Below are 57671 nucleotides of genomic sequence, written 5' to 3'. Positions count from 1 at the left end.
TCGCTCGCCGAGGTCACGACGAAGCTGATCGCGGGGAAGGTCGTCATCGACGAGTCGCTCCCGCTGGTCGTGACCGGCCGGGCGCCGTGGCGCACCGACATCGAGGCCCGCGGAGTGACGGTGTCGCTGCGCGCTATCCCGATCCGCGACCGCGGCGAGCGGGTCGGCGCCGTCGTCCTGTGCCGCGACGTGACGGAGCTGCGCCACCAGGAGCGGGAGCTCATCACCAAGGACGCGACGATCCGCGAGATCCACCACCGTGTGAAGAACAACCTGCAGACCGTGGCCTCGCTGCTGCGAATCCAGGCCAGGCGCACCCACTCCGACCTCGCCCGGGAGGCGCTCACGCAGGCGATGCGCCGCGTCGCCGCCATCGCGGTCGTGCACGACACGCTCTCTGAGGGGCTGAACCAGAACGTCGACTTCGACGCGGTCTTCGACCGGGTGCTGCTGCTGATCGCCGAGGTCGCCTCGACCCACAACACCACGGTGCACCCGAAGCTGACGGGGAGCTTCGGCAACCTGCCCAGCGAGTACGCGACTCCGCTCGCCCTCGCCCTGACCGAGCTGGTCACCAACGCCGTCGAGCACGGCCTGGCCGGACGGGAGGGCGACGTGGAGATCGTCGCCTCGCGCAGCGATGACGAGCTCACGGTGAAGGTGCGCGACACGGGCGTCGGGCTGCCGGAGGGCAAGGTCGGATCGGGCCTGGGCACGCAGATCGTGCGCACGCTCATCCAGGGCGAGCTCGGCGGCACCATCGACTGGCACACGCTGGTCGGGCGCGGCACCGAGGTCACCATCGAGGTGCCGCTGCGGTGGCTGGAGCGCGCCCGCTCCTGAGCCCGGAGACGACGCGACCCCCGCTGCCGAGAGGCGACGGGGGTCGGGGTCGTTCGTGCCGCCGAGCGGCTCGTGCGCCTAGGACGCGCGGCGTGCGCGAGCGGCGCGGCGCTTCAGGGCGCGACGCTCGTCCTCGCTGAGGCCGCCCCACACGCCCGAGTCCTGGCCGGTCTCGAGGGCGTACTGGAGGCAGACCTCGGTGACGGTGCAGCGTGCGCACACCGACTTCGCCTTCTCGATCTGGTCCACGGCCGGGCCGGTGTTGCCGACCGGGAAGAAAAGCTCGGGGTCTGCGGTGAGGCAAGCGGCCTTGTCGCGCCAGTCCATGCGGGTGCTCCTTGTGTGAAGGCGTGCGTGGAGGAACCACGCAGTGTTCGGGTGGGATGATCGATCCACGCCGACGATCCCGACCAGTACTCGACCTCCGCGCCCTCACCGGCGCACGCCACGAGGCCCCGTGCTGGAGCGCGGGGTGGATCGGGGTGGTGGACGGGAGAACGCTCGGTTCTTGCCGGTGCACTCGACGCGATGCGCGAGCACTGCGTCGGCCACCCGGCTCCAGTGCTGGTCATCCGGCTCGCCCCCGTGCCTGACGGCGCGGCGGGATCGGATGTTCACATCGGCGGAAACCCACGACCCTGTGAGCGGTGAAACGAACTGGACTAGCCTGTCACGGGGATGAGCCCGAATCAAGAGTCCTGGATGGGATGTGCCTGTGACCGCTGACGCGAACGGGTCCCGCGGACCCCGCCCGACCGCCTCCCGGCCGCTCGGCCTGGTGGTGCTGATCGCGGTCCTGGCCCTCGAGACGCTCGCCGTCGCCGGGGTCGCGGCGTGGCTCGTGCTCGAGCTGCTGACGACCCGGGCCGACACGGTCGGCGGAGGGATCGCCATCGTCGTCCTCGCGCTGATCGCCGTGTGCTGGGCCGCCGCGACGACGCTCGGCGCCGTGCGACGGCGCGGCTGGATGCGCGCGTCGGCGCTGACGATCCAGCTGGTGATGATGGCCGTGGCGCTCGGCGCCTTCCAGGGCCAGTACGCCGTGCCCGACATCGGCTGGGCGCTGCTGGCGCCGGCCGTGGTGGCCGTCGTCGCGCTGTTCCTCCCGAGCGTGGTCGCCGCCACTCGTCGCGATCCGGCCGTGTAGCCGGACGGCTGGCGCGCCGCCGCTCGCGGGTGCGACGCTGGAGGGACCCCCTCCTCGACACGGAAGCGACGCGCATGGACTCCACCCGACTCGGCTCCAGCGGCCTGCAGATCTCCTCGATCGTCCTCGGCTGCATGAGCTTCGGCGCTCCCGACCGCGGTGCCCACGGCTGGAGCATGGGCGAGGAGGAGTCGCGGACCTTCCTCCGACGGGCGCTGGACCTGGGGATCACCACGTTCGACACGGCGGACGTCTACTCCGACGGCACGAGCGAGGAGTTCGTCGGCCGGGCGCTCGCGGACTTCGCGGTCCGCGAGGAGGTCGTGATCGCCACGAAGGTCCACGGGCGGATGCGCTCCGGCCCCAACGGCGGCGGCCTCTCGCGGCGGCACATCCTCAGCGCGATCGACGACAGCCTCCGGCGTCTCGGCACGGACTACGTCGACCTCTACCAGATCCACCGCTGGGACCCCGAGACGCCGATCGAGGAGACGATGGAGACGCTCCACGACGTCGTCCGCTCGGGCAGGGCGCGCTACATCGGCGCCTCGAGCATGTGGGCGTGGCAGTTCGCGAAGGCGCAGTACACCGCGGATCTGGGCGGCTGGACGCGGTTCGTCTCGATGCAGGACCAGTACAACCTGATCCAGCGCGAGGACGAGCGCGAGCTGCACCCCTTCTGCGTCGACCAGGGAGTCGGCGTGATCCCGTGGTCGCCGCTCGCCCGGGGCCGGCTCACCCGCGACTGGGACGAGACCACGGCGCGCACCGAGACCGACGTCTTCGGCGGCACCCTCTACCGCCAGCAGGAGGAGGCCGACCGGCGGACCGTCGCGACCGTCGCACGCATCGCCGAGCAGCGCGGCGTGCCCCGTGCGCAGGTGGCGCTCGCCTGGGTCCGGCAGCAGGAGGCGGTCACCGCTCCGATCGTCGGAGCCACGAAGCTCCACCACCTCGACGACGCGGTCGCGTCGCTGGACGTGGAGCTGACCGCCGACGAGCTGGAGGCGCTGGGCGCCGACTACGCACCGCGCGCCAACGAGGGGTTTTGATCAGGCCGATGCGCCACCGCTGATCCGCCCGAGCGGTCTCCGCTATGTTTTCTCTCGAAGATGACGGAAGCTCGGATCGGGAGGCGGCATGGCGAGGAGTGCCGGGGATCCGTTGGGGGCGCGCTACCGCCTGCTCGAGCGGATCGGCTCGGGTGCCGCGGGCGAGGTGTGGCGCGTCGCCGACGCGCAGGGGCCGGACCGCGCGGCGAAGCTCCTCCGCGGTGAGCACGTGCACGACGCGGGCCTGGTCGAGCGGTTCGTCCGTGAGAGGTCGGTGCTCACCCGTCTGCGACACCCGCACGTCGTGGAGGTGCTCGACCTCGTCGTGGAGGGGGAGACGCTCGGAATCGTGATGGAGCTCGTCGGCGGCGGATCGCTGCGGGAGCTGCTGCAGGACGAGGGCACCCTCCCGGCGGTCGATGCACTGCCCGTGACGGCCTCGATCCTCGACGCTCTCGCCGCCGCGCACGCGATCGGCACGGTCCACCGGGACGTGAAGCCCGACAACGTCCTGCTCGCGGAGGGTGCGGACGATGCGGGCTCCGCCGTCCGCGTCTCCGACTTCGGCATCGCTCACGTGGTCGCCGAGGGGCCGCGCGCGACGACGGGCGTCACCGGGACGCCGGAGTACCTCTCGCCCGAGATGCTCGCCACCGGACGAGCCGGTCCGCCGAGCGACGTCTACTCGACGGGGATCCTGCTCTACGAGCTGCTGTGCGGCCGGACCCCGTTCGCCGGTCCCGGCGCCGACGTCGCGGTCGCCTACCGGCACGTCGCGATGCTCCCGCCGCCGCTGGATCTGCCGCCGCGGCTCGCGTCGCTCCTGGACCGGATGCTCGCGAAGGATCCGGCGTCGCGGCCGACGGCTGCGGAGGCGGCGGGGATCCTGCGACGCCTCTCCCCGGCACTGGCCGGGCTGCCGGCGCTGCCGCTCGCGGCGGGCGTGGCGGAGTTCGAGGAGACCGAGCGCCCGGGCACGGTCCTCCGCGGGATGGCGGTGGAGATGTCGTCGGAGCCGGTGGAGGAGGGGCCCGCGCCCGAGCTCGGCCCTTCGTCGCAGGCGACCGTGCTCCGCCCGGTGCCGCGCCGCGAGCTGCGCCTGGCGGAACGGCCGTTCGAGGCTCCTGCTCGGCGGGGGCGCGGCGGACGTCTGCGGATGATCCTCGCCGCCGTCGGCGCCGGCGTCCTGCTCATCGGGGCGGTGCTCCTCGCCGTCCAGCCGCGCGGCGGAGCACCGGCCTCGGCACCGGATGCCGAAATGTCGGCTGGGCAGCAGGACCGGCCGCTGCCGACGGGCCTCGGAGTGACGCGATCGGCCACCTGGGACGCGGAGCGACGGGCCGTGGTCGTCGAGATCTCCTACTCCGCCCAGAGCGCGCCCCTCTCGGGGTCCTTCCTCGAGGTGCTGCCGGGCCCGGACGCGGCGGCGGCATGCCCCGCGGCCAGCTGGTCCGGAGTGACGGCGGTGCGCAACCGGCCGAGCGTCACCGGAGTCGGGGTCGGCTGCGGTTGGAGCCTGACGGACCTGCACGTCCCGGCGCAGGGGATCGTCGACGTCACGGCGACCGTGCCGATCGCGGTGGCCGAGCAGAGCGCCCTGGACGGGTGGCTCGCGGCGGCCGCATCAGCGACGGCACGGGCGGTGGCCGACCCGGCGGTCACCGGGACGGCGTATCCCGTGCAGCGGCTGCGGGATGTGCGGATCGAGACTCCCGCGCGGACGGTCGGCCGGACCCCGCTGCCGGTGACGCTGGTGCCGGTCTGGCCGAGCGGGGCGGACCCCGTGAATCCCCTGCTCGCGACGCCGTCGTCCGCGCCGGCGAGCAGCATGCTCGAGGCGATCGCGGGCGGAGTGGAGGGCGTTCGCTTCAGCGACGGCTGCAGCGGCGCGGTCGCCGTGTCGTCCGACGGGCTGACGGTGACCGCCCTCACGGTGACTCCGTCCTGCGAGCTGCGCGCCCGAGTGGGCGCGTTCTCGGACCTCTCGAGCAGTCCCTTCGCGATCACCACTCGCGAGTGAGTCGACCTCCCGCGCCAGTGTCGAGCCGTCGACGCCACGCGAGCCGTCTGTGCTGTCTTGCCTTCTACCATGACGAGACATCCTCATGAGACGACGGTGGAGTGGGGAGCGGGCGGGACGGTCCCGTCCGCAGGGGTAGAAAGGTGTGATCCATGTCACGTGTTCTCTCGACCGACGAGGCGAAGTCCGCGATCCAGCAGATCCAGTCGATCGTCAACGGCGGCCTCGCCGATCAGATCAGCCGGCTCGACGCACAGGGGCGGACACTGTCCGATCCGAACGTCTGGGACGGTCCGCTGGCCTCGCAGTTCCGCTCGTCGACCTGGCCGGAGACGAAGTCGGCCCTCGAGAAGGCCAAGCAGGAGCTCGAGGAGCTGCGCAGCCAGCTGGCGACGATCTCGCAGAACATCTTCGCCGCCGGCGGAGGGAGCTGACCGGCCGTCCCGCCCCTGCGTGCTCCGGCGAGCGGGGGCGGGACGTGCTCGTCGTCTCCGCGCTCCTTCCTCCGCGCACCTCCCTCCGCGCACCTCCATCGGTGCGTCTCGGAGTGATCGGAGCGCTCTCGAGGAGGACGCGCCGATCGACTCGGTGGCGGAGGCGCGATCACCCGCCCGAGGGCGCTGATCAGCCGCCGTCCGCCGGCGTCCGCGAGACCGACTGCACGAAGTGGATCTCGCCGTCGAGGCTGACGAAGCCCCGGCCCACCGTGGGCGGGACGGGGAAGCGCCGCGGGATCTGCGCGCCGAGGAGAGTGCCGTCGTTGTCGACGTCGGGCTGGAGCAGCAGCACGGAGCGGGAGGCCGCCGCCTTCTTCGTCCAGTTCCCGAAATGGCTGCGGAGCTCGCTCGACCGGCCGGCCAGCACGACGCAGAGTCCCGGGCGACCCGACGAGACCAGCCTCATCAGCGCCTGGTCGGTGTCGTCCCAGCGCTCGGCGTCGTCGAGGAGGAGCAGCACGGGGCCCTCCTCCGTCGACAGCGACGCGAGGAGGGTGCGGAGCTCCTCCGCGCCCACGGCGAGTCGGTCGAGGTCCGCGCCCCTCAGCGGGGAGCGTCGATCGCACACTCCCCAGACGGCGACCGAGCCGGCGGCCCGCGCCGCCTCGGCCAGGGCGAGCAGCACGGTCGACTTGCCCGATCGGGCGGGTCCGGCGATGACGACGTGCTCGCCCTCGAAGACCTGGAACGCCAGCGGGGCGAGGTCCGACTCGCCGAGGCCGATCGGGAGCAGCCACGGCTCGCGATCGAAGCGGGCCTCGATCCCGAGCGCACTCACGGCGACCCTGTCGGGAAGCGTGCCGACCGTGCTCGTCCTGCCGCGCGCATCCGGCCAGGCGGCCGCGAGCTCGGCGATCGCGTCGTCGAGACCGGCCCTCGGAGTCGCGACCTGCGTCTGCAGGAGCGACGAGGTGAGAACGCAGCGCCCCGGCACCGCTGCCGGCGCCTGCACCGGCTTCACCCCGGCGGCGGCGTAGTCCTGCGGGTCGGCGAGGCGGAACAGCCACTTCTGCGTCGTGACCTCCTCCATCACCGAGTGGATCGCCCTCGCCCGGGTGCTCGTCACCGCGAAGTGCAGGCCGAGCTCCGGTCCGTCGGCGTAGGCGCGGGTGAACGCCTCCATCAGAGCCAGGCCCTCCCAGTCCTGGAACTCGTCCTTCAGAGTCGCGAGACCGTCGACGAGCACCAGCGCACGACGGTGGCCCCCGGGCGATGCTCGGCGCCGGCGCACCTCGTCGCGCAGGTGACGGAGGAACCGGGTCTGCTTCTCGTGGGATCCGCCACCTGCGCCGACGTAGGAGACGGTGTGCGGGAGTCGCGCAAGCGGGGCGGAGTCGCGGGAACCGGCATCGAGGACGTAGAGGTCGAGCTCGTCCGGGGGGAAGTGGCGGGCGGCCGTCAGCGCGATCGACGCGAGCGCCGTGCTGGTGCCGCTGCCGGGGATGCCGATGAGGAGCAGGTTCCCCTCGCCCAGATCCCAGCCGGTCGGCGTCCGGCGCTGCCGGTCGGGGTCGTCCGAGAGTGCGACGTGCAGGACGTCGCCGACGACGCGACCGAGGTCGGACTCCTCCGCACCGAACCCGCTGAGGGCCACGGTGTCCTCGAGCGGCTCCGGCCAGATCGGGCGGGGAGGGCCGAAGCCCGAAGCGGCGTCCGCCTCGACCACCGCGTCGATCAGGAGGTCGAGATCGGTCGGGGCCGTCTCGTCGGCGGCGACCGGGGAGGGGCCCTCGACGGGGACGCCCGTGGGTCCGACCGGGCGGACCTCGATCGCCTCGACGGCCGACGCCTCCGCGCGACCGGTGACCAGCGCCGTCTGGACGGGCGAGATGTCGTTCTGGCCCCGCTTCACGTACGCTCGGCCGGTCTGCGAGCGGGAGATCCCGGCCGCGCTCGCGACTCCGATCACGTCGGCGGAGTCGTCCCGGCTCTGCACCCGGAGGGCGACGCGGAGGTTGGTGTTGGCGAGGATGTCGTCGTTCACCACTCCGGCCGGACGCTGGGTGGCGAGGATCATGTGCACGCCGAGCGTCCTGCCGACCGCGGCGACGCTCACGAGGGACGTCAGGACGTCGGGATGCTCCTTCGCGAGAACGGCGAACTCGTCGACGACGAGCAGGAGCCGCGGCATCGGCTCCGGCGGCGAGGTGGCCCGGTACGCGTCGAGGTCGTCGACACCCTCGCCGGCGGCGGCGAAGAGCCGCTGACGACGCCGCATCTCGGCCTGGAGCGAGCGCAGCGCGCGGTCGGCGAGCTGGGCGTCGAGGTTGCTGATGGTGCCGATCGTGTGCGGGAGCCGCTCGCAGGACGCGAACGCTGCACCCCCCTTGAAGTCGATGAGCACGAAGGTGAGGCGCGTCGGATCGTTCCAGGCCGCGAGGCCGGCCACGAAGGAGCGCAGGAACTCGCTCTTGCCCGAGCCCGTGGTGCCGCCGACCAGGCCGTGCGGGCCGTCGGCGACGAGATCGAGCACGAGCGGACCGTGCTCGGACGAGCCGACGGGCGCGCGCACGCCCCGGGCGCTCGACCACCACCCCCGGACGTCCGCGGCGGTCGGACGATCGGCGCCCAGGAGCGGCGGCAGCCGCACGAGCGCGGAGAGGGCCGCCCCCGCGGTGAAGAGCTCCGGGTCCTCGAAGCGCGCCAGGTCGCGCGCACAGCGCTCGGCCGTGGAGGAGGCGAGACCGGCGAGCACCACGTCCTCGACGGTGATCCGCTCGTCGGGCCGGGAGAGGAGCGCCGAGGCGTCCGCTCCGACCCGGACGACGACCGTGCAGGAGGCGGGGAGCTGCTCCTCCGACGCCGCGAGGACGAGGCCGGAGATCCGGGTCGCCGCCTCGCGCTCGCCGCGGCCGAGTCCGAGGAGTTCGCGCGCCGGAGCGGCGCGTCCCTCGGTCAGCACGTCGGAGTCGAGCACCAGGAGCACGCGCGGCGAGTCCTCGTCGCGGAGGGCGCGGAGGAGCTCGGAGCTGCGGTCGCGCCGGTCGGAGAGGCGGCGTCCGCCCCCGGGCAGACGCGTGTGGGGGAGCCAGGAGGCCCAGCTCCAGTCGGAGTCGCGTCGCCGGTCGCAGAACACCCCGATCGCCAGGTCGGCCGGACCGCAGTGGACCGCCGCCTGGCAGAGCAGGCTCCTCGCCAGAGCGAGGCCGCCCTCGCGGTCGCCGACGATCCCGACGACTCCCGAGTCCGCGAGATCGATGGACACCGGCGCGCTCGGGACGACGCTCACCGCGAGGATCGCGCGCACCTCCTCCTCGAGCCGCGGCACTCCGCGCTGATCGAGCGGGGGAGACCACGGGACGTCGCCGACGCCGATGTGCAGGCGGAGCACATCGGCGGAGGTCGCGCGCCGCTGCCACAGCGACGTGGCGGGCAGCGCCGCCCGGCGGATCGTCGTCGCCGGGTCGGGCGCGTCCTCCTCGAGGCGGGCCCGTTCGACACGCGCGGAACGGGCGATGGCGTCGCGGAGCGTCTGCAGCGCCTCGCCGTAGCGCTGCTCCTCGGACCGGGTCGCTCGGGCGTGCCGGTGCCGCTGCTCGAACCACATGCCCACCCCGGCCACGGGGCTGAGCGCGGCGAAGAGGGCGTAGCGCGCATCGCCCATGATGAGGACCATCGCGAAGGCGAGGACGAGCGGCGCGGCGACGGTGATCACGCTGAAGGTCGTGGCGGAGGCGATCTCGAGGCGGGCCGGCGGGACGACCGCCTCGCCGGCCGCCGGACGTCCCGCTCGCGGCGGCCGGTTGAAGGGCACGGTCGCCGTCGCGGTGACGTTGTCCGTGCTCCCCGGCTCGGGCGCGAGGAGCTCGGGAGGCGCGGGGCGCAGGCGGAGAGCCGCCCCACCGGCGATCACGACCACGGCGTCGGAGACCAGGACCCCGTCCCCCGTCGCGGAGACGCCGTCGACCAGAGTGCCGTTGGTGCTGTCGGCGTCGCGCACCCGCAGGCCGTCGCCCTCGCGGGTCACCGAGAAGTGCTCCCAGGAGGCGCTCGCCGTGTCGAGGACGACGTCGGCGTGCGGGGAGCGGCCCACGATCAGCGCACGGCCCCGCGGGATCTCGACCACGGCTCCCGCGCCGAGACCGCCCGACAGCACGGCCGTCCACCCGCGGGCCGCGGCAGGTCGGGGCAGGGGGGAGCGGGCGATCCGCGTTCCCTCGAGCAGCAGCAGATCGGCCAGCCGGGTCTCCACAGGGTGCAGGGCGGTGTCGACGGCGAGGGCCGTCCCGGGCGGGAGGCGGTGCCCGGTGGCGGTGGCGATCAGCTCGCCGAGTGTCGCGGAGTCGCGGTGGCGGCCGAGGTCGATGTCCGAGCGGGTGCCGTCGAGGTCGAGGAGGAGTCGCACCGGGGGCTCACGGTCGGGGCTGTCCGGCGAACCAGAGCAGCGGCGGGTCGGCGGGCCGCAGGCCGAGGCGCTGCGGCGAGGAGTGGAGGGGGAGTGCCGGGGCGTCAAGAGCGTGCGCGGCGCCGAAGTCGAGCGGCGGACCGGCGAGCCCGTCCGCCGCTCCGATCGTGCATCCCCGGAGTGCGGCGGCGACCGCCGAGGGTGCCCTGCTGCCTGCGACGGCCGCGGCTCGCACGAGCGCCACGACGGCGTCGTGGCTGGGGGCGTCCGCGACCGCGGCGAGATCGCGGAACGCGCGGTCGCCGAGGAGGGTCGCCCGCGCGGCATCGTCGGCGGTCATCCGTACGGCCCCCAGGAACGCGGAGGCCGCGCGTCCGCGCTCGTCGCCGCGGAGGGCGACCGCGTCGCCGGAATCCGTGCCGATTGTCGTCAGATCTCCCGAGAGGGTGCCTCCGGCCGCGGCCAGGGCGGGAGCGAAGGCGGGGCTCAGCGCGTCGGGCGTGAGCAGGATCGGGACGGACGCCCCCGCCGCCTGCAGAGCGGCGACCGCCGTCGCCTGCGCCGCGGCGGGGCCGGACACGACGACGCGCTCGACCGCCAGCTCGCCCTCGAGGTGCGGGCGGGCGGCGGTGATGATCACGTCCGCGGCGGCGCCCGGATCGGCGGTCACCGTCGCGGCGGGCGAGAGACCGGTCGGGGTGCCTCCACCGGTGTCGACGAGGAGTACCCGGGCGCCTCCGCCGGCCTCCTCCACGAGTGCCGCGTCGGCCGAGGCGGTGTCGGGTCCGAGGGACCAGACGCCGTCGCCGGGCAGGTCGGGGCCGCCTCCGTAGGGGAGGACGGCCGCTGTCCCCGCGGCCCGAGCGGCGTCCACGGCTGCAGCGGTATGGGTGCCGTGGGTCGCGAGGACGAGGCCGGACACGCCCTGCCCCGTCAGCTCCTCGACGGCGGCGCGGGCACCCTCGGGCGTCCCGTGGTCGTCGACGGCGACGAGACCGATCTCGCAGCCGCCCATCGCTGACCGGTGCGCGGCGACGACGGCGCCGTTCGCCGCGTCCTTCCATTCCGCGCCCTCGCCCGGAGCCGAGCTGAGCGAGACCACCACCCCGAGCGTCATCCGCTCGGGCACCCGGGCGCACGAGAAGCCGACAGGCAGAGCGGCGATCTCCGTCATCGGAGCCGACTGCGGCGGCAGGAGGGAGACGAGGGCACCGCTGACGCCGAGGAGGGCGACGGCGCCGCCGACCAGCATCGTGGTCCGTCGACCGGTGCGGGGGTGCTGCGCCGCGCGCCTGCCCGGGCGGGTCATCGCTCGTCCCCGATCCGGAAGGAGTAGACCGTCCGGGTCCGCGTGCCCTCGGGCAGGTCGAGATGGAACGCGGGAAGCGCATCCCCGGCCCGGAGGGAGGCCCGCTCCTGGGCCTGCGCCAGCAGGATGCCCGAGACGTCCTCGGACCGCACCGCGGCGTAGCCCCGTGCGCTCTGCGAGGCGAGGGCGAGCTGCACGTCGGCGGTGCCGACCTTCGCGGCACTCGTGGTCATCGATCCGAGCAGGCCGGAGCCGCCGACCGTCCGGTCGCCGAGGTCCAGGAGCACCTTGTGCAGATCGGCCGCGAGGAGCGCGGCGGCCGCGTCGGTGTCGCGGGTCGAGGCGTCGATCGTCGTCGCGATGCCGGCCAGGGAGGCGCGCGTCCGCTCGGAGACGGCCCCGCCGATCCGGGCCTCCGCGGTGCGGAGAGCCCGGTGCCCGGCGTCCACCGTCGCCGCACCGTCGGAGCGGATGCCGGAGGAGGCCGTGCGCAGACTCGAGACCGACCGGTCGAACATCGCGACGACCGCGTCGGCGTCGGCGCCGGAGCGCGTCGAGATCCGCCGCACCTGCTCGTCGAGGAGTGCGGTGACCGCGGATGCGGCGGCCGTGCCCGCCTCGGCGAACGCCTTCTGGATCGCCGGTGCGAGAACGTCCTGCTGGGCACCGAGAGCGTCGATGCGGGTGCCGAGGGCGTCGCGCTGAGCGGTCAGCGCGCCGATGCCGGTGCGGAGGGAGGCGAGCAGGCCGGTGAGGCGCGTGTCGTCCGAGCCGGCCGTCGCGCCGGCCTCGGCCACGCCTCCGCGGACCGTGGCGAGCGCGGCGCGCAGGGCGGCGAGGTCGGCACTAGCGCCGGTGCTGCTGACGGTGGAGGCGACGGCGGTCCACGCGTGGACCTGGTCGCTCAGCCGGTCGGCCAGGGGGGCCGGATAGCCGTCGGGAGCGTCGAGGCGGCCCGTGCCGGAGCAGGGCGTCGCGGTCAGGTAGGCGCGGAGCTCCTCGACGGAGCCCCGGGTCACCTCCACGGGTGCACGCGTCGGGCGCCCGGTCGGCGTGGGTGCGGCAGCAGGGGACTGTGTCGCCGGCGACAGCTCGCAGAGCCGATCGGCCAGCTCCTGGTTCTGCGCCGACAGCGACCCCGCACTGGTCGGCGTGCCGAGCTCGTCCAGGGCGGTCGTGGCGGCGGCGCCGACCGAGGCGACCGTCGTCTCCAGGCCCGCGGTGTCCGCGTCGAGCCCGTCCAGCGTCGCCGACAGGGCGGCGAGCGCCCGGGTGACGGATCCCTCCGGGTCGGCCAGGGTGTCCACAAAGGCCGACGCGGCGTCCACCCTGCTCGAGAGGGCGGCGAACCCGGCCTGCACGCCGTCCATCAGCTCCGGCTGCAGGGAGTCGACGAGGTCCTGCCCGCGATCGAGCATCCCGAGCAGCACGGTGTCGACGGCGGCTCCGGAGGCGGCGAGGGAGCAGGTGGTCGAGGGTGCCGTGCAGGTCTCGGCGGAGGGCTGTGCCGGCCCCGCGGCAGCACGGAGAGCCGCGACGACCTCGTCGCGGCAGGACTCGGCCGCCGTCCCGTACGCGTCGAGCTCGGCCGTGAGCCGCAGCAGCTCGGAGTGGATCGAGCCGGAGCGGCCGCCGTCGACGGCGACTCGGCATCCGCTGCCCGAGACCGTCGGCGGCGGCACCGCGGCCGATGTGTCGCCCAGCAGGGCGTCCACCGCGTCGATCGCCTCGGACAGCTGCGCCAGCAGGTCGGACTCGGTGCCCGAGACCGTCGACGACAGCTGCGCCCGGAGCGCGCCGAGCTGCCCGGAGAGGCTCTGCATCGAGGCCGCTGTCGAGGCGGCGCCGGCCCGCAGCTCCTCGGCCATGCGGACACCGAGAGTCTCGGAGGTCGCGTCGAGCGAGGCCCGCACCTCGGCGACGGTGGTGCCGGCCTGCGTCAGCAGATCGTCCACCGCGGTGACGACCTCGATCGTGCGGCGCTCGAGGGCGAGCGGCGAGGCGTCGGAGGAGTCGAACGCGGCGCCCAGCGCCCCCTCGGTGGTCGGGTCGGTGCTCAGGCCGGGCTGGACCGCCAGGTCGAAGGCGGGGACGGAGAAGTCGGCGACGTCGGCGACGAGGGTCAGCGTCGCCGTCGCGCCACCGCCCGGGGGAGCGAGGAGAGAGGCCCACTGCACGACGGCGTCTCCGTGCTCGTCGCGGCTGAGCACGCCGTTGGTGACGGCACCCGACTCGCTCTCGGTGACGACGCGGCTCGGCGGGACGCCCGGCAGGACCGCGGAGGCTGCGATCGTCAGCGGAGCGCCGACGAGTGCGCTGCGGCGGGCTGCGCGACCGGCCGCGTCGAACGCGACCTCCTCGGGCCGGACCGTCAGGTTCTCCACCGCGAGCGAGATCTCGATCCGACCCGAGCGCCCGGCGAGCTCGGCCGGATCGGTGCCCGAGGCGTCGGCGGTGCGCCACGAGGGCCGGACACGGACCGGCAGGTCCGCGGAGACCTCGGCGGGATCGTAGACGGTGGTGGTCGCCGAGGTGTCGGACGGGTCGTCGCCGACGCCGAGGGCCGTCCCCTCGATCGCACGGACACCCCCGTCGGACGAGACGGCGACGGACACCGCCTGCAGCACCCTGGCGGCGGTGAGCGCCTGCTCCGGTGGCGTGCAGCCCGCCAGCACGGCGGCCACGACCGCGATCGCCGCTCCGGCCGTCGTCCTGCGAGCATTCGAGCGCACCCTGACCACCCCTCGTCCCGACGGGGCACCGGGCGGTGCCGCTCACGTCGACATGAGAGATGCTCGCAGATGAGCGGCAACCCGAGAGCCGGTGGCGCGCGATGACCCGCACCGCGCGCCCCGGGGTCAGACGAGCTTCAGCTTCTTGCGGAGCGCCTGCACGTGCCCGGTCGCCCGGACGCCGTACTGCGCGAACTCGAGTGCTCCCTCGGCTCCGACGACGAACGTCGAGCGCAGCACGCCGACGACGGTCTTGCCGTAGAGGCTCTTCTCGCCCCACACCGCGTACGCGCGGTGCACGGTCATGTCGGGGTCGCTCAGCAGCGGGTACGCGATTCCCTGGGCGTCGGCCCAGCGGCGCAGCGCCTCCGGAGCGTCCCGCGAGATCCCGAGGACCTCGTAGCCGGAGTCGCGGAGGGACGCCGCGTTGTCGCGGAAGTCGCAGGCCTCCGTGGTGCAGCCGGGGGTGTCGGCCTCGGGGTAGAAGAACAGGATGACGCGCCGTCCGCGGTAGTCCGCGAGCGAGACGGGCTCGCCGTCCTGGTTCGGCAGCGTGAACTCCGGAGCGGAGTCGCCGGCGGCGAGGCGCGCCTCGGCGGGGAGGGGGGAGAGGTCGGTCATCGTCTGCTTCCGTCGGTCGTGGCGAAGGTGGTCAGGAGGCGCTGGAGCGAGTCGAGGCGCTCCGGTCCGCTGGCGCCCAGCAGTCCGCCCTCGACCGCCTCGATGATGGCGCAGTCGGGGGAGTCGGGCAGGTGCGTGCAGCCGCGCGGGCAGTCCCGGGCGATCACGGCGAGGGTCGTGAACGCGCCGAGGATGTTGTCGGTGTTCACGTGGCCGAGTCCGAACGAGCGGACGCCGGGGGTGTCGATCACCCAGCCGTGCCGGTCGCCGCGCTCCACGCGCAGCGAGACGGTGGAGGACGAGGTGTGCCGGCCGCGGCCCGTCACCGTGTTCACGCGCCCGATGGCCCGGTGCGCGTCCGGGACGAGCTTGTTCACGAGGGTGGACTTGCCGACTCCGGAGTGCCCCACGACCACGGTCTCGTGGCCGAGGAGGGCGTCGGCGATCTCGTCGACCGGCGGCTCGTCCTGGCTCGAGAGGAACACGCGGAGGTCGAGCCCCTCGAAGTTGCGGAGGAACGGGGCCGGGTCCGCGAGGTCGGTCTTGGTGATGCAGAGCATCGGAGTGATCCCGGCGTCGAAGGCGGCGACGAGGTAGCGGTCGACCAGCCGGGTCCGGGGCTCGGGGTCGGCGGCGGCCACCACGCAGAGCATCTGGTCGGCGTTGGCGACGATCACGCGCTCGATCGCGTCGGTGTCGTCGGCGCTGCGGCGGAGGAGGGTCGACCGCTCGCGGATGCGGACGATGCGGGCGAGCGTCCCCTCGTCGCCGCTGGAGTCCCCGACCACGTCGACGCGGTCGCCGGCCACGATCGCCTGGCGCCGCAGCTCGCGGGCCCGGGCCGCCGTGAACTCGTGCTCCTCGGGCGTCCCGTCGCCGATCATCACCGTGTAGCGACCCCGGTCGACGCCGAGCACCATCGCGATCTCGGCGTCCTCGTAGGCGGGCCTGTTCTTGGTCCGGGGCTTCGTGCCCTTCGGGTTCGGGCGCACCCGCGCGTCCGACTCGTCGTACCCGTCGAAGTCGTCGAGAGCACCGTCGGCGTCGAGGCCGCTGTCCGTCCACCACGACACGGGTCAGACCGATCCGGCGAGGGTCGTCCACAGCTCCGGGAACTGCGGGAGGGTCTTCGCTGTCGTCGCGACGTCCTCGATCACCACGCCGGGGACCACGAGGCCGATCAGAGCGCCGGCATGGGCCATGCGGTGGTCGGAGTAGGTGCGCCAGCGGCCGCCGTGGAGCTCGGCGGGCTCGATGCGCAGACCGTCCTCGAGCTCCGTGACCCGGCCGCCGAGGCCGGTGATCTCGGCGGCGAGGGCGGCGAGGCGGTCCGTCTCGTGGTGGCGGATGTGGCCGATCCCGGTCAGGGTGCTGGGAGTGGAGGCCAGCGCGGCGAGGGCGGCGAGGGCGGGGGCGAGCTCGCCTCCCTCCGACAGATCGAGGTCCACGCCCAGGATCTCGTCGCCGCCGGTGACCACGAGGTCCTCGCCGTCCCGCTCGACCCGGGCGCCGAACAGCGGCAGGATCCGCTCGAGGTGCGCCCCGACCTGCGTGGTGACGGCCGGCCAGTGGCGAAGCCGGACGCGGCCGCCCGTGACGAGGGCCGCAGCGAGGAACGGCGCGGCGTTCGAGAGGTCGGGCTCGATCAGCACGTCGGCGCCGGCGATGGGCTGCGGCGCGACGGTCCACTCGCCGTCGGCGGGCGTGCCGACCTCGACGCCCCGTGCCGCCAGTGCGGCGACGGTCATGTCGATGTGGGGCCGGGAGGGGACGGCGCTGCCCTCGTGGCGCAGGTGCAGTCCCTCCTCGAAGCGGGCGCCGGCCAGCAGGAGCGCCGAGACGAACTGGCTCGACCGCGAGGCGTCGACGACGACGTCGCCGCCCCGGACGGCCCCGGAGCCGTGGACGGTGAAGGGGAGCGCGCCACGGCCGTCGTCGGCGACGTCGACGCCGAGCGCGCGGAGGGAGACGATCGTCGCCCCCATCGGCCGCTTCGCCGCGTACGCGTCGCCGTCGAAGGTGGTGGGGCCGAGCGCGAGGCCGGCCAGCGGCGGGACGAAGCGCATCACGGTGCCCGCGAGCCCGCAGTCGATCGTCGTCGAGCCGAGCAGCTCCTCCGCGGGCTCCACGACCAGGTCGGCGCCGAAGCCGCCGGTCGAGCCGGACTCCCGGATCGTGGTGCCGAGCGAGCGCAGCGCCTCGATCATCAGGGCGCTGTCGCGGGAGTGCAGCGGCGCCCGCAGCGTGGAGGGTCCGTCCGCCAGAGCGGCGAGCACCAGCTCCCGGTTGGTCAGCGACTTGGAGCCGGGCAGGCCGACCTCGGCGTCGAGAGCGCCGGCCGCGAGGGGTGCGGGCCAGGCGTCGTCGCCGGGGAGCGCACGGGCGTCGCCGTACGGATCGAACTCGGGGGCGGAATAACGCGAGAAGACCATCGGTTGTCAGGATAGTCGGCGCGCAGGGCGTCGTCAGGAGCGTGACGGAGGCGGAGCATGACGGCAGCACCCCCGGTCCTCCGGAGCAGCAGGCCCGTCGCCCGGAGGCGCCCTCGCGCCGCAACCCCGGTCGTCCGCCGCGCCGCCGCTCTAGAATCGCTCGTGATGACTCGCGACGACGAACCCCGCACCACCCCCGCCGACGAGGCTCCCGAGCCCGCCGACGCGGAGCAGACGATCGTGGAGACCGTCGAGGAATCGCTGGACGACGCCCCGGTCGAGGCTCCCGTCGATCTCCGCTCCCTCTTCGAGCAGCAGGCGCTGCCCTTCATCGACCAGCTCTACGCGGCCGGTCTGCGGATGACGAAGAACCCCTCCGACGCGCAGGACCTCGTGCAGGAGACGTTCGCGAAGGCGTTCGGCGCGTTCCGCCAGTTCGAGCAGGGCACCAACCTGAAGGCCTGGCTCTACCGCATCCTCACGAACACGTTCATCAACTCGTACCGCAAGAAGCAGCGCGAGCCCTACCAGAGCGCGATCGACGAGCTCGAGGACTGGCAGCTGGGCGGCGCCGAGTCGACCACGGCCACCTCCAGCCGCTCGGCCGAGGCGGAGGCGATCGACCACCTCCCCGACACCGCGGTGAAGGAGGCGCTCCAGGCGATCCCGGAGGACTTCCGGCTCGCCGTCTACTTCGCCGATGTCGAAGGCTTCTCCTACCAGGAGATCGCGGACATCATGAAGACCCCCGTCGGGACCGTCATGAGTCGGCTGCACCGCGGCCGGCGCATGCTGCGCGAACGACTCACCGACTACGCACGCGAGCGCGGATTCCGCGCCGCATTCACTTCCGGGAGCACGAAATGACCGACAGCGGCTGCACGAAGGCGAAGGCCGAGCTCGAGGAGTACCTCCACAACGAGCTGTGCAAGGAGGACGCCGCCGACATCCGCGAGCACATGGCGGGATGCGTCGACTGCGCCGATGAGGCGAAGGTCGGCGTGGTGCTGACGGTCGCCGTGCAGCGGGCGTGCAAGGAGACGGCGCCGGAGGACCTCCGCGCCCAGGTGCTCGGCATGCTCCGCGACGAGCACGCCGCGCACTCGCAGGCGCCCGCCCGCCTCTAGGCGCCGCACGACCCGGGGAGCCCCGGCCGTTCGAGACCTCCCGCGCACCGCGGGCCCTCGAGGGGCCGGGGCTCCGTCGTGTCCGGCGGCCTCCGGTCGCCGCAGCACCCGCACGTCGCGAGCGCTTCTGCCGGTCTCTGCGGGCCTGCGGTCAGGCACGGTCCGCCCGCAACGCGACGGGCCCGCCGGAACACGAGGTTCCGACGGGCCCGACCGCGTCGTGCGGACCGCGGGTCAGCGGGTGAGCGCCCGCGACAGCAGGTCGGCCTGCTCGGAGGCGTGCCGCTTGGCCGAGCCGGCCGCGGGGGAGGCCGCGGACGGGCGCGAGACCACGCGCATCGACCGGCCCAGCTTCGGAGCGACCTCGAGGGCCATGAACGGCCAGGCGCCCTGGTTCTCGGGCTCGTCCTGCACCCAGACGAGCTCCGCGTCCGGGTAGCGCTCGGCGATGCCGCGCAGCTCCTCGATCGGCGCCGGGTAGTACTGCTCGACCCGCACCAGCGCGATGCCGTCGTCGGGCTTCTTCTCGAGCTCCGCCTTGAGGTCGTAGTGGACCTTGCCGGCGTGGAGCAGGACGCGCTTCACGGCGGAGGCGTCCTGGATCCGCGCGTCGTCGATCACCGGCTGGAAGCGGCCCGAGGTGAAGTCCTCGACCGGGCTCGAGGCCCCGCGCAGACGCAGCATCGCCTTCGGGGTGAAGACGATCAGCGGTCGGCGGGGCCGGGAGTAGGCCTGGCGGCGCAGCAGGTGGAAGTAGGACGCCGGCGTCGACGGGCGCGCGACGGTCATGTTCCGCTCCGCGCACATCTGCAGGTAGCGCTCGATCCGGGCCGACGAGTGGTCGGGGCCCTGGCCCTCGTAGCCGTGCGGGAGCAGGAGCACGAGCGACGAGCGCTGGCCCCACTTCTGCTCGGCCGAGGAGATGAACTCGTCGATCACGATCTGGGCGCCGTTCGCGAAGTCGCCGAACTGCGCCTCCCACAGCACGAGCGAGTCGGGCCGCTCCACCGAGTAGCCGTACTCGAACGCCATCGCCGCGTACTCCGAGAGCAGCGAGTCGTAGATCCAGAGCCGGGCCTGCTGCTCGGACAGGTTCATCAGCGGCAGCCACTCCTGGCCGTTCTCGCGGTCGTGGAGGACAGCGTGGCGCTGGACGAAGGTCCCGCGGCGCGTGTCCTGGCCGACGAGGCGCACCGGGGTGTCCTCGAGCAGCAGCGAGCCGAGCGCGAGCAGCTCGCCGAAGGCCCAGTCGATGGAGCCGGAGCGGCTCATCTCCTGGCGCTTCGCCAGCAGCTGCTGGAGCTTGGGGTGCACGGTGAAGCCCTCGGGCGGCGTCGTGAACGCGTCGCCGATGCGGGTGACGACCTCGGTCTTCACGCCGGTCACCTCGGGCTCGCCCGGGTAGTCCTCGCCCTGCTGCGCGTCGGGCAGCTCGAGGTCGGCCACGGAGTCGCCGTCGGCGGTGATCACGGGGATCGCGCCGGTCTGCGCGGCGTGGGTCTCGGCGAACGCGCGCTCCAGGCGGTCCTGGAAGTCCTGGTGGGCGCGGTCGTACTCCTCCTCGGTGATGTCGCCGCGGCCGACGAGCGCCTCGGTGTACAGCTTGCGGACCGAGCGCTTGGCCTCGATCAGGCTGTACATCAGCGGCTGGGTCATCGAGGGGTCGTCGCCCTCGTTGTGCCCGCGCCGGCGGTAGCAGATCAGGTCGATGACCACGTCGCGGTGGAACCGCTGGCGGTACTCGAACGCGAGCTGCCCGACGTGGACGACCGCCTCGGGGTCGTCGCCGTTCACGTGGAAGATCGGCGCCTGGATCGTCTTCGCGCCGTCGGTCGAGTAGATCGAGGTGCGGGCCTCGTGAGGGGGAGTCGTGAACCCGACCTGGTTGTTGATGTTGATGTGGATCGTGCCGCCGGTGCGGTACGCGCGCAGCTGCGACATCTGCAGGGTCTCGACCACCACGCCCTGGCCCGCCATCGCGGCGTCGCCGTGGACGAGGATCGGCAGCGTGGTGAAGGTGCCGATCGGCTTGCGGTCCTGCTTGGCGCGGACGATGCCCTCGAGCACGCCGTTCACGGCCTCGAGGTGCGAGGGGTTCGCCGCCAGGTAGACCGGGATCTCCTCGCCCGCAGCACCGCGGAAGGTGCCCTCGGTGCCGAGGTGGTACTTCACGTCTCCGGAGCCCTGGACCGTGCGCGGGTCCTGGGTGCCCTCGAACTCGCGGAAGATCTGGCCGTAGGTCTTGCCGGCGATGTTGGTCAGCACGTTCAGGCGGCCGCGGTGGGCCATGCCGATCGCCACCTCGTCGAGGTGCTCGTCGGCCGCGCCCTGCAAGACGGCGTCGAGCAGCGCGATGAGCGACTCCCCGCCCTCGAGCGAGAAGCGCTTCTGGCCCACGTACTTGGTCTGCAGGAAGGTCTCGAAGGCCTCGGCCTCGTTGAGCTTGCCCAGGATGCGCAGCTGCTCGTCGTGGCCCGGCTTCTCGTAGCCGCGCTCGAGCTTCTGCTGCATCCAGGCGCGCTGCTCCGGGTCCTGGATGTGCATGTACTCGACGCCGACGGTGCGGCAGTACGAGTCGCGGAGGATCCCGAGGATGTCGCGCAGCTTGAGCTGGCGCTTGCCGCCGAAGCCGTCCGTGACGAACTCGCGGTCGAGGTCCCAGAAGGTGAGGCCGTGGCTCTCGATGGCGAGGTCGGGGTGCGAGCGCTGCACGTACTCCAGCGGGTCGACGTCGGCCATCAGGTGCCCGCGGACGCGGAACGAGTTGATGAGCTCCTGCACGCGGGCGGTCTTGGAGACGCGCTCGGCGAGGTCGACGGCGATGTCCGTGGACCAGTGGATCGGGTCGTAGGGGATGCGCAGCGCGGCGAAGATGTCCTCGTAGAAGCCGCGGCCGCCGAGCAGGAGCTCGTGCACGATCTTGAGGAACTCGCCCGAGCCGGCGCCCTGGATGACGCGGTGGTCGTAGGTCGAGGTCAGGGTGATGGTCTTGCCGATGCCCAGCTCGACCAGCGTCTTCTCGGACGCGCCCTGGAACTCCGCCGGGTACTCGAGGGCGCCGGCTCCGATGATGCAGCCCTGGTCCTTCATCAGGCGGGGGACGGAGTGGACCGTGCCGATGCCGCCGGGGTTCGTCAGCGAGAGCGTGGTGCCCGCGAAGTCGCCGGCGACGAGCTTGTTGCCGCGCGCGCGCTTGACCAGGTCCTCGTAGGCCGAGAGGTAGGCCGTGAAGCTCAGCGTGTCGGCGCGCTTGATGCTCGGCACGAGCAGGGCGCGCGTGCCGTCGGGCTTCGGCATGTCGATCGCGATGCCGAGGTTGACGTGCGCCGGGGCGACGACCGCGGGCTTGCCGTCGACCTCGTCGTAGAACACGTTCTGGCTCGGGAAGTCCTTGAGCGCGCGGATGAGCGCCCAGCCGATCAGGTGCGTGAACGAGACTTTGCCGCCGCGGGTGCGGCGCAGGTGGTTGTTGATGACGATGCGGTTGTCGATCATCAGCTTCGCCGGGATCGTGCGGACGCTCGTCGCGGTGGGGATGCTGAGGCTGGCGTCCATGTTGGTCGCGAGGCTCTTCGCCATGCCGCGGAGCGGGGTGACGACGTCCTCGTCCGGCGTCGAGTCCTCGGCGGAGGGCTTGCTCACCGGAGCGTCGGCCGGGATCGGCTGCGCCTTCGGCTGCTTTGACGTCGTGCGGGAGGCGGGGGTCGACTCGGAGGAGGAGGCCGCGGCGGGATGGGTCACGGCGCCTCCGCCGCTCGACGAGACGCGCTCGGCGGCAGCGGCGGGCTTCGAGGCGGCGGGTGCGGGGGCCGCGGCGGGAGCCGGAGCCGGAGCGTCCTTGCCGGAGTTCGCGAGCTGGGCGCCGTAGCGCTCCAGGATGGGCCACCAGGACTCGTCCACCGAGGCGCGGTCGGCGCTGTACTGCTCGTACAGCTCCTCCACGAGCCACTCGTTGGCTCCGAAGTCCTCCGCGCCCTGCTCTGTTCCTGCTCCGGTCAACTGGCTCGACACAGCCGATCGCCCACTCTCTCCGTTGATTCGTCCTCGATCATCCGGACGGGCCCGTCGCATCCCTCGGCGCCTGCCACCGCGGCGGAGGAGGTCGTCCTCGCACCAGCGGGAACCGGTGCCGTCGCCTGGTCCCGTCCCGGTCGCCAAGCCTAGCCCCGTTCCCTGCACGGCCGACCCGGGGCCGCGCCGGAGTAGCGTTTCCCCCATGCGTTTCTCCGGCGGAACACCCTCAGGCGACCTCACCTACTCGGACGTCTTCCTCGTCCCCGGCCGCTCGTCGGTGACGAGCCGCCTCGACGTCTCGCTCGCCCCGGGCGACGGCACCGGGGCGACGATCCCCGTCGTCTCCTCCAACATGAACTCGGTCACCGGTCAGCGCCTCGCAGCGACGCTCGCGCGCCGGGGCGGGCTCGGCGTCCTCCCGCAGGACATGCCCCTGCAGGCGCTGGACGCCGCGATCCGCTGGGTGAAGCGCCAGCCGGTCGCCTTCTCCGGCGCCCTCACCGCCTCGCCGGCGACGACCGTGGAGGAGGCGCTGCGCATCCTGCCGGCCGTCGCCGGCCACGGCTTCGTGGTGCAGGAGGAGGGCGGCGCGATCCTCGGCTGCGTCCCGGCCGCGCGCCTGGCGACCGCGCTGCCGGACGCGCGCCTGGGCGACCTGGTGCACTCCGCCACCCCCTCGATCGACGCCGACGACGTGCCCACCGCGCGGGCCGCCTTCGACCTCATGGTGGCCGCCGACCTCGACTTCGCCCCCGTGCTGCACCACGGCGCCCTGGTCGGCACGCTGTCGCGCACCGGCGCCCTCCGCTCCACCGTCTACGACCCGGCGCTCGACGCGGACGGGCGTCTGCGCGTCGCGGCGGCGATCGGCATCAACGGCGACGTCGAGGCGAAGGCGCGCGCGCTCGTCTCCGCGGGCGTCGACGTCCTCGTCCTCGACACCGCGCACGGCCACCAGGAGGGGATGCTCCGGGCGCTCCGGACGGTCTCCGCGCTCGATCTCGGAGTGCCGATCGCGGCGGGCAACGTCGTCACGGCCGACGCGGTGCACGACCTCGTCGACGCGGGAGCGGACATCCTCAAGGTCGGCGTCGGCCCCGGCGCGATGTGCACCACCCGGATGATGACCGCGGTCGGCCGACCGCAGTTCTCGGCCGTCCTCGAGACGGCCGAGCGCGCGCACGAGCTGGGCGCCCACGTCTGGGCGGACGGCGGGGTGCGCTACCCGCGCGACGTCGCCCTCGCGCTGGCCGCGGGCGCCGCCTCCGTGATGATCGGCTCCTGGTTCGCCGGCACGATCGAGGCGCCGGGGGAGCTGCGCAGCGACGCGGCCGGCCGGGTCTACAAGGAGAGCTGGGGCATGGCCTCGGCCAAGGCGGTGCAGGAGCGCTTCGACCGCCTCGACGCCTACGAGCTCGCCCGCAAGCGCCTCTTCGCCGAGGGCATCTCCTCCTCCACCATCTACCTCGACCCGTTGCGGCCCTCGGTCGAGGACCTGCTCGACATGATCACCTCGGGGGTCCGCTCGTCCTTCACCTACGCCGGCGCCCGGAGCGTGGCCGACTTCCACGAGCGGGCGCACGTGGGCCTGCAGTCGGCCGCGGGCTACGAGGAGGGCAAGGCGCTGCCGGTCAGCTGGTGAGCGGGCGCCGCGTGCTAGAACCGAGCCCATGACCATCGTCGACAACGCCGTGTACGTCGACGGCCGCCGCATCCGGAACCCCGACTCGCTCGAGGACACCTTCGAGCTGATGCGCGACGAGCACGGCATGGCCTGGATCGGCCTCTACCGCCCGACGCGCGAGGAGGTCGAGGCGGTCGCCGAGGAGTTCGGGCTGCACCCGCTCGCCGTCGAGGACGCGCTCAGCGGGCACCAGCGGGCCAAGCTCGAGCGCTACGACGACGGGCTCTTCGTCGTGCTGCGGCCGGCGCGCTACGCGGACGCCGCCGAGACGGTCGTCTTCGGCGAGCTGCACGTCTTCGTCGGCCCCGACTTCGTGGTCACCATCCGGCACGCCGATTCCCCGGACCTCGCCCGCGTGCGCCGCCGCCTGGAGGAGGATCCGGCCCTCCTCGCCCGCGGGCCCGAAGCGGTGCTCTACGCGATCCTCGACCAGGTCGTCGACGAGTACGCGCCGGTGGTGTTCGGCGTCCAGGGCGACGTGGACGAGATCGAGGACCAGCTCTTCGGCGACGACTCGGACGACGGGCTCTCCGAGCGCATCTACCGGCTCTCGCGCGAGGTCATCCACTTCCAGCGCTCGGTGCAGCCGCTGACCGCCCTGCTGCACGAGCTGCTGCAGGAGTCGACGCCCGTGGAGGGGGAGCCCTCGCCCTCGCCGGAGCGGATCGAGCTGCGCCGGTCACTCCGCGACGTGCTCGACCACACCATCCGCGTGACGGAGGCGGTCGACTCCCTGCGCGCGATCCTCGACAAGGCGCTCACGGTGCACTCGACGCTCGTCTCGCGCCGGCAGACCGAGACCGGGCTCGCCCAGAACGACGTGGTCCGCAAGATCTCCTCGTGGGCGGCGATCCTCTTCGCCCCGACGCTCGTGGCCGGCATCTACGGGATGAACTTCGACGACATGCCGGAGCTGCACTGGCGCCTCGGCTACCCCTGGGCGCTGGGCCTGATGGTGCTGTTCGGCTTCGCGCTCTACGCGGTGTTCAAGCGGAAGAAGTGGCTCTGAGCCGCGGCATCGGAGCACGCCCGGCGGCGCTCCGCGGCGGGTAGACTCGGCGCCACAATGGACGACCCTCCCTCTGCGCATCCGGCCTGTTCCGCTCGCCGCCGTGCTCCTCGGACTCCCGCTCGACTCTCCGGTGCCGCCGCTCCGCCGGCCCGCACTGTCCGGCTCTCCTCGCACCACCCTCTCGTGACCGGGGGCGACCACCGTGGGAACTGAGTGGCTCCTCCTCGGCGTCGGCCTGCTGCTGACCCTGGGCACCGGCGTCTTCGTCGCCAGCGAGTTCGCGCTGGTGAACCTCGACCGGGCCGACCTCGAGGCCCGTCGCGACCGCGGCGAGACGCGCCTGGGGATGACCATCGCGGCCCTGCGCGTCACCTCCACGCACCTCTCGAGCGCGCAGCTGGGCATCACGCTCACGACGCTGCTCACCGGCTACACGATGGAGCCTGCCCTCTCGACGCTGCTCCAGGAGCCGTTCAGCGGACTCGGCATCCCGGAGGAGGCGCTCGCGCCGGTCATGACGGTGGTCGCCATCGTCATCGCGACCCTGCTGTCGATGATCCTCGGCGAGCTGGTTCCCAAGAACTTCGCCCTCGCCCTGCCGCGGGCGACCGCGAAGCTCGTCGTGCCGCTGCAGACCGCGTTCACGACGGTGTTCCGCCCGGCCGTCGCCCTGCTGAACGGCAGCGCGAACGCCCTGCTGCGCCTGGTCGGCATCGAGCCGAAGGAGGAGCTCTCGGGCGCCCGCAGCGCCGAGGAGCTCTCGAGCCTCGTACGCCACTCCGCCAGTGCCGGACTGCTCGAGGAGGACACGGCCGACCTGCTCGGGCGCACCCTCCGCTTCTCCGCCCTCACCGCGGGCGACGTGATGACGCCGCGCCTGCGCCTGTCGACGGTCGAGCGCGCGAGCACCGCGCAGGACGTGCTCGACCTCGCCCGCACCACCGGGTTCTCGCGCTTCCCGATCACGGACGACGACATCGACGACATCGTCGGAGTCGTGCACGTCAAGCAGGCCGTCGCCGTGCCCCGCGGCAAGAGGTCCGACGTGCCGGTCACGGCGCTGCGCTCCGAGCCGCTCCGCGTCCCCGAGACCATGAAGCTCGACGTGCTGCTCACCGAGCTGCGCGGACGCGGCTTCCAGCTCGCGGTCGTCGTCGACGAGTACGGCGGGACGGCGGGCGTCGCCACGCTCGAGGACCTGGTCGAGGAGCTGGTCGGCGAGGTCGCCGACGAGCACGACCGCTCCCGGGCCGACGTGGTCAAGCTCCCCGGCTCCACCACCTTCCCCGGCATGCTCCGCCCCGACGAGGTCCTCGACCGCGCCGGCGTGCACATCCCCGAGGAGGGGCCCTACGAGACGGTCGCCGGATTCGTGATGAGCGAGCTCGGCCGCCTCCCCGCCGTCGGCGACCGGGTCGACGTCGAGGGCGGCTCGCTGCGCGTCGAGCGCCTGGACGGCCGCCGCATCGACCGCCTCCGCTTCACGCCCGACCCCGACGCGGATCCCGACGGGATCCCCGATCCGCTCGCCGACGTCGCCCGCGGACACCGCGGACGGAAGGAGTCCGACGATGAGTGACTGGGCCGGAATCGCCTGGCTCGTGGTGCTCCTCGCCGCGAACGCCTTCTTCGTCGGAGCGGAGTTCGCGGTCATCTCCGCGCGCCGCTCCCAGATCGAGCCCCTCGCGGAGAGCGGACGCCGCAGCGCGATCACCGCGCTCGCCGCGATGGAGCACGCCACACTGATGCTCGCGACCACGCAGCTGGGCATCACCGTCTGCTCGCTGCTGATCCTCAACGTGAGCGAGCCGGCGATCCACCACCTGCTCGAGGTGCCGCTCCACGCCGTCGGCATCCCCGACGAGCTCTCCGGCACCGTCGCCTTCGTCATCACGCTGCTGATCGTGTCGTTCCTGCACGTGGTGCTCGGCGAGATGGTCCCCAAGAACATCTCGTTCTCGATGCCCGACCGCGCCGTGCTCCTCCTGGCGCCGCCGCTCGTCGCCATCGCCCGGGTCCTCCGCCCGATCATCGTCGCCCTCAACGCGGTCTCGAACGGAGTGCTCCGCCTCTTCAAGGTGGAGCCCAAGGACGAGGCGAACAGCACCTTCACGCTCGAGGAGGTGCAGACGATCGTCGACCAGTCCACCCGCGAGGGCACGCTCCGCGACTCGACCGGGACCCTCCTCGCCGCGTTCGAGTTCACCGAGAAGAAGGTCCACGACGTCGCCCTGCCCCTCGACGGGATCGTCAGCCTCCCCAGCGGAGCGACCCCCGCCGACGTCGAGCGCGCCGTCGCCAAGCACGGCTTCTCGCGCTACGTGATCCTCGGCGAGGACGGCACCCCCGAGGGCTACATCCACCTCAAGGACGTCCTCGACCTCGACGGCGACACGGAGGGCGCCAAGTTCCGCCTCCCCGTCCCCGCCAAGCGCATCCGCCAGCTCGCCTCGATCTTCGAGGCCACCGACCTCGAGGACGCCCTCGCGATCATGCGGCGCACCGGCGCCCACCTCGCCCGGGCGTTCGACGAGCAGGGCCGCGCCACCGGAGTGCTGTTCCTCGAGGACATCATCGAGGAGCTCGTCGGCGAAGTCGACGACGCCACCCGCCGCTAGGCGCGGGCCGCGGAGGGGCCGTCTGCGGCGTTGTCGTCGGGCGCGATACCGCCGGTATCGCTTCCTCCTCCGCCTTGCATCCGACCTCCGCGGCCCGCGCCCGCGGGTGCTGGAGGCGGCGTTGTCGTCGGGCGCGGTACCGCCGGTATCGCTTCCTCCTCCGCCTTGCATCCGACCCCTCCGCGGCCCGCGCCCGCGGGTGCTGGAGGGGGCGTTCGCGGCGTTGTCGTCGGGCGCGGTACCGCCGGTACCGCTTCCTCCTCCGCCTTGCGACTGCCCCCTCCAGCACCCGCGCCCCTCTGGAGCAAGGGGAGAGGGGTGCGGCTGCGCCGGCACCAGTGCGCTGCGCCGGCACCAGTGCGGCTGCGCCGGCACCAGTGCGCTGCGCCGGCACCAGTGCGGCAGCGGCGGCACCGGGCGGCTCCGTCGCAGGGCGACGTAGGGTGGCGGGATGGGTGAGCGGGTCGGGACGGCGGAGGCGGCGCGGAGCATCAGGGTGCCGCGGGAGGACGACGACAAGTACACGCGCGGGGTGCTGGGGATCGCGACCGGGTCGGAGCGGTACCCGGGAGCGGCGGTGCTCGGCGTCGAGGCGGCGGTGCGGACGGGAGTCGGCATGGTCCGCTACCTCGGACCGGAGCGGCCCGCGGGACTGGTGCTCGCCCGGCGGCCGGAGGTCGTGACCGCGGTGGGACGCGTGCAGGCCTGGCTCGTCGGCTCCGGCACCAGCGCCGAGGACCGCAGCGACGAGGAGCGGCGCACCCTGATCGAGCAGCTGCACTCGGGAGTCCCGGTGGTGCTCGATGCGGGCGCGCTCGACCTGATCGACGAGGCCGCAGGCCCGGTCGTCATCACGCCGCACTACCGCGAGCTCGCCGGAGTGCTCGGCCGAGCGGGTCTGGACGCGGACGCCGCGACGATCGCCGAGGCCCCGGGGGAGTGGGCGCGCCGGGCGGCGGACCGCCTCGGAGTCTGCGTGCTCCTCAAGGGCGGCACCACCCACGTCGTCGCGGGCGGCGTCGAGCTCGAGGTCTCCGGATCCACGCCCTGGCTGGCGACCGCGGGCAGCGGCGACGTCCTCGGCGGCGTGCTCGGCGCACTCCTCGCCGGTCGGGCCGCGGACGCCGAGGCGGCCGGGGCGACTCTGACCGCGGAGGACCTCGCCCCCGTGGCCGCCGCGGCCGCCGTCCTGCACGCAGAGGCCGGACGGAGCGCCTCCGCCGGCGGCCCGATCGCCGCGCTCGACATCGCGGAGCACCTGCCCGGAGTGGTCGCCGCACTCCTGCGCTGACACGCCCGTCGGACGAGCGCTGAACCGAACCGGGACCGCCGCCGTTGTCCTGGAGGAAGCGACGCCCGCGGCCCGGCTAACCGGCTCCGCACCGCCGCCTCATCGGGTGCTCGAAGCGAGCATCTCTACCGTCGGATCCGCCGCGTCCGCCTTGACCAGGAGAACAGACATGACCGCGAAGACCACGACTCCCGCCCGCTACGCCCTGACCCTCCTCGCCGGCGCCGGCACCCTCGCCGCGCTCGCCGCCTGCTCCAGCACCACCACGACCGGGAGCGACGCCGCCGACGCGGCGACCACCACCGCTCCGAGCACCGCCACCAGCTCCGCCCCCGAGGCCACCGGCGCCGCGTCCTCCGCCGCGAGCGGCAGCAGCTACGCCGACGGCACCTACGAGGCCGAGGGCGCCTACACCTCGCCCGGAGGGAACGAGAAGGTGGGCGTCTCGCTGACCCTCGCCGACGGCGTCGTCACCGACGTGACCGTGACCCCGGAGTCGGAGAACCCCACCGGCCAGCAGTACCAGTCGCGCTTCGCGGGCGGCATCGCGGGCGAGGTCGTCGGCAAGCAGCTCGACGAGCTGAAGGTCTCCAAGGTGTCGGGGTCCTCCCTCACCTCCGGCGGCTTCAACGACGCCGTCGAGACCATCAAGGCCGATGCCACGGCCTGACGCCCCGACGGTCCTCGGCCACGCGTGGCGGTTCGACGCGATCGGCACCGGCTGGCAGATCGACACCGCCGAGCCGCTCGAGCCCTCCCACCGCTCGCGGGTCGAGGCGCGCATCGCGGAGTACGACCGCACCTGGTCGCGGTTCCGTGACGACTCCGCCGTCTCGCAGCTGCGGGTCGGAGGCGAGCACGTCTTCCCCGACGAGGCGGCCGACCTCTTCGCACTGTACGACGTGCTCGACGAGCTGACCGGCGGGGCGGTCACCCCCTTCGTCGGCGGCTCTCTCGAGCAGCTCGGCTACGACTCCGCGTACACCCTCGTCCCGCGCGGACCCGCCGTCCCCGCTCCCTCCTGGGCCGCCGCCCGACGCGGGGCGGCGGGACTGCGGGTCGAGCCCGGGACCGTCGTCGACGTCGGCGCCGCGGGCAAGGGCCAGCTCGTCGACCTCGTCCTCGAGGAGCTCGACGGAGTCGGGCCCGCCGTCGTCGACGCGAGCGGCGACCTCCGGGGCATCGGAGCCGGACCCGTCCGGGTCGGCCTCGAGCACCCGTGGGACCCGAGCAGCGCACTGGGAGTGGCGGTGCCCGGCGACCGCGCGCTCTGCGGCTCGGCGAGCAACCGCCGCGCCTGGGGCAGCGGCCTCCACCACGTCCTCGACGGGCGGACCGGAGCTCCGGTCGAGAGCATCGTCGCCGCCTGGGCGGTGGCCGACACGGCCCTCGTCGCCGACGGGCTCGCGACCGCGCTGTTCGTCTGTCCGCCCGAGGCCCTCGCCGAGCGCTTCGACTTCGAGTTCGTCCGCGTCCGCAGCGACGGCACCCTCCACTACTCGCCTTCCTTCCCCGGAGAGGTCTTCCGATGATCGGCACCTTCGACCGCGCCCTCGGCCGCGTCACCACCTACCGGCTGGTCTGGATGACGCTCGCCGCGCTCCTGCTCGTCGCCGTCGGCTACGCCGCAGCCGGCCTGATCTTCTCGACGCCGCTCGAGATCCTCGGCACGACGCTCGTCGCCGTCGCCTCGACGGCCCTGGTCAGCGCGGTCCTCGCGCGGCTGTTCCGCAGCCGCGCGCACCTGGAGTCCTCGCTCGTCACCGGTCTGCTGATCGCCTGCCTGCTCTTCCCGACGGCCGATCCTCGCGGGCTCGCCGTGATCGCGCTCGTCGGCGCGATCGCCGCCGCGTCCAAGTACGTCCTGGCCTGGCGGGGCCGCCACCTCTTCAACCCGGCCGCGGTCGCCGTGCTGATCATCGGCTTCACCGGGCTCAACGCCGGAGCCTGGTGGATCGCCAGTGGCGCGATCTGGCCGTTCGTCGTCGTGGGCTCCCTCCTGATCGTCGCGCGGGTCCGCCGCTGGGCCGTCTTCGCCGTCTTCGTCGTCGTCGCCGGCGGGGTGTCCGTGCAGCAGGCGGTGCAGAACGGCCAGGACCTCGGCGCCGCGGCGGCCCTGGTCCTCACGGCCTACCCCTTCGTCTTCGCCGGCGCCTTCATGCTGACGGAGCCGCTCACGCTCGCGCCGCGCCGCTCGCAGCAGCTGATCATCGCGGTCGTCGCAGCGCTCGTGGCGAGCGTCCCCTTCCACATCGGCGTCGTCTCCGCCACTCCGGAGCTGGGCCTCGTGGTCGGCAACGCCCTCGCGTTCGCCTTCGCATTCCGCCAGCGTCGGCGGCACACGCTCGAGCTCGCCTCGACCCGCGTGCTGGCGCCGGGCATCGCGGAGTACCGCTTCCGCTCCCGCTCGCCGCTGACCTTCGAGCCGGGCCAGTGGCTCGAGCTCGACCTGCCGCACCGCGCCGACAGCCGGGGCAGCCGGCGCACCTTCTCGGTCTCCTCCGCTCCGTCCGACGGCGAGATCGCGATCGCCCTGCGGATGCCGGAGAAGGCGAGCAGCTTCAAGCGCGCCTTCGCCGCTCTGGAGCCCGGCGACTCGCTCCGGGCGACGAGCGTCGGCGGTGACTTCGTCCTGCCTGCCGATCCCGCCGTGCCACTGCTGCTGGTGGCGGGCGGCATCGGGATCACCCCGTTCGCCAGTCAGCTCCGCTCGCTCGCGGACGGTCCGCGGCGCGACGTCGTCGTCGTGGTCGCCGCGCCGAGCCTCGCCGAGGTCGCGTACCGCGACCTGCTGCAGGAGTCGGGGGCCCGGGTCGTGCTCTGCTCGAAGGAGGCGCCGACCGACCTGCCCGCACGGTGGTCGCACGTCACAGGCCGACTGACCGCCGAGCTGCTCGCGGACGCGGTGCCGGACGCCGGCCGCCGTGTGGGCTACGTCTCCGGGTCGCCGTCGTTCGTCGACTCGGTCCGCGGCGCCCTGCGCGGTGCCGGGGCGAAGCGGATCCGCACCGACGCGTTCGCCGGCTACTGAGTTCGTCGGGTCGCGACGCCGTCTGCTGACGCCCGGCGGCGACCGACGCCGCCGGGGGACCGATGCCCGGCGGGAGCGGCGCTCCCAGGCGGGCTCAGGTGCTGCCAGGGTCCCGTTCAGCGGCCCCTCTACAATGACGCGGTGCCGTCCTCCCCTCCTCGAGCGTCCTCCCGCCCCCTCGCCCGGCTGCGCGAGAACCGCGACTCCGTCGCCGTGCTCTGGGGCGCCTTCGCGCTGGTGCACGTGGTGCTCTCCCTCCTGGCGCTGTTCGCTCCGGGTCTGCCGATGGGCGACGTCAGCATCGTCTACAAGGAGTGGATGAGGACCGCCGTCGAGGGCGGCGGCATCGCCGGGATCGACACGGGCTGGGTCTACCCGATCCTCGCCTGGGGCCCGATCGCCGCCTCCTGGCTCTTCGGCTCGGCGGGCTACGACCTGATGTGGCTCGTCCTCGTCGCGCTCGCCGACGCCGCCGCCTTCGCCCTGCTGCTGCGCGGCCGGTCGGCACCTCGCCTCGCCGCGGCGCGCTGGTGGCTGCTGTTCCTCGTCCTCCTCGGGCCGATCGCGATCGGCCGCATCGACGCCTTCACTGCGCCGCCGGCCATCGCCGGGATGCTCTGGGCGGCGACCCGTCCGGGCGTCGCGGCGCTGCTGCTGACCGTGGCCACCTGGATCAAGGTGTGGCCGGCCGCGATCCTCGCCGCTGCCGTGCTGGTCCTGCGCGGACGGCTGCGGATGATCCTCTTCCCCGCGGTCGCCTCCGTGATCATCGTGCTCGCGGTCGTCCTCGTCGGCGGCGGGGACCAGGTCTTCAGCTTCGTCACCGATCAGACCGATCGGGGCCTCCAGATCGAGGCCGTCGTGAGCACTCCCTGGATGTGGCTGTCGGTCCTCCCGGGATCGGGGAGCTACGTCTACTACGCCGCCGACATCAACACCTTCGAGATGCACGGGCCCGGCACCGAGTTCGCGGCGAGCCTGATGACCCCGCTGCTCGCTCTGGCCATGCTCGGCGTGGCCCTGCTGGGTGCCCGTGCTCTCGCCCGCCGGGCGGACCCCGCGAGGCTGTTCCCGCTGCTCGCGCTGACCTTCGTGGTCGTGTTCATCGACACCAACAAGGTGCTCTCGCCGCAGTACATCGTCTGGCTCGCGCCGCCGGTGATCGCCGGGCTGATCGCGTGCCGCGACGGCGCGTTCGACCGGCCCGCGAAGCTGTCCCTCGTCACTGCGGCTCTGACCCAGGTGGTCTACCCGTACCTCTACCTCTTCCTCCTCTGGTCGCACTGGTGGATGGTGCTCGTGCTGACCGTGCGGAACATCCTCCTCGTGGTGCTGCTCGGCTGGCTGCTGCGCGAGCTGTGGAGGATGGGGACGGCGCGGGTCGTCGCACCCGGCGCCACGACTTCCGCGTCGTCGCTGACCGGCGAGACCCGCCTGGCGCCACAGGGCTCGTAGGCTCGGAGGGCGCGGGGCCGGCACGCGGTGCGCGCAGTCAAGGAGGCTCCCATGCTCGTCGCATTCTCGGTCGCACCGTCCGGGGGCGAGGCGCCCGACGCGTCCGTCCACGACGCCGTCGCCGCCGCCGTCCGCATCGTCCGCGAGAGCGGCCTGCCGTCGCGGACGACCTCGATGTTCACCGAGATCGAGGGGGAGTGGGACGAGGTCTTCGACGTCGTCAAGCGCGCGACGGAGGCCGTCGGAGCGTTCGGGACGCGCGTGTCGCTCGTCCTGAAGGCGGACATCCGACCCGGCTACTCAGGCGAGATCGACGGCAAGATCGCCCGGCTGAACGACGCGCTGGGGGAGTAGCGGGTCCCCGCCGCGACCTCTCGTGTCCAGGCTTTCTCGAATCGATTCGACATCCGCCCGATCCTGAGTAGCCTTGAGCGGTGACGCTCTCGCCCGCTCGGACCCGCCTCGCCCTGCTCGCCCTCGCGATGGGGGGCTTCGGCATCGGCTCGACCGAGTTCGTCGCGATGGGGCTCCTCCCGCAGCTCGCCGCCGACCTCCTCCCCGGGGTCTGGGCCGTGAGCCAGGAGCAGGCCGTCTCGCAGGCCGGGATGCTGATCTCGGCCTACGCACTCGGCGTCGTGGTCGGCGCCCCCACCATCGCCGCCGCAGCGGCGCGCTGGCCGCGCAAGAGGCTCCTCCTGACCCTCCTCGTCGCCTTCACCGTCGGGACGATCGGCTCGGCACTGCTTCCGAGCTTCCCGCTCGTCCTCGCCGCGCGCTTCGTCGCCGCGCTCCCGCACGGCGCCTACTTCGGCATCGCCTCCCTGGTCGCCGCCGACCTGATGGGTCCCGGCAAGCGCGGCAAGGGAGTCGCGTTCGTCCTCTCCGGGCTCACGATCGCGAACGTCGTCGGCGTGCCCGCGATCACCTGGGTCGGGCAGATCGCCGGCTGGCGCACCGCCTACCTCGTGGTCGCGGTGCTCTTCGCGCTGACCGTCGTGGCCGTCCAGCTTCTGGTGCCCGCGCAGCCCGGGAATCCGGCGGCGACCGTCCGCAACGAGCTGCGGGCGTTCGGGCGCCTGCAGGTCTGGATGACCCTGCTCGTCGGCGCCATCGGCTTCGGCGGACTCTTCGCGATGTACAGCTACATCTCGCCGCTCGCGACCGAGGTGACGGGCCTGCCGCTCGGCGCGGTCCCGTGGATCCTGGTCGTCATCGGCCTCGGGATGACCGTCGGCAACCTCGTCGGCGGCTGGGCCGCCGACCGCGACGTGCGGCGGGCGCTGGTGGTGTTCTTCGCCGGCGTCGGCGTCTCGCTGATCGGACTCGCGCTGTCGGCCTCGTCGGTCGTCGGCCTGGTGGTGTTCGCGTTCCTCTCGGCGGGCTTCTCGGCCGCCGCGTCGCCCGCGATCCAGACCCGGCTGATGGACGTGGCGCGCGACAGCCAGACGATCGCTGCAGCGCTCAACCACTCCGCGCTCAACATCGGCAACTCGGTGGGTGCCGCGCTCGGCGGCCTGACGATCGCCGCCGGACTGGGCTACCTGTCGCCCATCTGGGTCGGCGTGGGCCTGACCGCGGCCGGAATCGTGCTCGCCTTCGGCAGCATCGCGATCGACCGCGCCCGGGGCACGGTCTACCCGGTCCACCGCGAGCCCGCCCAGCCGGGCACCGGCGGCATCCCGGTCGACGCACTGTAAGCAGAGCGCGGCCCGGGCCTCTGGAAGACTCTCGGCATGCGCGCCGTGAGCTACTCGTCCTTCTCCGCCCTCCCCGCGATCGTCGAGGTCCCGGAGCCCGTCTGCCCCGTCGACGGCGTCGTCGTCCGCGTCGCGGCGACCGGGGTGTGCCGGAGCGACTGGCACGCGTGGAAGGGGCACGACGACTCGGTCGTCCTGCCGCAGATCCCCGGGCACGAGTTCGCCGGGACGGTGATCGCGACGGGAGCCCAGGTGTCGCTCTTCGCGGTCGGCGACCGGGTCACGGCGCCGTTCGTGTTCGCCTGCGGCGACTGCGAGCAGTGCCGGGAGGGGGCGACGCAGGTGTGCCTCCGGCAGCAGCAGCCGGGATTCACCCTTGACGGGTCGTTCGCCGAGGCGGTGGCCGTGCCGGGTGCGGACCTGAACCTGGTGCGCCTGCCCGACTCCGTCGGCTTCGTCGAGGCGGCCGGTCTCGGCTGCCGCTTCGGGACCGCGTACCACGCCCTGCACGAGCGCGGCCGGGTCGCCCCGGGGGAGTGGGTCGCGGTGCTGGGCTGCGGCGGAGTCGGCCTCTCCGCGGTGATCGTGGCGCTCGCCGCCGGAGCCCGGGTGGTGGCGTCGGATGTCTCCGCTCCCGCGCGGGAGGCCGCGGCGGCGCTCGGGGCGGTGACCGTCCCCGGAGGCGAGGGTGCCGCCGACGCGATCCGCGCGGCGACCGGAGGAGGGGCGCATCTGGCGGTCGACGCCGTCGGCAGCAGGGTCACCGCGGAGGCGTCGATCGCCGCCCTGCGTCCGCGCGGACGGCACGTGCAGGTGGGTCTGCTCCTCGGGCCCGACGCCGCACCGGCGACCCCGCTCGGCCGGGTCATCGCCCAGGAGCTGGAGCTGCTGGGCAGCCACGGCATCGCCCGGAGCGGCTACACGGCCCTCCTCGACGACATCGTCGCCGGCCGTCTGCGCCCCGCCGACTCCGTCGGCCGCACCATCGCCTTCGAGGACCTGCCCGACGCCCTCGCCGCGATGGACGCCCCCGCCGCGACGCCCGGCATGACGGTCGCCGTCCTGGCCCCCTGACGCGGGCCCGCAGGAGCACGGGCAGTCCCGGTCCGGTGGGTCTCGATGCCGCGCGTCCCGCGGCCTCTCGACCAGCATCGACCCGTTGCCCGTGCCTGGTGGGTCTCGATACGCCGCGTCCCGCGGCTACTCGACCGGCACGACTCAGGCACGCCCGCCCTGCTCGATCGCAGGAGCAGGTGGCCGCCGCTCGACGAGGTGGAGCCCGCCGACAGCGATCCGCGTGCCAGCGGATCGATGCCGGGCGACGCACCTCGCTCCGCGGAACGCACCACGTCGTGAAGCCGATCGCGCCGTGGCGGGCGGGGACCGCCGCGCCCTCGTGGAGCCCGCCGACAGCGATCCGCGTGCCAGCGGATCGATGCCTGGCGACGCACCTCGCTCCGCGGAACGCACCACGTCGTGAAGCCGACCGCGCCGCGGCGGGCGGGGACCGCCGCGCCTTCGTGGAGCCCGCCGACAGCGATCCGCGTGTCAGCGGATCGATGCCGGGCGACGCGCCCCGCTCTGCGGATCGCACTACGTCGTGAAGCCGACCGCGCCGTGTCGGGCGGGGACCGCCGCCCCCCTGGAGCCCGCCGACAGTGATCCGCGTGTCAGCGGATCGATGCCGGGCGACGCGCCCCGCTCTGCGGAACACGCCACGTCGTGAAGCCGACCGCGCCGCGGCGGGCGGGGACCGCCGCGGAAGAGGACTCAGTCCGTCTCGATGAGGATCCCGTCGTGGATGGCGCGCTTGCGGAGCGCCACCTTCGTGCCGACGTCGATGCCGACGACGCGGTACTTCTCGCGGATCCGCTTGAGGTACGACTTCGCGGTCTCCTCCGAGATGCCCAGCTCGAACGCGACCGACTTGACCGGCTCGCCGCCGCCGTAGAGGGCCATCACGCGGCGCTCCTGCGCGCTGAGCTTCGGCGCTCCGTCGGAGTCGCCGGTGGAGAGCGCCATGTCGAGCTCGTGCGAGATGTAGGAGTGGCCGTCCTTGGCCGCGCGGATCGCCTCGACGATCATGTCCGCGTCCTCGGTCTTCACGAGGTAGCCGAGGGCTCCGGAGGCGAGTGCCTCGCGGACCACGGCGGGCTCGGAGTAGGTGCTCATCAGCACGGTCTTCACCCCGGTGGTCTTGAGGGTCGAGAGCTTCACCGAGATCGGGATGTTGTCCTTGAGGTCGAGGTCGAGGAGCACGACGTCGACGGGGAACTCGGGGTGCGTGAGCAGCTCGGGCCAGGAGGCGACCGCGGCCACCAGCTGGATGTCGGAGGCGGCTCCGCGGATCCACTCCGTGAGCGCTCCGAGGAGCATCTTGTGGTCGTCCACGACCGCGAGAGTGATCTTCGCGTCAGCGGTGGGTGTCATCGGTGTCCTTCGGTCGGCGGTCGTCGGCGGTCTCTCGGCGGCTGCTCACCGGTCGGCGGGATTCTCGACCAGGCAGTCGATCTCGATCCGGAGCTCCCCGTCGCGCGAGGTGTCGCGGAAGACGCCGACCTGAGCGATAGCCTCCCACGTCGCAGGATCGACGCCGCGCAAGGGCGCGCCTGAGGAGCGGAGCGTGATCGGCACGAGCAGTCCTCGGGCGGCCGTCCCGGCTCCGGGATCGCGGGGGCTGCCCGACTCGACGTGGAGGACCACGGCGAGCCCGGTCGCGCTGTCGGCGATCAGCCAGATCGCCGAGAGGAGCCCGTCGCGCTGCTGGTGCCCGAGGAGCCCGGCGGTGCCGTCCGGGTCGTCGAGCTCGACGAGCGGCGCGAGCAGCTCGGACTCGAGCACGGCGTGGTGCAGCCAGGTCTCGCGCCGCCCCTCGATGAGGTGGAGGCGGAGCTGGGTGGCGAGCGAGGTCGCGTGCGCGGCGCGCTGGGCGTCGAGGGGCAGGCGGACCGAGCCGTCGCCCACCTCGGCGAGGAGGCGCTCGGCGGCGAGGTCGAGCCGTGCGAGCTCTTCCGAGGCGAGCATCCCGACCGCGTAGCGCGGGCCGAGCGTGGTGCTCTGCACGAGGGCGCGGTCGATCTCGAGCTGGACCATCCGGCGGAACCCGCGCATCATCACGACCACGACGACGGCCGGCGCGATCGTCACCACGAGGGCGCTGATGCGCACCGATAGCGCGCCCGCGCCGCCCGACTCCATCGAGAGGAACGCGATCACCTCGGCGATCGCGACGAGGGCGCTCACCGCGAGGATCTCGATCCCGCGCCGGTGGACGATCAGCGCGGCGTGCGCGACGGCGCCCGCGACCGCGGCGGTGGGGACGGTGCGGGCCGCGCCGGAGTCGGTCACGGCCACCAGGTCGAGCACGACGGCGGCTCCGAGGGCGACGAGGAAGCAGAGGTAGACCGGAAGCGGCAGGCGGCGTCCGCCGAGGTGGATCGCGAGGACGGTGGACCCGAAGGCCAGGACGACGAGGACCCAGGCGATCGCCGCGGGTGCGAGGTCGCTGTAGCGGGCGGAGGTCGAGAGGAAGATCAGCAGCTCGTAGGCGAGGATCGCGGCGGCGATGCCGTTGAGGCCGCTGCCGAGGTAGTTGGTGCCGAGCCCCTCCTGCTGGCGGCGGACCGAGCGGGCGGACCGGGAGGAGCGGCCGTGCGTCGCGGGCACGCGTCCCAGCAGCGGGGCCCGAGACTCCGGCGCGGGGCTCACTTCGGGACCTCCAGCACCACGGTCGTCCCCGATCCGGGGGCGCTGAACAGGCGGGTGCGGCCGCCGACGTCGCCGAGCCGGGCGATCACCGACTCCTTGAAGCCGAGCTTCGTGTCGGGGACGGTCGCGATGTCGAAGCCCGCGCCCGCATCCGTGACCATCGCGCGGACGGTCGTCTCGTCCTCGGTGATCGTCACGTCGGCCGAGGCGACGCCGGAGTGGCGGCGCACGTTCTCGAGGCACTCCGCCAGGGCGAGGACGAAGGAGTCGAGGGCCGCGCCGGTGAGCGCCACCTGGCCGGAGCCGTGCCAGATCACGTCGAGCCCCATCCGGCCGAAGCGGTTGCGGACGGTCTCGAGGGTGTTGGCCGCGGGGGCGGACGTGACGCTGGTCAGCTGGTAGGAGCCGGACGCGCTCGGGGTGGGGGTCCCGCCGAGCCGGAGCTGGCGCAGGAGCTGCGCGTCCTGCGCCGCCTGCTGCCGGAGCGCGTCGACCGACACTCCGCGGCCCGAGTGCGCGAGGAGCGTGAGGGTGGCCAGCACCGTGTCGTGCAGGAGCCGCGCGCCCTGCCGGCGCTGCGCCTCCGTCTCGCTGGCGAGGCGCTCCACGCGGTGGGCGTTGCCGATGCTGTCGATCCGCCGCACCACCCGCGGGACCGCTGTGCCGATCCAGAGGGCGAATCCGCAGAGCGTGCCCCAGGGCAGCAGGCTCTGGACGACCACGGTGGGGATCATGGTGCCGCTCGAGACGAGCACCGACGGGATCAGGCTCGGGAGGAGCACCGGCAGCAGCAGGAGCAGTCGGCGCGCGGACGTCGTCACGACCACGGCGATGCTCGCGGTCACGGCGTTCGCGGTGTTGACCAGGACGAACCCGGCGAAGTCGGCGCCCGGAGCGAGCCCCAGCGCGAGGCCCCAGCCCAGCAGCAGGCCGCCGACGGCGACCGCGATCACGCGGCTGCGGCGCCCCGTCCGGGCGAGCTCGACGTGGGCGGCCATCATGCCCAGGAGCAGCGCGACGGCGAACGGCACGGCGGCGGGCTGGAGCGTCCCGGGGATGAGGGCCATGCCGAGCGCCCCCGCCTCCGTGAGCAGGCCGATCCCGCAGGCGGAGTGGCGCAGCAGCCGGTCGCGCTCGCGGGCGCTGCGGATCATCGGCACGCTCTGGCCCCCTCCGGTCGTGGCGCGGGGCTGGCCCCCGTCTCACGATAGCCACTGGCCGGGCCGGCCGGAGCGGTTCGGGGCGTCGAACCGCGCCGGAGTCGGGCGGGTCAGGCCGTCGCGGGATGCGCCAGCAGCCGGGCGAGGTGCGCGCCGACCGCGTCGTCCTCGATGAGGAACCCGTCGTGGCCGAACGTCGAGGTGATCACCGCGACCTCTCCGCCGTCGAGAGCGCCGGGAGCGTGCGCCGCGATGATCCGCTGGCCCTCGACCGGGAAGAGCCGGTCGCTGTCGATGCCGAGGACGAGAGTCGGGCTGGTGATCCGGGAGAGGGCGGCCGCCTCGCCGCCCCGGCCGCGGCCGACGTCGTGCGAGTTCATCGCCTCGACGAGCGTGATGTAGCTGTTCGCGTCGAAGCGGCGCGTGAACTTGTTGCCGTGGAAGTCGAGGTACGACTCCACGGCGAAGCGGCCGCCGCCGCCGAGCGGGCTGAGCCCCGACTGCCAGCTGCGCTCGAAGCGGTCGTTGAGCTCGGAGGGGCTGCGGTAGTTGAGCAGTGCCATCCGGCGGGCGAGCGCGAGGCCGTGGTACGGGCCCTGGCCGTCGCCCGCGTCGTAGTAGGAGCCGCCCGCGAAGGCCGCGTCGTTGCGGATCGCCTCGAGCTGCACGAAGTTGAGGGCGATCTGGTCGGCCGTGGCCCGCGGGGGAGCGGCGAGGACCGCGAGGCGCGCGACCCGCTCCGCGTGGTCGATCCCCCACTCCAGCGCCTGCATCCCGCCCATCGACCCGCCGATGACGGTGTGCCACCGCTCGACGCCGAGCAGGTCGCTGAACTGCACCTGCGCCCGCACCTGGTCGCGGATGCTCGTGTACGGGAACCGTGCGCCCCACTCGTGGCCGTCGGGGGCGAGGGACGCGGGACCGCTGGAGCCCTGGCAGCCGCCGAGCATGTTCGGGGCGACCACGAAGAAGCGGTCGGTGTCGATCACGAGGCCGGGGCCGACGAGTCCCGACCACCAGCCGTCCGTCGCGTGGCCGGGATCGCCGCGGCCGAGCAGGTGGGAGTCGCCGGTCAGGGCGTGCAGGACGAGGACGGCGTTGTCGCGGCGCTCGTTCAGCGCGCCCCAGGTCTCGTAGGCGATGCGGGCGTGGGGGAGGCGGCCGCCCGCCTCGAAGTCGAACGGGCCGAGGTCGACGAAGCGGCGCCCGCCCGGGTGGTCGCCGTCGCGCCAGGCTCCGGTGGCGGGCGGCTTGCCGATGACCGAGAGGAGCTGGCGCTCGGTGACGAACGCCGACGGGACCGTGTCCTCGAGTGTCTGCTGCCAGTCCATAGCGCTGTCCATCGTGTCAGAGCGCCGCGGGGCGGAGCCGTTTGTTACGCCCTGCTCCCGCGCTCCTCCGCCCGCGCGCGGAGCGCCCTGACGTGGTCCTCGAGGACGGGGACCCCGTCAGGGCGCCGAGGGGCCTCAGGCGTTCGCGCGGGAGGCCTCGACGACGGCGCGCGCGGCGCGGAGAGCCTTGTCGAGGTCGGCGCGGAGGTCGTCGACGTTCTCGAGCCCCACCGACAGGCGCACCAGGCCCGGAGTGACGCCGGCGGTCAGCTGCTGCTCGGGCGAGAGCTGCGAGTGCGTGGTCGACGCGGGGTGGATGACGAGCGAGCGGACGTCGCCGATGTTGGCCAGGTGTGAGAACAGCTCCAGCGAGTCGACGAAGGCCCGGCCGGCGTCCACTCCGCCCTTGAGCTCGAACGAGAGCACCGCGCCCACGCCCTTCGGCGCGTAGCGGTTGGCCGCGGCGTACCAGGGCGAGGTGGGCAGGCCCGAGTAGTTCACCGAGGCGATGTCGGAGTGGTTCTCGAGGTACTCCGCGATCTCCTGCGCGTTCTGCACGTGGCGCTCGATCCGGAGCGAGAGGGTCTCGATGCCCTGGATGAGCTGCCAGGCGCTCGCCGGAGCGATCGAGGCGCCGAGGTCGCGCAGCAGCTGCACGCGGGCCTTGATGATGTAGGCGAGGGAGTCGCCGACCGCGTCGGTGTAGACGGCACCGTGGTAGGACTCGTCCGGCGTGGTGAGGCCGGGGAAGCGCTCGGCGTTCGCGGTCCACGAGAAGCGGCCGCCGTCGACGATCGCTCCGCCGATGACCGTGCCGTGGCCGCCGAGGAACTTCGTCGCCGAGTGCACGATGATGTCCGCGCCGTGCTCGAAGGGGCGGATCAGGTAGGGCGTCGCGATGGTGTTGTCGACGATCAGGGGCACGCCGGCGTCGTGCGCGACATCGGCCACTGTGCGGATGTCGAGGATGTTGATCTTGGGGTTGCCGACGGTCTCGGCGAAGAACAGCTTCGTGTTCGGGCGGACGGCGCGGCGCCACTCCTCGCGGTCGTCCTGGTTCTCGACGAAGGTCGTCTCGATGCCGAGCTTGGCGAGGGTGTACTTGAAGAGGTTGTAGGTGCCGCCGTAGATCGAGGACGACGAGACGATGTGGTCGCCGGCCTGGGCGATGTTCAGCACTGCCGCGGTCTCGGCGGCCTGGCCCGAGGCGAGCAGCAGGGCGCCGGAGCCGCCCTCGAGGGCGGTGAGCCGCTCCTCCACGACCGCCTGGGTCGGGTTCTGGATGCGGGTGTAGATGTTCCCGAACTCGGCCAGCGCGAACAGGTTCTGGGCGTGCTCCGCGTTGTCGAAGACGTAGGAGGTGGTCTGGTAGATCGGCGTCGCGCGGGCCTTGGTCACCGGGTCCGGCGCGGCGCCCGAGTGGATCTGCTTGGTCTCGAACTGCCACTGGTCGGAGTCGGTCATGGTGCTTCCCATCGGATCGTCGGGGTCGGGGACGGGGCCGTTCTCCGTCGCGACGAGCGTACGCGGGGGCCCGCCGGGCGGCCAGGACCGCCGACACACGGGGTAACGGCCGTCAGCGCCGCTCGGGCTGCCGGTCGCGCTTGGCGCCCGTGGGGTCGGCGCGGTCCGGGCGCCGGGGCCTCTCGTCGGCCGCCGGGGCGAAGAGCCAGGCCGCGCGGGGCTCGACCAGCCGGTGGAAGACCGTGCGGGTCCAGCCGAGCGAGAGCACGACCGAGACCGCGATGCAGAACACGATCATCAGCACGAGGGCGAGCGTGCTCTCCGTCCGCGAGAGGATCCCGGACTCCCGCAGCGGATAGAGGACGAAGCTGTGGAGGAGGTAGACGTACATCGTCGACTGCCCCCAGGCGGTGAGCGGGGTGCGGCGGCGCGGAACCAGCGCGAAGAGCGCGAGCGAGAGCACGACCGCTCCGGCCATCAGGGCCAGCCGCACCAGCCCGGCCCACCACTGGGTCTCGCCGAGGGCGTCGTAGGGGCGGTCGTAGAAGAACCAGTAGCGAAGGTCCGCCGCTCGGAACGCCTCGATGTTGACGGTCATGACGACCGCCGTGACCGCGAAGAGGACGACGGCGAGGATCCGGGCGAGGAGCACCCGCGACGGCGGCTGATCGAGCCAGCGCTCGACGGCGGAGCGGCCGCCGGGGGAGAAGCCGCGCAGCCGCCAGCCGAACACGAAGAACGGCAGGATCCCGATCGCGCGTGCGAGCGAGAAGGTCGAGTCGATGTTGTCGTAGTAGCTGACCCCGACCGCGAGCACCACGCTGATCAGCAGCGGCCAGCGCAGCAGCGCCAGGTAGGGGAGGACGAGGCGGAAGATGCCCAGCGCGAGCAGGAACCACAGCGTCCAGCTCGGCTTCGTCGGGTTGAACTCCTGCTTGCCCTCGACCAGGAACTGCACCAGGGTCCAGATCGTCTCCATGATCAGGTAGGGCAGGAGGATGTCGGTCAGCACCCGCCGCATCGCGCGCCCGCTCGGTGCGCCGCTCTTGGAGAAGTAGCCCGAGATGATCGCGAAGGCCGGCATGTGGAAGGCGTAGATCGTCAGGTAGACGATGAGCGAGGTGTCGGAGTTGGCCGTCAGCCTCTGGACGCCGTGCCCGATCACGACGAGGGTCACGCAGACGAAGCGCGCGTTGTCCCAGAGGGGCACGCGGCGCTTCGGGGTGACGGCTGTCCCGGCGGTCGCGGGAACCGGGTCGGCGGGCGGCACGCGGCCAGACTAGCGTTGGGCTGCGACGACGGAGTCGAGGGTGTCCGAGGCTTGACGGAAGGGGACGGGCGTGGATCGACGCGTTGTCGTGACAGGAGCGAGTTCAGGGATCGGGGCGGCCACGGTCCGCCTGTTCCGCGAGCACGGCTGGGAGGTCGTCGCCGTCGCGCGCCGGCGCGACCGGCTGGAGGCGCTCGCCGCCGAGACCGGCGCCGGGTACTTCGCCGCCGACCTCACCGACGCCGCCCAGGTCGACGCTCTGCGCGACCACCTCGCCTCCTCCGGGCCCGTGCACGCGCTCGTGAACAACGCGGGCGGTGCGCTCGGACTCGACTCGGTCGAGAAGTCCGACCCCGAGGACTGGCGCCGCATGTTCGAGATCAACGTGCTCTCGGTGAAGCTCGTGACCAGCGCGCTGCTCCCGCTGCTGCGCGCCGGGATCCGGGGGAGCGGCACCTCCGCGGACATCGTGACGGTCACCTCGATCGCCGGCCACGTCGCCTACGAGGGCGGAGGCGGGTACAACGCCGCCAAGCACGCCGCGCACGCGCTGGTCGCCGTGCTGCGGCTCGAGCTGGCGGGCGAGCCGATCCGCGTGATCGAGATCGCGCCGGGGATGGTGCACACGGACGAGTTCTCGCTGGTCCGCTTCGGCGGCGATCGGGAGCGCGCCGACGCGGTCTACGCCGAGGTCCCCGACCCGCTGGTCGCGGAGGACGTCGCCGCTGCGATCGTCTCCTCGGTGGAGCTCCCCGCCCACGTCAACCTCGACCTCGTGACCATCAAGCCGGTCGCGCAGGCGGCCCCGCACAAGGTCGCGAAGGGACCCCTGGCCCCGCGCGCCTGACCGATGTGACGCGGAGGCCCGCGACGGCCTAGCCTGTCCCTCATGGTTTCCGACGCCGACGACTCCGCCGCCCTCCTCGCCGCCACGGAGAAGGAGGTGCTCGGCTGGCTCGAGTTCGGCGACGCCGCTCGGCACCTGGCCGACGACGTGGTCGCGTCGGGCTACCGGCCGGAGCTGGTCGTCGCCATCGCGCGCGGCGGTCTGCTCCTCGCGGGCGCCGTGGCCTACGCGCTCGGCATCAAGAGCTGCGGCGCGCTGAACGTCGAGTTCTACACCGGCGTCGAGGCGCGCCTGGCGGAGCCCGTGGTGCTGCCGCCGCTGCTCGACGAGGCGTCCGTGCGCGGCAAGCGCATCCTCCTGGTCGACGACGTCTCCGACTCCGGCCACACCCTCGCCCTCTCGGTGAAGCTCATCCGCGCGATGGGTGCCGAGGTGCGCACCGTGACCCTGTACACGAAGCCGCGCACGGTGCTCGAGCCCGATTTCTTCTGGCGCCGCACCCCGCGCTGGATCGTCTTCCCCTGGTCGGCTCTGCCCCCGGTGGACGGAGCCCTCGCCGAGGACGACGAGTGAGCGTCCACCTGATCGGCGGCGGAGGCGGCGTCGAGCACGACCAGCAGCTGTACGGGGCGTTCCTCGCGGAGGCGCGCGCCCACGCGGTCGACGCCGGCCGGATCGAGGGCCCGCGCATCGCGATCGTCGTCGTCCACGACGGGCTCGGCCCGGAGGCCTACGCCGGCTACGCGGCACTGCTCGCGACGGTCGGCCCGCTCGACGCGTTCGCCGTGATGAAGCCGGAGGGCGGCCGGATCGATCCCGCGGTCTTCGACGACGTCGACGGGATCTTCGTCGGCGGAGGGCTGACCCCGGCCTACCGCGACGCGCTCGAGGCCTGCTTCCCGCGGCTGCGCGATCTCGTCTCCTCCGGAGTGCCGTACGCCGGCTACTCGGCGGGAGCCGCCGTCGCAGCCGATCGCGCCCTCGTCGGCGGCCACCGGATCGGCGGTGTCGCCGTCGTCCCGGAGGGCGCGGCGGAGGAGCTCGACGAGGTCACGGTGCTCGAGGGCATCGGCCTCATCGACGTGACGGTCGACGTGCATGCGGCGCAGTGGGGGACCCTCGGCCGCCTGGTCGCGGCCGTCGAGGCGGGCCTGGTCGACGGCGGCGTCGCGCTCGACGAGTCCACCGTGCTGATCGTCGGGACCGGCGCGCTCCGCGTCGGCGGCGCCGGCTCGGTGTGGCGCGTGAGCGGCAGCGACGCCGGAGTCGTCGTCGCGACGCTCGCGGCGGGCTGACCGGGTGGACCTCGCGGAGCTCGCGGCCTCGGGACTGATCGACAGGGGCTGGGCGGAGGCGCTCGCCCCCGTCGCCGGGGACATCGCCGCGATGGGCGACTTCCTCCGCGGCGAGGTCGCGGCCGGCCGGCCCTACCTCCCCGCGGGCCGCGACGTGCTCCGCGCCTTCGCCGCACCGCTCGCGGACGTGCGCGTCCTGATCGTCGGACAGGACCCGTATCCGACGCCCGGGCACCCGATCGGGCTGTCCTTCGCGGTCGAGCGCCACGTGCGCCCGCTGCCGAGGAGCCTGCAGAACATCCACCGCGAGCTCCGGGACGACCTCGGCGTCGAGCCGCCCGAGCACGGCGACCTCAGCGGCTGGACCTCGAGCGGCGTGATGCTGCTCAACCGGGTCCTCACCGTCGCCCCCGGCTCTCCCGCCTCGCACCGCGGGAAGGGCTGGGAGGCGGTCACCGAGCACGCGATCCGTACGCTGGCCGCCCGGGACGCGCCTCTCGTCGCGATCCTCTGGGGCCGCGACGCCGCGTCGCTCCGCCCGATGCTGAGGGAGGCCGGAGTGATCGAGAGCGCGCACCCCAGCCCGCTGTCGGCCTCGCGCGGCTTCTTCGGCTCCCGGCCGTTCAGCCGCGCCAACGCCCTCCTGGAGGAGCGCGGCGCGGAGCCGGTCGACTGGAGCGCTCTCGCGTGACCGGGCGCTCGCCCGCGGGGCGGCTACGCTGGCCCGGATCGATGGGCGGAGCCGAAGGGGAGCCGGATGCTTGAGGAAGAGTACGAGAGCCGGCGCGTCCTGCCGCCGCACCTGCGGAAGGCGCCGCCTCCCGAGCCCGGCTTCTCGTTCGAGATCCGCGACGCCCGCGACGCCGACCTCCCGGACATCCGCGAGATCTACAACCACTACGTGCGCAACACGGTGGTGACCTTCGACGAGGACGATTCGACGCTGAAGGAGTGGCGGACGAAGTTCTCCCGCAATCAGAAGCTCGGGCTGCCCTTCATCGTGGCCGTCTCGCCGTCGGGCCAGATCCTCGGCTACGCGATGGTGTCGCCGTGGTCCTCCAAGCGGGCGTACCGCTTCACCGTGGAGAACTCGATCTACCTGCGGGCGGCCTCCACCGGGAAGGGCCTCGGCCGGGCGCTGATGGCCGAGCTCCTCGAGCGCGCGAAGGCCGTGGGGATCCGTCAGATCATGGCCGTCATCGCCGACAAGGGCGCGGAGGCGTCGCTGGCGATGCACGCGCAGTTCGGATTCGTCGAGGTCGGCCGGATGGGCCGGGTCGGCTTCAAGTTCGAGCGCTGGCTCAGCACCGTCCTGCTGCAGAAGACCCTCAAGTAGGGCCGACCCGCCCCTGCGAATGCGCCTCATCGACAGGTGCCGGGGAGCGCGCCGTCCCTACACTGGACGGCATGGAATGGCTCGTCCCGCTCATCGTCGTCGTCGCGCTCGTCGTCATCCTCGGGGTCTACCTCTGGGCGACGTACAACTCGCTGGTCACCCTCAACGTCCGCGTGGACGAGGCGTGGAGCGACATCACCGTCCAGCTGAAGCGCCGCGCGGATCTGATCCCCAACGTGATCGACTCCGTGAAGGGCTACGCCTCGCACGAGCGCCAGGTCTTCGAGTCGGTGACGCAGGCTCGCGCCGAGACGCTGCAGGCCCAGGGCCCGGCGGAGGCGTCGGTCGCCGAGGACCACATGCAGAGCGCTCTGAAGTCGATCTTCGCGGTCGCGGAGGCGTACCCCCAGCTGCAGGCGAGCCAGAACTTCCTCCAGCTGCAGGGCGAGCTGGTCGACACCGAGGACAAGATCCAGTCGGCCCGGCGCTTCTACAACGGCGGCGTGCGCGAGATGAACACCAAGGTGAAGGTCTTCCCGAACACGCTCTTCTCGCGCCGGCTCGGCTTCTCGGAGCGCGAGTTCTTCGAGGTCGGCGATCTCGCTGCGATCTCGGAGCCCCCGCGCGTCCAGTTCTAGGCAGGCGCCGTGTACAGCGCGATCGCCCGCAACAAGCGCAACACGGTCCTGATCCTCGTCCTGTTCCTGGCGATCATCGGCGGCCTGGGCGCCCTGGCTGCAGCGGTCTACCGCAGCACGATGATCGTCGTGGTGGTGCTCGTGATCGCCGCCGGGTACGCGTTCTTCCAGTACTTCTTCGCCGCTCGCCAGGCGGTCGCGCTCAGCGGCGGCGTGGCGGTGGAGAAGGCGGACGAGCCGAGGCTGTACCGCATCGTCGAGAACCTCTCGATCGCGACGGGCACGCCGATGCCGAAGGTGTACCTGATCGACGACCCGGCGCCGAACGCGTTCGCGACCGGCCGTGATCCCGAGCACGCCGTCGTGGCCGCGACGACGGGCCTGCTCGCGATCATGGACGACGCCGAGCTGGAGGGCGTGATGGCCCACGAGCTGGGCCACGTCCGCAACTACGACATCCGCGTCTCGATGATCGTCTTCGGTCTCGTCGTCGCGGTGGGCTTCCTCTCGGACGCCTTCCTCCGCCTGGCCTTCTTCGGGCGGGGCGGCAACGGCAACGGCGGGGGCAACCCGGCGCTCCTGATCGTCGGGCTGGTGTCGATAGTCCTCGCGCCGATCGTCGCCTCGGTCGTGCAGCTCTCGATCTCCCGTCAGCGCGAGTACCTCGCCGACGCCACCGGTGCGCTGACGACCCGCCACCCCGACGCCCTCGCCCGCGCCCTGCTGAAGCTCGAGTCCGCGGGCCGGCCGATGCAGCGGCAGAACAGCTCGATGGCGCACCTCTGGATCGCCGACCCGTCGAAGCCGGGGGTGGTCGCGCGCCTCTTCGCGACCCATCCGCCGATCGCGGACCGCGTCGCCCGCCTCTCCGAGATGGGCTCGCGCTTCTAGCAGGCCGATCCGGCCGACGCCCCGTCGACGATCGCCGCCCCGCACCGCGTCCCGCTTCGGTCGGAGGTGCGCCCGTCACCGCGCCGGACGGGACGTCATCCGGTCGGAGCCGCGAGCGGACCGCCGTCGACGGTCGTCAGGTACTCGGCGAAGACCGGCGCCGGGTCGATGCCGCTCGCCGCCGCGTCGACCAGCGCCCGCCGGACCAGGGCGAGGACGACGGTGGCCAGGACGGCCGCCCGGTGCGGGGACGTGCGGCCGAGCCCCATCCGCTCCGCGAGGAACGGCGTCAGCGCCTCCTCGCCGTCGTGCAGCGACTGCGCCCAGACGGCGCGCATCGCCGAGGTCTCGGTGAGCAGGGGGATCAGCCGGAGGGTGCGGTCGAGCTGGGGACCGGAGGCCGCCGCGGCGAAGGCGTGGCCGAGCGCCGCGTTCAGCGGCTCGGCGGCCGGGCGCTCGAGGAGGGCGCGTCCCATCGCGGCGATCGCGGCGGCGAGCACCGGGCGCACGCAGTCCTCCTTCCCGCCGAGGTACCGGTGGAAGGTCCGGAGGGAGACGCCGGCCGCGTGGGCGAGCTCGCCCGTGCCGACCCCGACGACGCTCCCGCGCTCGAGCAGACGGGCGACGCAGCGCTCCGAGAGCGCCAGCGCCAGGACGCCGCCGGGCGCGCTCACGCGATCCTCCTCAGTGCTGCGGCGAGGGCGGCCGCGAGGTCGCCGCGACCGACGACCTCGACGGCGTCGAGGGCCTGCCAGGCCGCCGCCTCGACCAGCAGTGCGGCGAGCCGCTCCGGCGTGTCGGCCGGGGCCCCCGGCTCGAGCCAGGCGGCCTGCACGAGGAGGACCCGGCGTTTGCGCTCGCTCTTGAGGTCGACCCGTGCAGCGATCACGTCGTCGAGGAGCACGGGGAGGACGTAGTAGCCGTGGATCCGCTGCTCGGCCGGGGTGTAGATCTCGATCCGGTAGTGGAAGCCGAAGAACAGCTCGGCCCTCGGCCGGTGCCAGACCACGGGGTCGAACGGCGAGAGGAGCGCGTCCGCCCGGAGCGTGCGGGGGCGTCGGGCGTCGACGTGCCGCCAGAGCGGAACGGGCCGCCCGCCCCGCTCCCAGCCGCGCACCTCGACGCGCTCGAGCTCGCCCGCCTCGACCAGCTCGTCGATCGCGACGCGCGTGGGGGACTGGAGCAGCCGGTGGTAGTCGGCCAGGTCGCCGAGGGTGCCGATCCCGTGGGCCCGGGCCGCCCGGCGCACGAGCTCGCGGACGGCGTCGGGGAGGGGCACGTCGGCGTCGAGCACCGCGCTCGGGAGGAGCCGCTCGGCGAGACCGTAGGAGCGCTCGAAGCGCGTGCGCCCCGCCGTCACCACCTCGCCCCAGCGGAACAGGACCTCGAGGCCGCGCTTGATGTCGGACCAGCCCCACCAGGGGCCCGTGCGGACGTTGGCCTCGTGCTCGATCTCGGAGGCGCGGAGGGGACCGTCGGCGAGCGCGGCGCGGAGCCAGTCGAGGGTGGCGCGGTTCTCGTGGGCCCAGCCCTCGTGCTCGGGCAGGCGGACCCGGCGGTAGTGCTCCATCCGCCAGCGGTAGAGCGGGAGATCCTCGCGGCGGACGAGGGCGGCCTCGTGGGCCCAGTACTCGACGTAGGGGCCGTCGGGGGAGAAGGCCGCGGCGTCGAGGAGGGAGCGATCGTACGGGCCGAGCCGCGCGAGCAGCGGCAGGTAGTGGCTCCGCTCGAAGACGTTCACCGAGTCGAGCTGGAGCGGGCGGATCCGGTCCACGGCGGCGCGCACCCGGCGCGCGTCGACCCGGGACGGACGGGGGACGCCGAACCCCTGCGCCGTCAGGGCGATGCGGCGCGCCAGCGCGGCGGAGAGCTGCTCGGTCATGGTCCGCCCACGCTAGCGAACGCCCCCGACATCGCCGTCCCCGATTCGGCCCCCGGCGTTCGCCCGGCATTCACCGCCGCGCTCCCTCGCCGACTCGCGGCGCTCCTACCGTGCCCGAGGCCGTCCCACCGGGGCGGCCCACCCGACTCCTGGAGGACCCTTGACCATTCAGCGCCTGTCGCGCGCCGCCGCGGTCGCCGCCGCCGGCACCGCCCTCGTCTTCACACTCTCGGCCTGCTCCGGCGGCGCCACCGCCTCGTCCGACGGCGGCGGCGCGGACGCGGCGTCCGCCACGTCCGCCGCGGACCTCGGCGGGCTGGACGCCCTGGTCGAGGCCGCGAAGGCCGAGGGCGAGCTCAACGTCATCGCCCTGCCCGACACCTGGGCGAACTACGGCGAGCTGATCAGCGGCTTCGAGGACGAGTACGGCATCACCGTGAACTCCGCCGACCCCGACGTCTCCTCCGCGGAGGAGATCAGCACGGCGGAGAACCTCGCCGGGCAGGACACCGCTCCCGACGTGTTCGACCTCGGGCCGGCCGTCGCTCTGGCGAACACGGACATGTTCGCGCCGTACAAGGTCGAGTCCTGGGACGACATCCCCGAGGGGAACAAGGAGGAGTCGGGCCTCTGGGTCAACGACTACACCGGCCTGATGTCGATCGGGTTCGACGCGGCCGCGGTGCCTGCGCCCACGTCGCTCGAGGACCTCCTCGGCGCCGACTACCGCGGCTCGGTCGCGATCAACGGCGACCCGACCCAGGCGGGAGCCGCCGCGGCCGCAGTGCAGCTCGCGGCTCTCCAGTCCGGCGGCTCCGCCGACGACGTCCAGGCGGGGATCGACTTCTTCGAGAAGCTGAACGACGCCGGCAACTTCCTGCCGCTGGACCCGACCGACGCCACCATCGCCTCGGGCGAGACCCCTGTCGTCTTCGACTGGAGCTACAACAACCTCGCCGCCGGGAAGGCGAACGAGGGCACCCGCGAGTGGACGACGACCGTCCTCCCGGGCTCCGCCGTCGGCAGCTACTACAACCAGGCGGTCAACGCCGACGCTCCGCACCCCGCGGCCGCGCGGCTCTGGCAGGAGTACCTCTACTCCGACGCCGCGCAGAACCTCTACCTCGCCGCCGGCGCCTACCCGGTGCGCCTGGCCGCGATGACCGAGGCCGGCACGGTCGACCAGGACGCGCTCGACGCCGTCGGCGCCGCTCCCTCCGACCTCGTCCAGTTCACGGAGGAGCAGACCGAGGCGGCCTCGTCGCTCCTCGCCGAGAAGTGGGCCGCGGCGATCCAGTGACCACCGCTCCCGCCGAGGCCGTCTCCGGGGCGTCCGCGCTCCGGGGACGGCGCGGCACCCCGGCCGTGCTGGGCGTCGCCCCCTTCGCGCTCTACGTCCTGCTGTTCCTGGCCGTCCCCACGGTCCTCGCGGTGGCGACCGGATTCACGGACGGAGACGGCCGCTTCACCACGGCGAACGTGCTGGCGCTCGGGGATCCCGTCGTGCTGTCCGCCTTCGGCGCGTCGCTCGGGCTCTCGGCCGTCACCGCCGTCGTCGGCGCGGTGCTGGGCGCGGTCGTGTGCCTGGCCCTGCTCGGCTCCGATCCGCGCGGGGCGCTCCGGACCGTCGTCAATGCAGCGGCGAGCGTCCTCGCGCAGTTCGGCGGCGTGATGCTCGCGTTCGCGTTCATCGCGACGATCGGCGTGCAGGGGCTGGTGACCACCCTCCTCGCGGGAGCGGGCGTCGACCTCTACGCCGACGGCGTGTGGCTCTACCAGCTGCCCGGGCTCGTCCTCCCCTACCTCTACTTCCAGGTGCCCCTGATGGTGCTCACGTTCCTGCCCGCGCTCGAGGGCCTGCGTACGGAGTGGGCCGAGGCGAACGCGGTGCTCGGCGGGGGCCGGCTCGGCTACTGGCTGCACGTGGCACTCCCGGTGCTGGCGCCGTCGTTCCTCGGCTGCGTCCTGCTGCTGTTCGCGAACGCGTTCTCCTCCTTCGCCACCGCGGCGGCGCTCATCAGCCAGGGCGCGCAGATCGTCCCGCTGCAGATCCGCGCCGCGCTGGTCAGCGAGACGGTGCTGGGCCGCGAGAACCTCGCGGGCGCCCTCGCGCTCGGGATGCTCGCGGTGATGGTGGTCCTGATGTCCGGGTACGCGCTGCTGCAGCGCCGGGCCCGGCGGTGGCAGCGATGAGGCCCGCGCGGCTCCTGTCCGGGGCGGTGCTCGTGATCACCGGGCTGGTGTTCGCCGTCCCGATCGTCGCGATGGCGGAGTTCACGCTCCGCAGCGCCGGCGGCCACGACCTCGCGCACTGGACGGCGATCCTCGACCCGGAGAACGAGCGCGCCTACCGCTCGCTGTTCCAGGGGATCGGCAACTCGCTGGTCCTCGCCGTCGTCACCGCCCTCATCGTCCTGGTCCTGCTGGTGCCGACGATGCTGCTCGTCGAGGTCCGGCTCCCGCGCCTGCGCCGGGCTCTGGAGCTGGTCTGCCTGCTCCCGCTGACCGTGCCCGCCATCGTCCTCGTCGTCGGCCTCGCGCCGGTCTACTCCGTGGTCACCCGGCTCGCCGGCTCCGCGCCGTGGACGCTCGCTCTCGCCTACGGGGTGCTGGTCCTGCCCTACGCCTACCGCGCCGTGGCGGCGGACCTCGCCGGTCTCGACGCCGTGACGCTCTCGGAAGCGGCCCGCTCGCTCGGCGCGGGCCCGCTCGCGGTGCTCGGGAGGGTCCTCCTGCCGAACCTGCGCCGGGGCCTGGTCGCGGCCGCGCTGATCACCGTCGCAGTCGTTCTCGGCGAGTACACGATCGCCTCGCTCCTCAGCCGCACCACCCTCCAGACCGGCCTGGTGCAGGTGTCGAAGTCCGACGCCTACGTCGCCGTGATCTTCTCGCTGCTCTCGCTCCTCTTCGCCTTCGCCCTCCTGCTCGGGATCGGCCGCCTCGCGCGGATCGGCCTGCCGACGGGCCGGGCGCGCTCCTCGAAAGGCTCCTCGTGACCGCTCCCACCCTCCCCGGCGCCCGCGTGCGCTTCGTCGACGTGGAGCGGCACTACGGCTCCGCGCGAGCGCTCGACGGCGTCTCGTTCGACGTGGCCCCGGGTGAGTTCATCGCGCTGCTCGGCCCCTCCGGCTGCGGCAAGACCACAGCCCTGCGCGCCCTCAGCGGTCTCGAGCGGATCGACGCGGGGCGGATCCTCGTCGACGAGGAGGACGTCGCCCACGTCCCCGTCGCGAAGCGCGACATGGGCATGGTCTTCCAATCGTACTCGCTCTTCCCGCACCTGCGGGCGCGCGAGAACGTCGAGTTCGGGCTGCGCACCCGGGGAGTCGGGGCGCGCGAACGCCGGGCGGCCGCGGGGGAGGCGCTGGAGGTCGTGGGCCTCGGCGCCCTCGGCGACCGCTACGCGCACGAGCTCTCCGGCGGCCAGCAGCAGCGGGTGGCGCTCGCGCGCGCCCTCGTCACGCGGCCGCGGGTGCTGCTGCTGGACGAGCCCCTGTCGGCACTGGACGCGAAGGTCCGCGTCCAGCTGCGCGACGAGATCAAGCGCCTGCAGTCCGAGATCGGCATCACCACGTTCTTCGTCACGCACGACCAGGAGGAGGCGCTCGCCGTCGCCGACCGCGTCGCGGTGATGAACGCCGGGCGGATCGAGCAGCTGGGCGCGCCGGAGGACCTCTACGCGCGCCCGGCGACCGCCTTCACGGCCCGCTTCGTCGGCCTCTCGACGGTGGTCACGGGGACGGTCTCGTCGGGATCGGTCCTCGCGCTCGGCGTGCGCCTGCCGCTCGTCGACGCGGCGGCGGCGGACGGGCCCGTGTCGGTGTTCCTCCGCCCCGAGGACCTCGCCGTCGTGGCCGACGGCGCTCCCGACTCCCTGCCCGGAGTCGTCCTCGCCTCGAGCTTCCTGGGGCCGGTGCGGCGCTCGACCGTCCGGCTGTCGACGGGCGAGGAGGTCACCGTCCAGCACGCGTCGGGGCATCGCCTCGAGCCGGGGGAGCGGGTCGGCGTGCTGCCCGCGCGGCGCCCGGTGGCGGTCGGTCCGGCACCGGAGCAGGCGGCGGTCGGCGCCGCCGCATGAGCACTCCCCGGGGATACCGCGCGGGGTATGCGCCGGGGCCTAGTCTGGGCAGATGAGACTCGGCAGGTCCCGCCGCACCTCCGGCCCGCGCGCCGTCCAGCCCGCCGCGCCCGTCGCCCCGGCCGCCCCCTCCCGGCCCGCTCCCGTCGCCGATTCGGCCTTCGTGAGCGACGGGATGCGCATCGCGGGCGCCTGGGCCTGGCGCGTCCTCGTCGTGGTCGCGGCGCTCGCGGTGCTGGTGCTGCTCGTCATCGAGCTGCGGCTGATCGTCATCCCGCTCCTGCTCGCGATCGTGATCGCCGCCCTCCTGGTGCCGTTCTCGAGCTTCCTCCAGCGCCACCGCTGGCCCAAGTGGGCCGCCGTCGTCCTGGCGGAGCTGGGGATCGTCGTGGTGATCGGCGGGCTCCTCTTCCTCGTCGTCACCCAGGTCTACTCCGGCTTCGACGACCTCAGCCGGCAGACGGTGCAGTCCTACGACGACTTCAAGGCCTTCCTCCTCGAGTCGCCGCTCCACCTCACCGAGACCGATATCAACCAGTACGCGCAGCAGGCCCTCACGGCCCTGCAGCAGGACTCGGGGATGCTGGTCAGCGGCGCGCTCAGCGTCGGCTCGACCGTCGGCCACCTGCTGACGGGCGTGCTGCTCACCCTCTTCTCGACGCTGTTCATCCTCATCGACGGGCCGAACATCTGGAGCTGGGTCGTCCGCCTCTTCCCGCGCCGCGCCCGCGGAGCCGTCGATGGCGCCGGTCGCGCAGGGTGGGTCACGCTGACCAACTTCGTGAAGGTGCAGATCCTGGTCGCCTTCGTCGACGCGGTCGGCATCGGCCTCGGCTCCTTCCTCCTCGGCGTCCCGCTGGCCATCCCGATCGGCGTGCTCGTCTTCCTCGGCTCCTTCGTGCCGGTCATCGGCGCCGTGGTGACCGGGGCGCTGGCCGTCTTCATCGCGCTGGTCTACAACGGACCGCTGATCGCGCTCTTCCTGCTGATCGTCGTCCTCGCGGTGCAGCAGCTCGAGGGCCACATCCTCCAGCCGCTGATCATGGGGTCGGCGGTCAAGGTCCACCCGCTGGCCGTCGTGCTCGCTGTGGCCGGAGGCTCGATCATCGGCGGCATCGCCGGCGCCTTCTTCGCGGTGCCCGTCGTGGCCACGCTCAACGTCATGGTCAAGTACGTCGCGAGCGGAGCCTGGCGCTCGCCGACCCGAACCCCCGAGAGAGTTGCCGCAGAGCATGCAGACTAGCCGCGTCGTCGGACCCGCCCTCCACGAGTTCGAGGCGGCCCGCGCCGTCCTCGCCCCCGTCATCGCCGCCACCCCCATGGAGACGAGCACCTTCCTCGCGCAGGTCCTCGGCTCGCCCGTGTTCCTCAAGTGCGAGAACCTCCAGCGCACCGGCTCCTACAAGATCCGCGGAGCCGTGTTCCGGATGTCGCGGCTCACCCCGGAGGAGCGGGCCCGCGGAGTCGTGGCGGCCTCGGCCGGCAACCACGCGCAGGGCGTCGCCTACGCGGCGCGAGAGCTGGGGATCAAGGCCACGATCTTCATGCCGATCGGCGTCGCGCTGCCCAAGCTCGCGGCCACCCGTGACTACGGCGCTGACGTGGTGCTGAGCGGGCACATCTTCAACGAGGCGCTCGCGGCGGCGGCGGAGTTCGCCGAGCGCACCGGCGCGGTCTTCGTTCCTCCCTACGACCACCCCGACGTGATCACCGGCCAGGGCACGGTCGGCCTCGAGATCCTCGAGCAGGCCCCCGCCGTCGAGACCATCGTGGTGCCCATCGGCGGGGGCGGCCTCATCGCCGGGGTCGCCTCGGCGGCCAAGCAGAAGGCGGCCGAGGAGGGGCGCACTCTCCGCGTCATCGGCGTGCAGGCGGCCAACGCGGCGCCGTACCCCCTCTCGCTCGCGAGCGGCGAGCCGACCGCGATCACGATCTCTCCGACGATCGCCGACGGCATCGCCGTGGCGAAGCCGGGGCAGCTGAACTTCGCGATCGTCCGCGAGATGGTGGACGAGGTCGTCACCGTCGAGGACGACGACATCGCCCGGGCTCTGCTGGTGCTGCTGGAGCGGGCGAAGCTCGTGGTGGAGCCCGCGGGCGCGGTGGGCATCGCGGCGATCCTGACGGGGAAGATCCGCGACGCCGGAGCGACCGCGGTCATCCTGTCGGGCGGCAACATCGATCCGCTGATGATGGAGCGGGTGATCAGCCGGGGCCTGGCCGCGTCGGAGCGCTACCTCAAGATGAGCATCGGGCTGCCGGATCGTCCGGGGCAGCTGTCGCGCATCGCGGAGCTCATCTCGGAGGCGAACGCGAACGTGGTCGAGGTGCTGCACACCCGGCACGGCCGGGGCCTGCAGATCAGCGAGGTCGAGATCGAGATCAGCGTCGAGACCCGCGGCCCCGAGCACGCCGACCGCGTCATCCAGGTCCTCACCGACGCCGGCTACGCCCCCCGCATCTCCCGCAACTGACCGCTTGAGGGCGCCGCGGTGTTCTCCGCAGAGCGGAGGACAAAGCCGGTACCGGCGATCTCGCGCCCTCGCCGTCGCCGCGAAGCCTGCGCGGCGCTCCCGTTCGGAGAGGGCTGATCGTGCGTCACGGTGCTCTCCGCAAGGCGGAGGAGGAAGCGGTACCGGCGGTGTCGCGCCCGACGCTGTCGCCGCGAAGCCGGCGCCCCGCTCCCCTTCAGAGAGGGCTGATCGTGCGTCGCGGCGTTCTCCGCAAGGCGGAGGAGGAAGCGGTACCGGCGGTGTCGCGCCCGACGCTGTCGCCGCGAAGCCGGCGCCCCCCGGTCTGGAGAGGGCTGATCGTGCGTCGCGGCGTTCTCCGCAAGGCGGAGGA

48 protein-coding genes (1 of these 48 only partly in view) are annotated in these 57671 nt (G+C 73.2%); 32 read left to right on the top strand and 16 right to left on the bottom strand.

Annotation, left to right across the window (positions count from 1 at the left end):
- On the top strand, positions 1-843 hold the 3' portion of the coding sequence (locus tag C5B92_RS01410; RefSeq protein WP_104224128.1) for a sensor histidine kinase. The gene continues 657 nt to the left of window position 1, outside the view; only the last 843 of its 1500 coding nucleotides appear in the window; its start codon lies off the left edge, out of view; it ends in the stop codon at positions 841-843.
- Positions 844-921: 78 nt separating this feature from the next.
- On the opposite strand, the gene C5B92_RS01405 is transcribed toward C5B92_RS01410, so the two are convergent.
- Positions 922-1170, bottom strand: coding sequence for a WhiB family transcriptional regulator (locus tag C5B92_RS01405; protein WP_055788231.1), 249 nt, complete (start codon positions 1168-1170; stop codon positions 922-924).
- 388 nt (positions 1171-1558) lie between these two features.
- Here C5B92_RS01405 and C5B92_RS01400 point away from each other — a divergent pair, with 388 nt between their 5' ends.
- From C5B92_RS01400 to C5B92_RS01385, 4 genes are all read left to right on the top strand, one after another.
- A complete protein-coding gene (locus C5B92_RS01400) occupies positions 1559-1990 on the top strand; it encodes a hypothetical protein (RefSeq protein ID WP_104255262.1) in 432 nt (143 codons plus the stop codon).
- Between the two features lie 74 nt (positions 1991-2064).
- Positions 2065-3042 (top strand): aldo/keto reductase, encoded by a 978-nt coding sequence (locus tag C5B92_RS01395; protein WP_104283369.1) that lies wholly within the window; start codon positions 2065-2067, stop codon positions 3040-3042.
- An 88-nt stretch (positions 3043-3130) separates the two neighbouring features.
- Positions 3131-5062 carry a serine/threonine-protein kinase gene (locus C5B92_RS01390; RefSeq protein ID WP_104350003.1) on the top strand — a complete coding sequence of 644 codons (1932 nt, stop codon included), beginning with the start codon at positions 3131-3133 and terminating at the stop codon, positions 5060-5062.
- A gap of 152 nt (positions 5063-5214) precedes the next feature.
- Positions 5215-5496, top strand: coding sequence for a pyrophosphorylase (locus C5B92_RS01385; RefSeq protein ID WP_104224124.1), 282 nt, complete (start codon positions 5215-5217; stop codon positions 5494-5496).
- A 190-nt stretch (positions 5497-5686) separates the two neighbouring features.
- On the opposite strand, the gene C5B92_RS01380 is transcribed toward C5B92_RS01385, so the two are convergent.
- From C5B92_RS01380 to aroA, 6 genes are all read right to left on the bottom strand, one after another.
- Positions 5687-9904 (bottom strand): FtsK/SpoIIIE domain-containing protein, encoded by a 4218-nt coding sequence (locus C5B92_RS01380; protein WP_104350002.1) that lies wholly within the window; start codon positions 9902-9904, stop codon positions 5687-5689.
- A gap of 7 nt (positions 9905-9911) precedes the next feature.
- Positions 9912-11213: an ABC transporter substrate-binding protein gene (locus tag C5B92_RS01375; RefSeq protein WP_146079239.1), complete on the bottom strand. Its 1302-nt coding sequence runs from the start codon at positions 11211-11213 to the stop codon at positions 9912-9914.
- Positions 11210-13945 carry a DUF1631 domain-containing protein gene (locus C5B92_RS01370; RefSeq protein WP_146079238.1) on the bottom strand — a complete coding sequence of 912 codons (2736 nt, stop codon included), beginning with the start codon at positions 13943-13945 and terminating at the stop codon, positions 11210-11212. Before C5B92_RS01370 ends, C5B92_RS01375 begins: the two co-directional genes overlap by 4 nt.
- 126 nt (positions 13946-14071) lie before the next feature.
- Positions 14072-14566 (bottom strand): thioredoxin-dependent thiol peroxidase, encoded by a 495-nt coding sequence (gene bcp / locus C5B92_RS01365; protein ID WP_104232788.1) that lies wholly within the window; start codon positions 14564-14566, stop codon positions 14072-14074.
- Positions 14563-15639: a ribosome small subunit-dependent GTPase A gene (gene rsgA / locus C5B92_RS01360; protein WP_104224119.1), complete on the bottom strand. Its 1077-nt coding sequence runs from the start codon at positions 15637-15639 to the stop codon at positions 14563-14565. Before rsgA ends, bcp begins: the two co-directional genes overlap by 4 nt.
- A gap of 3 nt (positions 15640-15642) precedes the next feature.
- Positions 15643-16998, bottom strand: a complete 1356-nt coding sequence (gene aroA, locus C5B92_RS01355; RefSeq protein WP_104349999.1) for a 3-phosphoshikimate 1-carboxyvinyltransferase — start codon at positions 16996-16998, stop codon at positions 15643-15645.
- Positions 16999-17163: 165 nt separating this feature from the next.
- Between aroA and C5B92_RS01350 the strand changes: the two genes are divergently transcribed.
- Together C5B92_RS01350 and C5B92_RS01345 are read left to right on the top strand one after the other, a co-directional pair.
- The gene (locus C5B92_RS01350; RefSeq protein WP_104224117.1) at positions 17164-17865 is read left to right on the top strand and encodes a sigma-70 family RNA polymerase sigma factor; all 702 of its coding nucleotides are present in this window, start codon (positions 17164-17166) and stop codon (positions 17863-17865) included.
- Entirely contained in the window at positions 17862-18125 is a 264-nt protein-coding gene (locus C5B92_RS01345; protein ID WP_104224116.1) for a zf-HC2 domain-containing protein, read from the top strand. Before C5B92_RS01350 ends, C5B92_RS01345 begins: the two co-directional genes overlap by 4 nt.
- A 234-nt stretch (positions 18126-18359) precedes the next feature.
- Here C5B92_RS01345 and C5B92_RS01340 read toward each other — a convergent pair whose 3' ends face one another.
- Entirely contained in the window at positions 18360-22136 is a 3777-nt protein-coding gene (locus C5B92_RS01340) for a multifunctional oxoglutarate decarboxylase/oxoglutarate dehydrogenase thiamine pyrophosphate-binding subunit/dihydrolipoyllysine-residue succinyltransferase subunit (RefSeq protein WP_181028710.1), read from the bottom strand.
- Between the two features lie 205 nt (positions 22137-22341).
- Here C5B92_RS01340 and C5B92_RS01335 point away from each other — a divergent pair, with 205 nt between their 5' ends.
- The 12 genes from C5B92_RS01335 to C5B92_RS01280 all read left to right on the top strand — a co-directional run bounded on the left by C5B92_RS01335 (position 22342) and on the right by C5B92_RS01280 (position 36001).
- Positions 22342-23781: a GuaB1 family IMP dehydrogenase-related protein gene (locus tag C5B92_RS01335; RefSeq protein ID WP_104246650.1), complete on the top strand. Its 1440-nt coding sequence runs from the start codon at positions 22342-22344 to the stop codon at positions 23779-23781.
- Between the two features lie 28 nt (positions 23782-23809).
- Positions 23810-24832: a magnesium/cobalt transporter CorA gene (gene corA / locus C5B92_RS01330; protein WP_104224113.1), complete on the top strand. Its 1023-nt coding sequence runs from the start codon at positions 23810-23812 to the stop codon at positions 24830-24832.
- 205 nt (positions 24833-25037) lie between these two features.
- Positions 25038-26414 (top strand): hemolysin family protein, encoded by a 1377-nt coding sequence (locus tag C5B92_RS01325; protein WP_104225499.1) that lies wholly within the window; start codon positions 25038-25040, stop codon positions 26412-26414.
- On the top strand, positions 26407-27453 hold the full coding sequence (locus tag C5B92_RS01320) for a hemolysin family protein (RefSeq protein WP_104224111.1): 1047 nt from the start codon (positions 26407-26409) through the stop codon (positions 27451-27453). The genes C5B92_RS01325 and C5B92_RS01320 overlap by 8 nt, the downstream gene beginning before the upstream one ends.
- A 451-nt stretch (positions 27454-27904) precedes the next feature.
- Complete coding sequence (locus C5B92_RS01315; RefSeq protein WP_104287629.1) at positions 27905-28744, top strand: ADP/ATP-dependent (S)-NAD(P)H-hydrate dehydratase; 840 nt, start codon at positions 27905-27907, stop codon at positions 28742-28744.
- A gap of 169 nt (positions 28745-28913) precedes the next feature.
- The gene (locus C5B92_RS01310; RefSeq protein WP_104224453.1) at positions 28914-29414 is read left to right on the top strand and encodes an FMN-binding protein; all 501 of its coding nucleotides are present in this window, start codon (positions 28914-28916) and stop codon (positions 29412-29414) included.
- Positions 29401-30276, top strand: a complete 876-nt coding sequence (locus tag C5B92_RS01305; protein ID WP_104246649.1) for an FAD:protein FMN transferase — start codon at positions 29401-29403, stop codon at positions 30274-30276. The genes C5B92_RS01310 and C5B92_RS01305 overlap by 14 nt, the downstream gene beginning before the upstream one ends.
- Positions 30273-31775 carry an oxidoreductase gene (locus C5B92_RS01300; RefSeq protein WP_104349997.1) on the top strand — a complete coding sequence of 501 codons (1503 nt, stop codon included), beginning with the start codon at positions 30273-30275 and terminating at the stop codon, positions 31773-31775. The genes C5B92_RS01305 and C5B92_RS01300 overlap by 4 nt, the downstream gene beginning before the upstream one ends.
- A 141-nt stretch (positions 31776-31916) precedes the next feature.
- A complete protein-coding gene (locus tag C5B92_RS01295) occupies positions 31917-33230 on the top strand; it encodes a glycosyltransferase 87 family protein (RefSeq protein WP_104255273.1) in 1314 nt (437 codons plus the stop codon).
- A 51-nt stretch (positions 33231-33281) separates the two neighbouring features.
- Positions 33282-33584, top strand: coding sequence for a thiamine-binding protein (locus C5B92_RS01290; protein WP_104224449.1), 303 nt, complete (start codon positions 33282-33284; stop codon positions 33582-33584).
- A 128-nt stretch (positions 33585-33712) separates the two neighbouring features.
- Positions 33713-34927 (top strand): MFS transporter, encoded by a 1215-nt coding sequence (locus C5B92_RS01285; RefSeq protein WP_104255294.1) that lies wholly within the window; start codon positions 33713-33715, stop codon positions 34925-34927.
- A gap of 36 nt (positions 34928-34963) precedes the next feature.
- Complete coding sequence (locus tag C5B92_RS01280) at positions 34964-36001, top strand: alcohol dehydrogenase catalytic domain-containing protein (protein ID WP_104255274.1); 1038 nt, start codon at positions 34964-34966, stop codon at positions 35999-36001.
- Positions 36002-36697: 696 nt separating this feature from the next.
- On the opposite strand, the gene C5B92_RS01275 is transcribed toward C5B92_RS01280, so the two are convergent.
- The 6 genes from C5B92_RS01275 to C5B92_RS01250 form a co-directional block, all read right to left on the bottom strand.
- Positions 36698-37357 carry a response regulator gene (locus tag C5B92_RS01275; RefSeq protein ID WP_104224447.1) on the bottom strand — a complete coding sequence of 220 codons (660 nt, stop codon included), beginning with the start codon at positions 37355-37357 and terminating at the stop codon, positions 36698-36700.
- A gap of 45 nt (positions 37358-37402) precedes the next feature.
- Positions 37403-38593 (bottom strand): hypothetical protein, encoded by a 1191-nt coding sequence (locus C5B92_RS01270; RefSeq protein WP_104255275.1) that lies wholly within the window; start codon positions 38591-38593, stop codon positions 37403-37405.
- A 38-nt stretch (positions 38594-38631) separates the two neighbouring features.
- On the bottom strand, positions 38632-39789 hold the full coding sequence (locus tag C5B92_RS01265; protein WP_104224445.1) for a sensor histidine kinase: 1158 nt from the start codon (positions 39787-39789) through the stop codon (positions 38632-38634).
- 116 nt (positions 39790-39905) lie between these two features.
- Positions 39906-41126, bottom strand: a complete 1221-nt coding sequence (locus tag C5B92_RS01260) for a homoserine O-acetyltransferase (protein WP_104255276.1) — start codon at positions 41124-41126, stop codon at positions 39906-39908.
- Between the two features lie 135 nt (positions 41127-41261).
- A complete protein-coding gene (locus C5B92_RS01255) occupies positions 41262-42590 on the bottom strand; it encodes a bifunctional o-acetylhomoserine/o-acetylserine sulfhydrylase (RefSeq protein ID WP_104255277.1) in 1329 nt (442 codons plus the stop codon).
- A gap of 112 nt (positions 42591-42702) precedes the next feature.
- Positions 42703-43860, bottom strand: coding sequence for an acyltransferase family protein (locus C5B92_RS01250; RefSeq protein ID WP_258061207.1), 1158 nt, complete (start codon positions 43858-43860; stop codon positions 42703-42705).
- 70 nt (positions 43861-43930) lie between these two features.
- Between C5B92_RS01250 and C5B92_RS01245 the strand changes: the two genes are divergently transcribed.
- The 7 genes from C5B92_RS01245 (at position 43931) to C5B92_RS01215 (ending at position 48867) form a co-directional block, all read left to right on the top strand.
- On the top strand, positions 43931-44707 hold the full coding sequence (locus C5B92_RS01245; RefSeq protein WP_258061205.1) for an SDR family NAD(P)-dependent oxidoreductase: 777 nt from the start codon (positions 43931-43933) through the stop codon (positions 44705-44707).
- 42 nt (positions 44708-44749) lie between these two features.
- Complete coding sequence (locus C5B92_RS01240) at positions 44750-45280, top strand: phosphoribosyltransferase (protein ID WP_104224441.1); 531 nt, start codon at positions 44750-44752, stop codon at positions 45278-45280.
- Positions 45277-46002, top strand: a complete 726-nt coding sequence (locus C5B92_RS01235; protein WP_104224440.1) for a peptidase S51 — start codon at positions 45277-45279, stop codon at positions 46000-46002. Before C5B92_RS01240 ends, C5B92_RS01235 begins: the two co-directional genes overlap by 4 nt.
- A gap of 4 nt (positions 46003-46006) precedes the next feature.
- On the top strand, positions 46007-46693 hold the full coding sequence (locus C5B92_RS01230; RefSeq protein WP_104255278.1) for a uracil-DNA glycosylase: 687 nt from the start codon (positions 46007-46009) through the stop codon (positions 46691-46693).
- Between the two features lie 66 nt (positions 46694-46759).
- The gene (locus C5B92_RS01225; RefSeq protein WP_104224438.1) at positions 46760-47338 is read left to right on the top strand and encodes a GNAT family N-acetyltransferase; all 579 of its coding nucleotides are present in this window, start codon (positions 46760-46762) and stop codon (positions 47336-47338) included.
- 71 nt (positions 47339-47409) lie between these two features.
- The gene (locus C5B92_RS01220; RefSeq protein ID WP_104225511.1) at positions 47410-47976 is read left to right on the top strand and encodes a LemA family protein; all 567 of its coding nucleotides are present in this window, start codon (positions 47410-47412) and stop codon (positions 47974-47976) included.
- Positions 47977-47985: 9 nt separating this feature from the next.
- On the top strand, positions 47986-48867 hold the full coding sequence (locus tag C5B92_RS01215; RefSeq protein WP_104255279.1) for a M48 family metalloprotease: 882 nt from the start codon (positions 47986-47988) through the stop codon (positions 48865-48867).
- A 95-nt stretch (positions 48868-48962) separates the two neighbouring features.
- Here the strand turns inward: C5B92_RS01215 and C5B92_RS01210 are convergent, their stop codons facing one another.
- Together C5B92_RS01210 and C5B92_RS01205 are read right to left on the bottom strand one after the other, a co-directional pair.
- Complete coding sequence (locus C5B92_RS01210; protein ID WP_104224435.1) at positions 48963-49541, bottom strand: TetR/AcrR family transcriptional regulator; 579 nt, start codon at positions 49539-49541, stop codon at positions 48963-48965.
- Positions 49538-50749 (bottom strand): winged helix-turn-helix domain-containing protein, encoded by a 1212-nt coding sequence (locus C5B92_RS01205; protein ID WP_104255280.1) that lies wholly within the window; start codon positions 50747-50749, stop codon positions 49538-49540. The genes C5B92_RS01210 and C5B92_RS01205 overlap by 4 nt, the downstream gene beginning before the upstream one ends.
- Positions 50750-50909: 160 nt before the next feature.
- Between C5B92_RS01205 and C5B92_RS01200 the strand changes: the two genes are divergently transcribed.
- From C5B92_RS01200 to ilvA, 6 genes are read left to right on the top strand one after another with little or no spacing between them, the layout of a single operon-like run.
- Entirely contained in the window at positions 50910-52049 is a 1140-nt protein-coding gene (locus C5B92_RS01200; protein WP_104255281.1) for an ABC transporter substrate-binding protein, read from the top strand.
- Positions 52046-52942, top strand: coding sequence for an ABC transporter permease subunit (locus C5B92_RS01195; protein ID WP_104255296.1), 897 nt, complete (start codon positions 52046-52048; stop codon positions 52940-52942). Before C5B92_RS01200 ends, C5B92_RS01195 begins: the two co-directional genes overlap by 4 nt.
- Positions 52939-53745 (top strand): ABC transporter permease, encoded by an 807-nt coding sequence (locus tag C5B92_RS01190; RefSeq protein ID WP_104255282.1) that lies wholly within the window; start codon positions 52939-52941, stop codon positions 53743-53745. The genes C5B92_RS01195 and C5B92_RS01190 overlap by 4 nt, the downstream gene beginning before the upstream one ends.
- Positions 53742-54827: an ABC transporter ATP-binding protein gene (locus C5B92_RS01185; protein WP_104255283.1), complete on the top strand. Its 1086-nt coding sequence runs from the start codon at positions 53742-53744 to the stop codon at positions 54825-54827. Before C5B92_RS01190 ends, C5B92_RS01185 begins: the two co-directional genes overlap by 4 nt.
- A 52-nt stretch (positions 54828-54879) precedes the next feature.
- Positions 54880-56070: an AI-2E family transporter gene (locus tag C5B92_RS01180; protein ID WP_104225517.1), complete on the top strand. Its 1191-nt coding sequence runs from the start codon at positions 54880-54882 to the stop codon at positions 56068-56070.
- Positions 56060-57301, top strand: coding sequence for a threonine ammonia-lyase (ilvA, locus tag C5B92_RS01175; protein ID WP_104224429.1), 1242 nt, complete (start codon positions 56060-56062; stop codon positions 57299-57301). The genes C5B92_RS01180 and ilvA overlap by 11 nt, the downstream gene beginning before the upstream one ends.
- Positions 57302-57671 lie beyond the last annotated feature (370 nt).

Source organism: Rathayibacter sp. AY1A4, from assembly GCF_002930955.1.
Classification (GTDB): Bacteria; Actinomycetota; Actinomycetes; order Actinomycetales; family Microbacteriaceae; genus Rathayibacter.
Note: the sequence above shows the minus strand (reverse complement) of the source record. Positions and strands in the feature narration are given on the sequence as shown.

What these genes read in the sequence shown, in the direction of transcription:
- C5B92_RS01405 (WP_055788231.1), bottom strand. Translation starts at nt 1,170, where the DNA reads ATGGACTGGCGCGACAAGGCCGCTTGCCTCACCGCAGACCCCGAGCTT.
- C5B92_RS01395 (WP_104283369.1), top strand. Translation starts at nt 2,065, where the DNA reads ATGGACTCCACCCGACTCGGCTCCAGCGGCCTGCAGATCTCCTCGATC.
- C5B92_RS01390 (WP_104350003.1), top strand. Translation starts at nt 3,131, where the DNA reads ATGGCGAGGAGTGCCGGGGATCCGTTGGGGGCGCGCTACCGCCTGCTC.
- C5B92_RS01385 (WP_104224124.1), top strand. Translation starts at nt 5,215, where the DNA reads ATGTCACGTGTTCTCTCGACCGACGAGGCGAAGTCCGCGATCCAGCAG.
- C5B92_RS01375 (WP_146079239.1), bottom strand. Translation starts at nt 11,213, where the DNA reads ATGACCCGCCCGGGCAGGCGCGCGGCGCAGCACCCCCGCACCGGTCGA.
- bcp (WP_104232788.1), bottom strand. Translation starts at nt 14,566, where the DNA reads ATGACCGACCTCTCCCCCCTCCCCGCCGAGGCGCGCCTCGCCGCCGGC.
- aroA (WP_104349999.1), bottom strand. Translation starts at nt 16,998, where the DNA reads ATGGTCTTCTCGCGTTATTCCGCCCCCGAGTTCGATCCGTACGGCGAC.
- C5B92_RS01350 (WP_104224117.1), top strand. Translation starts at nt 17,164, where the DNA reads ATGACTCGCGACGACGAACCCCGCACCACCCCCGCCGACGAGGCTCCC.
- C5B92_RS01345 (WP_104224116.1), top strand. Translation starts at nt 17,862, where the DNA reads ATGACCGACAGCGGCTGCACGAAGGCGAAGGCCGAGCTCGAGGAGTAC.
- C5B92_RS01335 (WP_104246650.1), top strand. Translation starts at nt 22,342, where the DNA reads ATGCGTTTCTCCGGCGGAACACCCTCAGGCGACCTCACCTACTCGGAC.
- corA (WP_104224113.1), top strand. Translation starts at nt 23,810, where the DNA reads ATGACCATCGTCGACAACGCCGTGTACGTCGACGGCCGCCGCATCCGG.
- C5B92_RS01320 (WP_104224111.1), top strand. Translation starts at nt 26,407, where the DNA reads ATGAGTGACTGGGCCGGAATCGCCTGGCTCGTGGTGCTCCTCGCCGCG.
- C5B92_RS01315 (WP_104287629.1), top strand. Translation starts at nt 27,905, where the DNA reads ATGGGTGAGCGGGTCGGGACGGCGGAGGCGGCGCGGAGCATCAGGGTG.
- C5B92_RS01310 (WP_104224453.1), top strand. Translation starts at nt 28,914, where the DNA reads ATGACCGCGAAGACCACGACTCCCGCCCGCTACGCCCTGACCCTCCTC.
- C5B92_RS01305 (WP_104246649.1), top strand. Translation starts at nt 29,401, where the DNA reads ATGCCACGGCCTGACGCCCCGACGGTCCTCGGCCACGCGTGGCGGTTC.
- C5B92_RS01300 (WP_104349997.1), top strand. Translation starts at nt 30,273, where the DNA reads ATGATCGGCACCTTCGACCGCGCCCTCGGCCGCGTCACCACCTACCGG.
- C5B92_RS01290 (WP_104224449.1), top strand. Translation starts at nt 33,282, where the DNA reads ATGCTCGTCGCATTCTCGGTCGCACCGTCCGGGGGCGAGGCGCCCGAC.
- C5B92_RS01285 (WP_104255294.1), top strand. Translation starts at nt 33,713, where the DNA reads ATGGGGGGCTTCGGCATCGGCTCGACCGAGTTCGTCGCGATGGGGCTC.
- C5B92_RS01280 (WP_104255274.1), top strand. Translation starts at nt 34,964, where the DNA reads ATGCGCGCCGTGAGCTACTCGTCCTTCTCCGCCCTCCCCGCGATCGTC.
- C5B92_RS01275 (WP_104224447.1), bottom strand. Translation starts at nt 37,357, where the DNA reads ATGACACCCACCGCTGACGCGAAGATCACTCTCGCGGTCGTGGACGAC.
- C5B92_RS01265 (WP_104224445.1), bottom strand. Translation starts at nt 39,789, where the DNA reads ATGATCCGCAGCGCCCGCGAGCGCGACCGGCTGCTGCGCCACTCCGCC.
- C5B92_RS01260 (WP_104255276.1), bottom strand. Translation starts at nt 41,126, where the DNA reads ATGGACTGGCAGCAGACACTCGAGGACACGGTCCCGTCGGCGTTCGTC.
- C5B92_RS01255 (WP_104255277.1), bottom strand. Translation starts at nt 42,590, where the DNA reads ATGACCGACTCCGACCAGTGGCAGTTCGAGACCAAGCAGATCCACTCG.
- C5B92_RS01240 (WP_104224441.1), top strand. Translation starts at nt 44,750, where the DNA reads ATGGTTTCCGACGCCGACGACTCCGCCGCCCTCCTCGCCGCCACGGAG.
- C5B92_RS01225 (WP_104224438.1), top strand. Translation starts at nt 46,760, where the DNA reads ATGCTTGAGGAAGAGTACGAGAGCCGGCGCGTCCTGCCGCCGCACCTG.
- C5B92_RS01220 (WP_104225511.1), top strand. Translation starts at nt 47,410, where the DNA reads ATGGAATGGCTCGTCCCGCTCATCGTCGTCGTCGCGCTCGTCGTCATC.
- C5B92_RS01205 (WP_104255280.1), bottom strand. Translation starts at nt 50,749, where the DNA reads ATGACCGAGCAGCTCTCCGCCGCGCTGGCGCGCCGCATCGCCCTGACG.
- C5B92_RS01190 (WP_104255282.1), top strand. Translation starts at nt 52,939, where the DNA reads ATGAGGCCCGCGCGGCTCCTGTCCGGGGCGGTGCTCGTGATCACCGGG.
- C5B92_RS01180 (WP_104225517.1), top strand. Translation starts at nt 54,880, where the DNA reads ATGAGACTCGGCAGGTCCCGCCGCACCTCCGGCCCGCGCGCCGTCCAG.
- ilvA (WP_104224429.1), top strand. Translation starts at nt 56,060, where the DNA reads ATGCAGACTAGCCGCGTCGTCGGACCCGCCCTCCACGAGTTCGAGGCG.